At 65.0% G+C, this 57,671-nt stretch carries 46 protein-coding genes and 2 pseudogenes (2 of these 48 only partly in view); 23 read left to right on the plus strand and 25 right to left on the minus strand.

All coding sequences use genetic code 11. From position 1 onward, the window contains the following. Positions 1-59: the 5' end (the start) of a sigma-54-dependent transcriptional regulator gene (locus IFT55_RS10800; RefSeq protein ID WP_342029287.1), read on the minus strand. The gene continues 1,189 nt to the left of window position 1, outside the view; only the first 59 of its 1,248 coding nucleotides appear in the window; its start codon is at positions 57-59; the stop codon falls past the left edge of the window. Positions 60-206: 147 nt separating this feature from the next. Between IFT55_RS10800 and IFT55_RS10805 the strand changes: the two genes are divergently transcribed. The 15 genes from IFT55_RS10805 to mqo all read left to right on the plus strand — a co-directional run bounded on the left by IFT55_RS10805 (position 207) and on the right by mqo (position 18,537). Beyond that, positions 207-1,442, plus strand: a complete 1,236-nt coding sequence (locus IFT55_RS10805; RefSeq protein ID WP_192091880.1) for an efflux RND transporter periplasmic adaptor subunit — start codon at positions 207-209, stop codon at positions 1,440-1,442. 12 nt (positions 1,443-1,454) lie between these two features. Further along, positions 1,455-2,144 (plus strand): ABC transporter ATP-binding protein, encoded by a 690-nt coding sequence (locus IFT55_RS10810; protein ID WP_192091882.1) that lies wholly within the window; start codon positions 1,455-1,457, stop codon positions 2,142-2,144. Between the two features lie 28 nt (positions 2,145-2,172). After that, positions 2,173-2,847, plus strand: a complete 675-nt coding sequence (locus IFT55_RS10815; RefSeq protein WP_192091884.1) for a head GIN domain-containing protein — start codon at positions 2,173-2,175, stop codon at positions 2,845-2,847. 27 nt (positions 2,848-2,874) lie between these two features. Continuing rightward, positions 2,875-5,298: an ABC transporter permease gene (locus IFT55_RS10820; RefSeq protein WP_192091886.1), complete on the plus strand. Its 2,424-nt coding sequence runs from the start codon at positions 2,875-2,877 to the stop codon at positions 5,296-5,298. After that, a complete protein-coding gene (locus IFT55_RS10825) occupies positions 5,291-6,541 on the plus strand; it encodes a TolC family outer membrane protein (protein WP_192091888.1) in 1,251 nt (416 codons plus the stop codon). Before IFT55_RS10820 ends, IFT55_RS10825 begins: the two co-directional genes overlap by 8 nt. A 533-nt stretch (positions 6,542-7,074) precedes the next feature. Next, complete coding sequence (locus tag IFT55_RS10830) at positions 7,075-8,937, plus strand: methyl-accepting chemotaxis protein (RefSeq protein WP_197976415.1); 1,863 nt, start codon at positions 7,075-7,077, stop codon at positions 8,935-8,937. Positions 8,938-8,966: 29 nt separating this feature from the next. Beyond that, a complete protein-coding gene (locus IFT55_RS10835) occupies positions 8,967-10,562 on the plus strand; it encodes a chemotaxis protein CheW (RefSeq protein ID WP_192091892.1) in 1,596 nt (531 codons plus the stop codon). Between the two features lie 7 nt (positions 10,563-10,569). After that, positions 10,570-11,646 (plus strand): chemotaxis-specific protein-glutamate methyltransferase CheB, encoded by a 1,077-nt coding sequence (gene cheB / locus IFT55_RS10840; RefSeq protein ID WP_192091894.1) that lies wholly within the window; start codon positions 10,570-10,572, stop codon positions 11,644-11,646. A 17-nt stretch (positions 11,647-11,663) separates the two neighbouring features. Next, on the plus strand, positions 11,664-12,281 hold the full coding sequence (locus IFT55_RS10845) for a HEAT repeat domain-containing protein (protein ID WP_192091896.1): 618 nt from the start codon (positions 11,664-11,666) through the stop codon (positions 12,279-12,281). Further along, positions 12,275-13,150, plus strand: coding sequence for a CheR family methyltransferase (locus tag IFT55_RS10850; protein WP_192091898.1), 876 nt, complete (start codon positions 12,275-12,277; stop codon positions 13,148-13,150). Before IFT55_RS10845 ends, IFT55_RS10850 begins: the two co-directional genes overlap by 7 nt. After that, the gene (locus tag IFT55_RS10855) at positions 13,143-13,532 is read left to right on the plus strand and encodes a response regulator (protein ID WP_192091900.1); all 390 of its coding nucleotides are present in this window, start codon (positions 13,143-13,145) and stop codon (positions 13,530-13,532) included. The genes IFT55_RS10850 and IFT55_RS10855 overlap by 8 nt, the downstream gene beginning before the upstream one ends. After that, complete coding sequence (locus IFT55_RS10860; RefSeq protein ID WP_192091902.1) at positions 13,529-15,841, plus strand: chemotaxis protein CheA; 2,313 nt, start codon at positions 13,529-13,531, stop codon at positions 15,839-15,841. The genes IFT55_RS10855 and IFT55_RS10860 overlap by 4 nt, the downstream gene beginning before the upstream one ends. Beyond that, positions 15,841-16,080: a hypothetical protein gene (locus IFT55_RS10865; RefSeq protein ID WP_197976416.1), complete on the plus strand. Its 240-nt coding sequence runs from the start codon at positions 15,841-15,843 to the stop codon at positions 16,078-16,080. The genes IFT55_RS10860 and IFT55_RS10865 overlap by 1 nt, the downstream gene beginning before the upstream one ends. Before the next feature lie 2 nt (positions 16,081-16,082). Further along, on the plus strand, positions 16,083-16,457 hold the full coding sequence (locus tag IFT55_RS10870) for a response regulator (RefSeq protein WP_192091906.1): 375 nt from the start codon (positions 16,083-16,085) through the stop codon (positions 16,455-16,457). A gap of 355 nt (positions 16,458-16,812) precedes the next feature. Further along, positions 16,813-18,537 (plus strand): malate dehydrogenase (quinone), encoded by a 1,725-nt coding sequence (gene mqo / locus IFT55_RS10875; RefSeq protein WP_192091907.1) that lies wholly within the window; start codon positions 16,813-16,815, stop codon positions 18,535-18,537. 150 nt (positions 18,538-18,687) lie between these two features. Here mqo and katG read toward each other — a convergent pair whose 3' ends face one another. The 5 genes from katG to IFT55_RS10900 all read right to left on the minus strand — a co-directional run bounded on the left by katG (position 18,688) and on the right by IFT55_RS10900 (position 25,629). After that, entirely contained in the window at positions 18,688-20,913 is a 2,226-nt protein-coding gene (gene katG, locus IFT55_RS10880) for a catalase/peroxidase HPI (protein ID WP_192091909.1), read from the minus strand. 523 nt (positions 20,914-21,436) lie between these two features. Beyond that, a complete protein-coding gene (locus IFT55_RS10885) occupies positions 21,437-22,609 on the minus strand; it encodes a carbohydrate porin (RefSeq protein WP_192091911.1) in 1,173 nt (390 codons plus the stop codon). A gap of 293 nt (positions 22,610-22,902) precedes the next feature. Next, the gene (locus tag IFT55_RS10890; RefSeq protein ID WP_192091913.1) at positions 22,903-23,388 is read right to left on the minus strand and encodes a chemotaxis protein CheW; all 486 of its coding nucleotides are present in this window, start codon (positions 23,386-23,388) and stop codon (positions 22,903-22,905) included. Then, positions 23,385-25,205, minus strand: coding sequence for a methyl-accepting chemotaxis protein (locus tag IFT55_RS10895; RefSeq protein WP_192091915.1), 1,821 nt, complete (start codon positions 25,203-25,205; stop codon positions 23,385-23,387). The genes IFT55_RS10890 and IFT55_RS10895 overlap by 4 nt, the downstream gene beginning before the upstream one ends. A 241-nt stretch (positions 25,206-25,446) precedes the next feature. Next, positions 25,447-25,629: a hypothetical protein gene (locus IFT55_RS10900; RefSeq protein WP_192091916.1), complete on the minus strand. Its 183-nt coding sequence runs from the start codon at positions 25,627-25,629 to the stop codon at positions 25,447-25,449. A gap of 315 nt (positions 25,630-25,944) precedes the next feature. On the opposite strand from IFT55_RS10900, the gene IFT55_RS10905 reads away from it, so the two are divergent. After that, positions 25,945-26,400, plus strand: coding sequence for an Rrf2 family transcriptional regulator (locus IFT55_RS10905; RefSeq protein WP_192091918.1), 456 nt, complete (start codon positions 25,945-25,947; stop codon positions 26,398-26,400). Positions 26,401-26,698: 298 nt separating this feature from the next. After that, positions 26,699-27,586 carry a hypothetical protein gene (locus IFT55_RS10910; RefSeq protein ID WP_192091920.1) on the plus strand — a complete coding sequence of 296 codons (888 nt, stop codon included), beginning with the start codon at positions 26,699-26,701 and terminating at the stop codon, positions 27,584-27,586. A gap of 487 nt (positions 27,587-28,073) precedes the next feature. Here IFT55_RS10910 and IFT55_RS10915 read toward each other — a convergent pair whose 3' ends face one another. Then, on the minus strand, positions 28,074-29,534 hold the full coding sequence (locus IFT55_RS10915; RefSeq protein WP_342029288.1) for a PAS domain S-box protein: 1,461 nt from the start codon (positions 29,532-29,534) through the stop codon (positions 28,074-28,076). A gap of 158 nt (positions 29,535-29,692) precedes the next feature. On the opposite strand from IFT55_RS10915, the gene IFT55_RS10920 reads away from it, so the two are divergent. Continuing rightward, complete coding sequence (locus tag IFT55_RS10920) at positions 29,693-29,962, plus strand: GlsB/YeaQ/YmgE family stress response membrane protein (RefSeq protein WP_192091923.1); 270 nt, start codon at positions 29,693-29,695, stop codon at positions 29,960-29,962. Positions 29,963-30,021: 59 nt separating this feature from the next. Here the strand turns inward: IFT55_RS10920 and IFT55_RS10925 are convergent, their stop codons facing one another. Both IFT55_RS10925 and IFT55_RS10930 read right to left on the minus strand, forming a co-directional pair. Then, positions 30,022-32,337, minus strand: coding sequence for a putative bifunctional diguanylate cyclase/phosphodiesterase (locus IFT55_RS10925; protein WP_192091925.1), 2,316 nt, complete (start codon positions 32,335-32,337; stop codon positions 30,022-30,024). Between the two features lie 5 nt (positions 32,338-32,342). Continuing rightward, on the minus strand, positions 32,343-33,050 hold the full coding sequence (locus IFT55_RS10930; RefSeq protein WP_249403760.1) for a cupredoxin domain-containing protein: 708 nt from the start codon (positions 33,048-33,050) through the stop codon (positions 32,343-32,345). A 61-nt stretch (positions 33,051-33,111) separates the two neighbouring features. Between IFT55_RS10930 and IFT55_RS10935 the strand changes: the two genes are divergently transcribed. Beyond that, positions 33,112-33,933, plus strand: coding sequence for a DUF3034 family protein (locus IFT55_RS10935; protein ID WP_342029289.1), 822 nt, complete (start codon positions 33,112-33,114; stop codon positions 33,931-33,933). Between the two features lie 23 nt (positions 33,934-33,956). Next, entirely contained in the window at positions 33,957-34,442 is a 486-nt protein-coding gene (locus IFT55_RS10940; protein ID WP_192091928.1) for a group I truncated hemoglobin, read from the plus strand. A gap of 132 nt (positions 34,443-34,574) precedes the next feature. Here IFT55_RS10940 and IFT55_RS10945 read toward each other — a convergent pair whose 3' ends face one another. From IFT55_RS10945 to IFT55_RS10955, 3 genes and pseudogenes are all read right to left on the minus strand, one after another. Then, positions 34,575-36,872, minus strand: coding sequence for a beta strand repeat-containing protein (locus IFT55_RS10945; RefSeq protein ID WP_192091930.1), 2,298 nt, complete (start codon positions 36,870-36,872; stop codon positions 34,575-34,577). Between the two features lie 371 nt (positions 36,873-37,243). Then, positions 37,244-37,870, minus strand: a pseudogene (locus tag IFT55_RS10950) (DJ-1/PfpI family protein). Continuing rightward, complete coding sequence (locus IFT55_RS10955; protein WP_192091932.1) at positions 37,870-38,712, minus strand: PhzF family phenazine biosynthesis isomerase; 843 nt, start codon at positions 38,710-38,712, stop codon at positions 37,870-37,872. Before IFT55_RS10955 ends, IFT55_RS10950 begins: the two are co-directional and overlap by 1 nt. 111 nt (positions 38,713-38,823) lie before the next feature. Between IFT55_RS10955 and IFT55_RS10960 the strand changes: the two genes are divergently transcribed. Beyond that, positions 38,824-40,227 carry an aminotransferase-like domain-containing protein gene (locus tag IFT55_RS10960; RefSeq protein WP_192091934.1) on the plus strand — a complete coding sequence of 468 codons (1,404 nt, stop codon included), beginning with the start codon at positions 38,824-38,826 and terminating at the stop codon, positions 40,225-40,227. Between the two features lie 52 nt (positions 40,228-40,279). On the opposite strand, the gene IFT55_RS10965 is transcribed toward IFT55_RS10960, so the two are convergent. From IFT55_RS10965 to IFT55_RS10975, 3 genes are all read right to left on the minus strand, one after another. Then, on the minus strand, positions 40,280-40,684 hold the full coding sequence (locus tag IFT55_RS10965; protein ID WP_192091936.1) for a hypothetical protein: 405 nt from the start codon (positions 40,682-40,684) through the stop codon (positions 40,280-40,282). Then, entirely contained in the window at positions 40,638-41,849 is a 1,212-nt protein-coding gene (locus tag IFT55_RS10970; protein WP_192091937.1) for an RNA-directed DNA polymerase, read from the minus strand. Before IFT55_RS10970 ends, IFT55_RS10965 begins: the two co-directional genes overlap by 47 nt. Before the next feature lie 253 nt (positions 41,850-42,102). Then, a complete protein-coding gene (locus IFT55_RS10975) occupies positions 42,103-44,295 on the minus strand; it encodes a penicillin acylase family protein (protein WP_192091939.1) in 2,193 nt (730 codons plus the stop codon). A gap of 28 nt (positions 44,296-44,323) precedes the next feature. Here IFT55_RS10975 and IFT55_RS10980 point away from each other — a divergent pair, with 28 nt between their 5' ends. Continuing rightward, positions 44,324-45,601: a metal-dependent hydrolase family protein gene (locus IFT55_RS10980; RefSeq protein ID WP_192091940.1), complete on the plus strand. Its 1,278-nt coding sequence runs from the start codon at positions 44,324-44,326 to the stop codon at positions 45,599-45,601. A gap of 181 nt (positions 45,602-45,782) precedes the next feature. On the opposite strand, the gene IFT55_RS10985 is transcribed toward IFT55_RS10980, so the two are convergent. The 6 genes from IFT55_RS10985 to IFT55_RS11010 form a co-directional block, all read right to left on the minus strand. Then, entirely contained in the window at positions 45,783-46,643 is an 861-nt protein-coding gene (locus tag IFT55_RS10985; protein WP_192091942.1) for an NAD(P)-dependent oxidoreductase, read from the minus strand. Continuing rightward, positions 46,640-47,464 carry an SDR family NAD(P)-dependent oxidoreductase gene (locus IFT55_RS10990; RefSeq protein ID WP_192091944.1) on the minus strand — a complete coding sequence of 275 codons (825 nt, stop codon included), beginning with the start codon at positions 47,462-47,464 and terminating at the stop codon, positions 46,640-46,642. The genes IFT55_RS10985 and IFT55_RS10990 overlap by 4 nt, the downstream gene beginning before the upstream one ends. After that, positions 47,461-48,441, minus strand: coding sequence for an aldo/keto reductase (locus IFT55_RS10995; RefSeq protein ID WP_192092111.1), 981 nt, complete (start codon positions 48,439-48,441; stop codon positions 47,461-47,463). Before IFT55_RS10995 ends, IFT55_RS10990 begins: the two co-directional genes overlap by 4 nt. 279 nt (positions 48,442-48,720) lie before the next feature. Continuing rightward, positions 48,721-49,116, minus strand: coding sequence for a VOC family protein (locus IFT55_RS11000; protein ID WP_192091945.1), 396 nt, complete (start codon positions 49,114-49,116; stop codon positions 48,721-48,723). Between the two features lie 46 nt (positions 49,117-49,162). Further along, positions 49,163-50,479: an alkene reductase gene (locus IFT55_RS11005; RefSeq protein WP_249403762.1), complete on the minus strand. Its 1,317-nt coding sequence runs from the start codon at positions 50,477-50,479 to the stop codon at positions 49,163-49,165. Then, positions 50,385-51,104 carry a glutathione S-transferase family protein gene (locus IFT55_RS11010; protein ID WP_192091947.1) on the minus strand — a complete coding sequence of 240 codons (720 nt, stop codon included), beginning with the start codon at positions 51,102-51,104 and terminating at the stop codon, positions 50,385-50,387. Before IFT55_RS11010 ends, IFT55_RS11005 begins: the two co-directional genes overlap by 95 nt. A 103-nt stretch (positions 51,105-51,207) precedes the next feature. Here IFT55_RS11010 and IFT55_RS11015 point away from each other — a divergent pair, with 103 nt between their 5' ends. Beyond that, complete coding sequence (locus tag IFT55_RS11015; protein ID WP_192091949.1) at positions 51,208-51,774, plus strand: TetR/AcrR family transcriptional regulator; 567 nt, start codon at positions 51,208-51,210, stop codon at positions 51,772-51,774. A gap of 164 nt (positions 51,775-51,938) precedes the next feature. On the opposite strand, the gene IFT55_RS11020 is transcribed toward IFT55_RS11015, so the two are convergent. From IFT55_RS11020 to IFT55_RS11035, 4 genes and pseudogenes are all read right to left on the minus strand, one after another. After that, positions 51,939-54,527, minus strand: a complete 2,589-nt coding sequence (locus tag IFT55_RS11020) for a DEAD/DEAH box helicase (protein ID WP_192091950.1) — start codon at positions 54,525-54,527, stop codon at positions 51,939-51,941. Continuing rightward, positions 54,527-56,032 (minus strand): annotated as a pseudogene (locus IFT55_RS11025) (site-specific DNA-methyltransferase). The gene IFT55_RS11020 and the pseudogene IFT55_RS11025 overlap by 1 nt, the downstream one beginning before the upstream one ends. Before the next feature lie 177 nt (positions 56,033-56,209). After that, the gene (locus IFT55_RS11030; RefSeq protein WP_197976419.1) at positions 56,210-57,139 is read right to left on the minus strand and encodes a restriction endonuclease; all 930 of its coding nucleotides are present in this window, start codon (positions 57,137-57,139) and stop codon (positions 56,210-56,212) included. 25 nt (positions 57,140-57,164) lie between these two features. After that, positions 57,165-57,671, minus strand: partial view of a hypothetical protein gene (locus IFT55_RS11035; RefSeq protein ID WP_192091952.1) — the end only. 1,554 nt of this gene lie beyond the right edge of the window; the window shows 507 of its 2,061 coding nt (coding positions 1,555-2,061); its start codon lies off the right edge, out of view; its stop codon occupies positions 57,165-57,167.

Raw genomic sequence — 57,671 nt, forward strand, 5'->3', positions numbered from 1 at the left:
AGGATCGCGGTCGTGCTTGACGGGGTGTCCGACCGTCCATTGTCGGACACCGTGTTCACCACCGGACGGTCATTCAGAGAGGAACCATAGTCAAGTCGTTGATCTGACACGTTTTAGTCTTTCGGCGGGGTATCGGCGACACTGGCGCCATGATGACCGAACCGTCCGTACACGCAACCACTTCTCCCCATGCTCCCGGCAGTGCGATGGACCGGCGCACCGAACGTCCGCCGACGCCGTGGTGGCGACGGCGCATCGTGGTGGCGGGCATCGCGCTGTTGATCGCCGCCGTGCTGCTCTGGCGGTTCCTGCCCGCCACGGGATCGACCGATATCGCCATGGCGGAGATCGAGACGGGCGCAGTCGAGCGGGCGCCGTTCGCCGATTACCTGCCGGTGCGCGCCACGGTCGCGCCACGGGTGACGACGCTGGTCGGCGTGCTGTCGGGCGGGCAGGTCGAGAAGCTGTTGGTCCAGGACGGTACGATGGTTGCGGAAGGCCAGTCGATCGCGACGCTGGCCAATCCCGAGCTGCGGCTGGACGTGCTGACCCGCGAAGCGCAGATCGCCAGCCAGCTGGGCGGTGTCGCGGGCGAGAATCTGGGGATCGAGCGCAACCGGCTCGACCGCGCGGGACAGATCGCGCAGGCCAATTACGACCTGATCAAGGCGCGGCGCGAACTGGGTATTCGCCAGCAGCTATACGACAAGGGGTTCGTGTCCGACGCAGGCGTGAAGAGCTTTGCCGAGGAAGCCGCGTATCAGGAACGCCGGCTGGCCCAGTTGCAGACGGGCGGCGCGGCGGAAGCGCGGATCACCGCGACGCAGGGCGCGCGGCTCGACGATACGCGGGGGCGGCTGGAGCGCAATCTGGCGGCAGTACGCTCCGGTCTCGACGCGCTGGTGATCCGCGCGCCGACCGGCGGGCGGCTGACCAATTTCATCATCCAGCCGGGGCAGACGCTGAAGCCCGGCGACCCCGCCGGACAGGTCGACAGCGAAGGGTCGTGGAAGCTGGAGGCGGATGTCGATGAATATTTCCTTGGTCGCGTGGCGGTGGGGCAGCGCGCGGTTGCCAACGGTGCACGGTTGATCGTGTCGAAGGTCCTGCCGGCGGTGAAGGATGGCCGGTTCCGCGTCGAACTGACGTTCGACGGCGCGGCCCCCGCCGGGCTGAACCGTGGCCAGACAGTCGATATCCGCATCACGTTGGGCAGCACGGCACCCGCGCTGGTCGCCCCGATCGGCGGCTGGCTGGAATCCGGGGGCGGATCGTCGGTCTTCCTGCTCGACGCCGATGGTGCCCATGCCCGCCGCCACACGGTGCGGACCGGCCGCCGCAATCCCGAACAGGTCGAGATCCTGTCCGGCCTGAACCCCGGCGACCGCATCGTCACCAGCAACACCGCGTCCGTGAAGGGCGACATTCTCAACATCCGATAACGAGGTTCACCGATGATCCGTATGGAAAATATCCAGCGCCGCTATCTGTCCGACGAGGTCGAGACGACGGCGCTGGCCGATGTCGACCTGCACGTCGCGGCCGGAGAATTCGTCGCCATCATGGGGCCGTCGGGCTGCGGCAAATCGACGTTGCTCAACACGCTGGGCACCGTCGACCGGCCGACCGGCGGGCAATATTGGTTCGGCGACCGCGACCTTGCCGCGATGGACGAGAAGGAACTGGCGCAGTTCCGGGGCAGCACGCTCGGCTTCGTGTTCCAGAGCTTCAACCTGATCGACGAACTGACGATCGAGGAGAATGTCGCGCTGGGCCTCGCCTATCGCAAGGATGTCGGGGGGCAGGACGGCGGACGGCGCGGCCGGGTGGCGGCGGCGATGGACAAGGTCGGCATCGCCCACCGCGCGCGGCATTACCCGCACCAGTTGTCGGGCGGCCAGCAGCAGCGCGCCGCGATCGCCCGCGCGATCGTCGGCAATCCGAAACTCATCCTTGCCGACGAACCGACCGGCAATCTCGATACCGCGAACGGCGAACAGGTGATGAACATCCTGACCGGGCTGAACGACGAAGGCGCGACGATCGTGATGGTCACCCATTCGCCCAGTCACGCCGACATGGCGAAGCGCCGCATCGACATGCTCGACGGCCGCATCGTCGCGTCCGCCATCCGCGCCATCTGACCCCGCCCAAATTTCCGAAGGACCGACCATGCGCTGCTTCATTCCACTCGCCCTGCTCGTCATCGCCAGCGCCGCCGGTGCCCAGCCCGCAGATCGTCGTTTCGACGTGCGCGGCTTCGATACCGTCGAACTCGCCTCGTCCGACACGATCCGCATCGTACCCGGCGCATCCTTCTCCGTGACGGCAGCGGGCGACCCGCGCGCGGTCGCATCGCTGGCACTCGACGTGCGCGGCGGCGCGCTCCGCATCCGCCGGACGCCGGGCCAGCACAGCGATCGCGGTGCTACCGTCACGGTCAGGATGCCGGTGGTTCGTGCGATGACCTTATCGGGATCGGGCACGATCGACGCGGGCGGGTTCGGCGGTGAAAGCGTCACGGCGCGACTGTCCGGGTCTGGACAGGTTCGTCTGGCGGACCTCCATGTCCGGCAGGTCCATCTCATTCTCGACGGCTCCGGCTCGATCACCGCCAGCGGTCGCGCCGACCGCGTTCGCGTCAACCTCGGCGGCTCGGGCAGGGTCGAGACGATGGCGCTGGAAACCCCGACGCTGGCGGTCAACCTCGGCGGATCGGGCGACGTGGCGGCGACCGCCTCCAGCGCGGCCAGCATCAGGGCCGGCGGATCGGGCAGCGTGCGCGTGACGGGCCATCCGACCTGTGCCGTCACCAAGAGCGGCACCGCCCGCGTCACCTGCCGCTAACGCCGCAATCAGTCAGGATCGCCCGCGATGAACGCCTTCGCCCTTCTCAGCCTGTACCGCTCCCTCACCCGCCACAAGCTTTATGCCGCGCTCAACATCGGCGGGCTGGCGGTGGGGATCGCGGTGTTCCTGATCCTCGGCCTCTATGTCCGGTTCGAGACGAGTTATGAAAAGTGGCTGCCCCGGCATGACGGGATCTATGTCGTACAGACCGTATGGAACCTGCCGGAAAGTCCGTTCAACGGCGCCTATCCCTATACGATGGGCGGACTGCTCGATCAGATGCGGGAGGATTTTCCGGGCGTCACGGGAACCCGTGTTCGCGGCGGCAAAGGAGCCGGTTCCGTATTGCGGGGCGGCGTCGCCACGGCAGAGGACGTTGCGATGGTCGATCCCTCGTTCTTCGAGATATTCGACCTGCCGATGATACGCGGGCAGGGACGCGGCGCGTTGTCCGATCCCAGCGCGGCGATCGTCAGCGAAAGTCTGGCGCGCAAATATTTCGGAACGACCGATCCGATCGGCCAGACGATGACCGTCGCGATGGATGTGCAGGCCAATTACCGCATTGCCGGGGTGTTCCGCGATCTGCCCAAGAACACCGATATGACGGTGTCGTTGCTGATCCCCTTTCCGCGCAAGCCCGTTTCCGACAACTGGTTCCATTGGGGCAGCACCTCGCTGCAAACCTATCTCCGGTTCGATACGCCGTCTGCTGCGCGCGCGTTCGAACAAAAATTGCTACCGTTCGTCGATCGGCGCGGGCTGGCAGACCTTGGCAAGGACGCGTCCAAGACGCAGCAACTGACGCTGCTGCCGATCGCGCGACTGCATCTCGAGCCGGCCGGGCGACAAAGTTCGAGCGGGAAGATCACCGTCGTCACGCTCGGCCTTGTCGGCGTTCTGACGCTGCTGATCGCGATCGTGAACTATGTGAACCTCGCCACCGCGCGGGCCGGACTACGGGCGCGGGAAGTCGCGATGCGCAAGGTGCTGGGTGCTGACCGGGCGACGTTGGTCGGCCAGTTTCTGGGCGAAGCGGTGCTGACCGTTGCGATCGCCGCGTTGCTGGGGCTGATCCTCGCCGAACTGGGGCTGCCGCTCGTCAACGCGGCGGGCGGACTGTCGCTCGACATACCCTATGTCGTCGTCGTGCCCGCGCTTGTGGCCTTGACGCTGGTCGTCGGGTTGATCGCCGGTTTCTATCCGGCCGTACTGTTGTCCCGCTTTCCGACTGCTTCGGTGCTGGCATCGGCGCGTTCGCCGGGCGGCGGGCGGGTTGGGACGCGTATCCGCGAGGCGTTGGTCGTGTTTCAGTTCGGACTGGCCATCGCGTTCATGGTCGGGACGACGGTGCTGGTCGCGCAGACGCAGCATGTGCGGCAGTCCGATCTGGGCTTTCGGCGCGACGGTTTGCTGGTCCTGTTGTCGATGCGCGATACGCTGGTCGATGTGGGCCAACGTCGAAAGCTGATGACCGAGCTTCGGGCGTTGCCGAACGTGACCGGCCTTACCGTCGCGAATACCGCCGCCGGCGGCACCGGATCGGACAACAGCGACAACGTGCCCTTGCCCGGCGTCGTCGGTTCCGGACCGTCGCTGCGGTGGATGATCGTCGGGCCGGACTTTTTCGGTGTGTACGGCGCGCGATTGCTTGCCGGCCGATTGTTCGACGCGGCGCATGCCGGCGACGACCAGCGCACTCCGACGAAGGGCGCGGCCGCCAACATTGTCATTAATCGCCGCGCGGTCAGCACGCTGGGCTTCCGTTCGGCGCAGGAGGCGGTGGGCAAGACGGTCGGCGGCGACCGGCCACGCACGATCATCGGCGTCGTCGACGATATGCGCTTTTCCTCACCGCGCGAGCCGAACAGCGCCAGCTATTATTATCATTACCGCCAGCCTGAGCATACCGATACGGCAGTGGCGACGATCCGGTTCACCGGCGATCCGCGCGCGATGCGCGACGCCGTACGCGCCGTGTGGCAACGGACGGTTCCGCAGGTTCCGTTCGACGCGGAAACGGCGGATCGGCGCCTTGCCGAATTCTACGAAGCCGACGACCGTGCGACCCGCCTGTTCGGCATCGGCGCGGGCCTTGCCGTGCTGATCGGTTGCGTCGGACTATGGGGGCTGGCGTCGTTCAACACCCAGCGGCGGGTAAAGGAGATCGGTATCCGCAAGACGCTGGGCGCGTCGTCCGCCGATATCGTGAAGCTGCTGATCGGGCAGTTCCTGCGCCCGGTCCTGCTGGCCAATCTGGTGGCGTGGCCGTTGGCGTTCGTGGCGATGCGGACGTGGCTGGCGGGGTTCGACGACCGGATCGCGCTGTCGCCGCTGTATTTCGCCGGGGCCAGCCTGCTCGCGACCGCGATCGCGGTGCTGACGGTGCTGGGCCAGTCGCTGCGTGCCAGCCGCGCCGCGCCGGCATGGGCGTTGCGCCATGACTAAATGGCTGACGGGCGTGTCGATGACGCTGCTGATGGCCCAACCGGCATCGGCGGAAACGCTGCGCGAGGCGATCGTGGCGGCCTATGCCACCAACCCGCAACTCGCGGCGGCGCGCGCGCGGCAGGAGGCACTGGCCGAAACGACCGAGCAGGCACGATCGGCGTCGCGTCCGGTCGTGGGGTTGACCGGGGGTGCGGGGTACGACCGTCTGGCCCTCGGCGGGTCGGGGGCGGCATCGCTCGACGCGGCGGTGCCGGTATGGGCTGGCGGTCGGATATCCTCAGCGATCCGCGCCGCGCGCGGCGACGTTGCGGCGGGGGCGGAAGCGCTGCGCGACACCGAGGCGGCGATCCTGCAAGGCGTCGTCGTGGCCTATGCCGATCTGTTGTACACGCAACAGGCGGTGGAGGTCGCGCGGGTCGGGATCGAACGGCTCGATTCACAGGTCGCGGAGGCGCGGTCGCGGTTCGGGCTGGGGCAGGCGACGCGGACCGACGTGGCGCAACTGGAGGCACAGCGGGCCAGCGTGGTCGCCAATCTCGCCGATGCGGAGGGGGCGCTGGCGACCGCCGCCGCCGCCTATCGCGCAGTCGTGGGGCAGGATGCCGGTACGCTGTCGGCCACGGTCGCACCGCCGCCCATGTTGCCGACCGATCGCGAGGAAGCGCGCGGCGCGGCGGAAAGCCGCAACCCGCTGTTGCTGCAACAGCGCCGTGTGGTCGATGCGGCGGCGGCGCGGGTCGATCAGGCGCGGGCGGAACGGGCACCGTCGGTCGACCTGTCCGCCGGCTATGGTCGCGGCGCGAGGATCGCGGACGGGGAACTACGCGGTTTCGAGGCTGCGGCTTCGGCTGGCCTCGCGTTCCGCGTGCCGATCGGGAGCGGCGGGCTGGTATCGTCGCGCATCCGGCAGGCCGAGGCGGTCCGGCGAGCGGAGCTTTTCCAGGCGGATGCCGCCGCACGGGAGTCGATCCGGGGTGCGGATGCCGCATGGGCTTCGCTGGTCGCCGCGCGGACGCGGTTGCAGGCGAGTATCGACGGGCTGACCGCCGCCGACGTGGCGCTGAACGGCGTTCGGGCGGAATACGGGTTCGGGCTGCGTTCGACGATCGACATCCTCGTCGCCGACCAGAGCTTTCGCAGCGCGCAACTGGCGGTCGCCGCCGCGCGGGCGGACGTGCTGGTGGCGCAGGCGACGTTGCTGCGCGCGACGGGCCGGCTGGGCGCGGACGCTTATGGCTGACGTAGTTTCCGGTTGACGCTAGGCGCGGAGCCAGCGGTGATTGCTGCTGCGGCCAATAGGCTGTCCCTGCCGCGCTGACCAGATCCGAACCGTAGCCCGGCGGCACCGCTGTCCCGCCGGTCGCCTGCGGCGCTGCGAGCCAGCGACGAGGGGTATGACGATACCGCCTTGCGTTGCTGGACGCCATAAGGCGGTCGATCGCACGGAGGCACCCGATCGATATCGCTGCTGCCCGAAGGCTGTCCATCCCGCACGATCCCGCCGCCCACGGCGTTCGATGTGCTGCGCGCATCGGAGCGCGGTGTGCCCCGTGCACAGCGACAGTCCGGCGGAATGCGCGGGCTAAACAGCGCGGTACGCCCGTTTCGCTCGGTAAATTTATGTTGGCGAGCCCCGGCTCGCCCTCTGCAATCGTTCCTATAAGTCAAAAATCCAATCTAGTTAATTCGGAGCCGGAAATGTCTCTTGCCAAGAAAAGCAATATCTCTTCTGCCGCGGAGACATCTGTCCGTGCCGCGACCACGAGCACGACCATGAACACGAACAGCGTTCGTCTGAACGCCGATGCCGAAAAACGCCGTGCCCGGACGTTCGCCCGCCAGCAAAAGGGTTCGGAACGACTGGCGTCCGCGACTGCCGAACTGGCGAGTGGGATCGCCGAAGCATCGTCGGCGTCGGAAGAATTGCGCAAGGCATCCGAACAGATCAGCGTCGGGGCCGAAGAGGCTTCCGCCGCCGCACAACAGACGATGAAGTCGATGTCCAGCGCGACGGACCTTCTGCGCGAGATGAAAACCCGTGCCGATACCTCGGCGGTGCTGACGCAGCGGCTGTCCGACATGGTCGTGACCACCAGCAGCGACGTCGTCGAATCGCTTGCCGCGATCGCCCGCGCGTCCGAACGGCAGGAAGCATCGGTCAAGATGGTCGAGGAACTCGACCGGCAGGCAAGCGCGATCGGCGAGGTGGTGAAAGCCGTCGCCCGTATCGCCGACCAGACCAATTTGCTGGCACTGAACGCCGCGATCGAGGCCGCCCGCGCCGGCCAGCATGGCAAGGGTTTTGCCGTCGTCGCCGACGAGGTCCGCACGCTGGCGGAAACCAGCGAAAAGTCTGCACGCGACATCCAGGACCTGATCGTGCAGGTCCAGGACGACGTGAAACAGGCCGCCGCCGGTATCGAAACGTCGGCCAGTTCCGCGCGTGAAGAGGCGGAAAAGGGCACCGTCGTCACCGCCGGTCTCGACCGGATCCGCGACGACATGGCGGAGATCCTGAAGGGCTGCAACATGATCGCCGACAATGCCGAACAGGCGGTGCAGGCGGCCGGTGAGGCGCTGAAGGGTGCGGAGGTGATCGCAGCCGCCGCCGAGGAGCAGAGCGCGGCATGTCAGGAATCGAGCAACACGATCGAGCAGCAGACCGGCGCACTCGAACAGAGCGAGCAGGCGTCGCAGGAGCTGACCCAGCTTGCCGAGGAGCTGAAGAACAGCGCCAACATCGGCAAGAGCGCGGAGGAAGTCGCCTCGGCGGCCGAGGAACTGTCGAGCGCCGTCGAGGAGATCAACCGCGCATCGACGCAGGTCGCCACCGCGCTGGAACAGATCAATCGCGGCGCACAGCAGTCCGCCGCCGCGACGCAGCAATCGTCGACCGCGATCGGGCAGATCGAGACGAACGCGCAGCTTGCCGCAAAACAGGCCGTGGCCGGTGCGGAAAAGGGTGTGGCGATCGCCCAGCTTCTGGAAGAGAACAAGGTGCTGGTCGGCGCGATGATGCAAGGCGTGGCGGACTCGGTCGCCGCCGGTCGCAAGAGCCGCGACCAGATCAGCGCGCTGGAACAGGTCAGCCGTCGGATCGACAAGATCATCGACGCGATCACCACCGTATCGATCCAGACCAACATGCTGGCGGTGAGCGGATCGGTCGAAGCCGCGCGCGCCGGTGAGTTCGGCAAGGGCTTTGCCGTGGTCAGCACGGATATCCGCAACCTTGCGCGCGATTCGGCCGAGAATGCCGAACGGATCAAGGATACGGTAAAGAGCATTCAGGACACGATCAGCGTCGTGCGCACCGACCTTCAGGACATCGCCGACACGGCGGCGGGCGAGGTCGAGAAGAGCCGCAGCATTTCGGCAGGGCTGGAGCGGATCGCCGCCGACGTCACCGACGTGGTGCGGGGCAACGGCGACATTTCGACCGCCGCCGACGGCATCATGCGCGCGCTGGGCGAGACGCAGACCGCGATCGAACAGATCGCGACCGCGTCGCAGCAGGCGGTGCGGACGTCGAACGAGGCGAGTGTCGCGTCGCGCGAACAGGCGCGCGGTGCCGAACAGCTTGCCGCGGCGATCGAGGAAATCGCGTCGCTGGCCGACGAACTGCAGGCAGCCTGATCCCCGACCGGACCTGAAAGGACGAGCGCATGACCTATATGACGAAGATTCCGGCGGGGGGTTTCACCCCCGCCGACGACGATGCCGCGATCATCGAACGCGGCGACCTCTGCCAGTTCGTGATCTTTCACAGCGCGGGCGAGATGTTCGCCGTGCCGCTGGCGCAGGTAAAGGAAATCATCCGCGTGCCCGACGTGGTGCGGATGCCGCTCAGCCCGCCCGCGCTGATGGGGCTGGCCAACCTGCGCGGCACCGTGCTGCCGGTGCTCGACCTGCGCAACCTGTTCGGCCTGCCGCCGGTGATGATCGACGATGCCAGCCGCGTGGTCGTGCTCGATCATGGCCATCCGGTCGGACTGATGGTCGATCGCGTCGCCAACGTCGTCACGGTCGACCGTGACCGGCTGGAACCGGTGACCCAGATCCGCGCGACGATCGACACCGAATTGCTGACCGGCATGATCAAGGAAGAGGACGGTCGCGGCATCGTGATGGTGCTGGACGTGTCGAAATCGATCGGTCGCACCTTTGCGGCGCACGACGGCGCGCTTCGCCTGTCCGACGCGCCGGGCGGCGTGCCGGCGACTGCCGAAGCGGTCGATACCGCCGAGGCGGGCGACGCAGCCGACGAGGACCAGCTGGTCAGTTTCGAAGTCGACGGACAGGAATATGCTTTTCCGATCGGCGAGGTGCAGGAAATCGTGCAACTGCCGTCGGCGATCACCCAGGTTCCGGGTACGGCCGGCCATGTGCTGGGCGTGACCACACTGCGCAATCGCCTGCTACCGCTGGTGTCGCTGCGCACGATGTTCGGCCTTGCCGCCGAACGCTTCACCGACGCGAACAAGGTCGTGGTCGTGTCGTTGCCCGGCGAACAGGGCGACCCACTGTCGGTCGGCGTGGTGATGGACAAGGTCAAGGCCGTGCTGCGCGTCGATCGTGCACTGGTCGAGGCCGTGCCGACCGCGCTCGCATCGCAGGGAGGGCACGGTGATATCCGCGCGATCTGTCGGCTGGACGAGGGGCGGCGGCTGGTGTCGGTCCTGTCTGCCGAAGGGATGTTCGACATCGACGAATTGCGGGCGATCCGCGGGGATGCGGGCACGGCGCAGGACGACGTGGCGAAGGGAGACGAAACGATGAACGGTGCCGCCAACGAAGACGCGCAATATGTGATCTTTCGCCTGATGGGCGAGGAATATGGCGTGCCGGTGGAAGCGGTGCAGGAAATCGTCCGCGTTCCCGAACAACTTACCCATGTCCCCGGCACCGCCGATTTCGTCGAGGGCGTCATCAACCTGCGCGGCACCGTGCTGCCGGTGATCGACCAGCGTCGCCGGTTCGGGCTGGAGGAAGCCGCACGATCGGACCGCCAGCGGATCATGGTGTTCACTATCCACGGCCAGCATGTCGGCTTCATCGTCGACAGCGTGTCGGAAGTGGGGCGGATCGCCGACGGATCGATCTCCACCGCGCCGGACCTGTCGGGGGTACGCGCCAAGGTCGTGCGCGGGGTCGCCAATCTGACCGCGCAGAACCGGATGATCCAGCTTCTCGACGTCGATTGCCTGATCGATCCGGCAACCGAAGCGCTTCTCGCGTCGCCGGACGCGCTCGCTGCCTGAGCCGGTCATGACCCGCGTTCTCGTCGTCGACGATTCCGCGCTGATGCGACGTCACCTCGCACAGCTTCTACAGCAACAGCCGGGATATGACGTCCGCACGGCACGCAACGGCGTTGAGGCGCTGAACCTGGTCGAGGAGTTCGATCCGCAGGTCGTGACGCTGGACGTCAACATGCCTGAAATGGACGGCATCACCTGCCTCTCGCGGATCATGGTCGGCAGCCCGCGCGCGGTCATCATGGTGTCGTCGATCACCGAACAGGGGGCCGAAACGACGTTGCAGGCGCTCAGCCTCGGGGCGTTCGACTTCGTCCAGAAGCCGGGCGGGACGATCTCGCTGTCGCTCGACCAGATCGCGGCGCAGCTTGTCGCCAAGGTCAAGGCCGCCGCCTCGGCACGGGTCCGCGGACTGGGCGGTGCCGTCACGCCGCGGCGTCCGGCATCGCCCCCTCCGCCGCCGGTCCGCATCGCGGCGGACGGCACGATGGAACCCGGGCTGGTGATGCTGGGCGTATCGACCGGCGGGCCGGCGGTGCTGGAACGAATCCTGCCGGCGTTGCCCGGCGACCTGCCATGGCCCGTGCTGGTCGCACAGCATATGCCGGCCAGCTTCACCGGAGTCTTCGCGCGGCGGCTGGACGCATTGTCCGCGTTGACCGTGCAGGAACTGCGCACCGCGACGCCGCTGCGGCCGGGCAACGTGTATATCGCCCGGGGCGACGCCGACATGGTCGTCGCGCGGCGCGGTGGCGTGCTGACCGGGCTGTCGGTGCCGGCGAGCGAGGAGCATAGCTGGCACCCCAGCGTGACCCGGCTGGTCGAGAGCGCGGCCGATCTGTTGCCGCCCGAACGGCTGATCGGCGTGCAACTGACCGGCATGGGCGACGATGGTGCCGCCGCGATGGCGCGCTGTCATCAGCGCGGCATGCGAACGATCGCGCAGGATGCCACGACCAGCGCGGTCTTCGGCATGCCCAACGAACTCATCCGTCGCGCCGGTGCCAGCCTCGTGCTCGCCAGCGACGCCATCGCCGGACAGATCGCGCGGTGGCTCGTCCCCGGCCGTCGCGCCGTCGCGTCGTAACGAACAGGAACCGTCCCATGCCATTGGTCAAGGCCGATATCGAAACCGACACCCGGCCGGTCGCTCCCGCCGTGGATGGGCTGCCCCAGCTTATCGCACAGCTCGCGTCGCCGGTCGCGGCGGAACGTCGCGCGGCGGTGCGTGCCGCCGAGGCCCGCGACGACGGCATCGCGCCGCTGTGCGCGCGGATCGCGGAAGAAACCGCGCCCAGCGTGCGCGAGGCGATCATGGCGGCACTGATCCGGCGTCGCTCCCCCGTCGTCGTCGCCGCGCTGCTGTCGTTGCTGCGCAGCGAACAGCCGCCGCTGCGCAATGCCGCGCTGGAGGGGCTGGCCGAGATGCCGGACGAGGTTGGGCCGCATATCGTCGGATTGCTGCGCGATCCCGACAGCGACGTGCGCATCTTCGCCGCCAACCTGCTGCATGTCCTGCCACATCCGCAGGCCGCGACGTGGCTGATGACGGCGCTGTCGGACGATCACCCCAACGTCTGTGCGGCGGCGATCGACGGGCTGGCCGAGATCGGCGGCGAGGATGCGCTGCCCGTGCTCGCCACGGTGGCGGAACGGTTTCCCGGCGACAGCTTCATCGCGTTCGCGGTGCAGGTCGCGACGCAGCGGATCGGCCGATGCTGAGTTCGGTTCGATCGACGACCGAGACGTCCGCCGGTCCCGTCATCACGCCCCAGGACTATGCCAAGTTCTGCGAATTCTTCTATCGCAAGACCGGCATGATGTTCAGCGACAACAAGGCCTATTTCGTCGAACGGCGTTTGCAGGACCGTATCCTCGCCACCCGCAATGCCAGCTTTCGTGAGTATTTCACGCTGGTCCGGTTCGAGACATCGGGGGTCGAGATGCAGCATCTCGTCAACGCGATGACGGTCAACGAGACGTATTTCTACCGCGAGGACTATCAGTTCGATGCGCTGGTCCAGCACGTCCTTCCCGACATCGCGCGGACGCGCGCGCCGGGCAAGCCGATCCGCATCTGGTCGCTGCCATGCTCGACCGGGGAGGAACCCTATTCGATCGCGATGCAGATCCTAGAAAACTGGGGGCAGGCGGATGCGTACGACATCGAGATTCTCGCGTCGGACATCGACAGTCGGGTCATCGTCGACGCCAAGGCCGGGATATACAGCGCGCGCGCGCTGCACCGCCTGTCGGACAAGCTGAAGGCGAAGTATTTCCGGCCGCGCGGCGACGACTTCCAGATCTGCGACGCATTGCGCCAGTCGATCGATTTCAGCGTGGTGAACGTGTCCGACGCGATGGCGATGCGCCGGTTTCGCGACATCGACGTAATCTTCTGTCGCAACATGCTGATCTATTTCGACGACGACTCCCGGCGTCAGGCGGTGGAGACGCTGTACGAAAGCATGCGGCCCGGCGGCGTCATCTGCCTCGGCCATTCCGAAAGCATGAGCCGGATGTCGGCCATGTTCGAGCCGCGTCGATATGGCGGCACCATCCTGTATCAAAGGCCCGCCGACCATGACTAATGCAGCCCATGGCAAGCGCATCCTCGTCGTCGACGACGGCATGACGACCCGCCTCTATTATCGCTCGGTGTTCGAGGCGGCCGGCTTTGCCGTCGACGAGGCGGCGAACGGGCTGGAAGGGCTGGAGCGGGCGCTGCTCGACCGGTTCGACCTGCTGATCGTCGACGTCAACATGCCCAAGATGGACGGATATGCGATGATCGCGCGGTTGCGCGGCGACAGCGCGATGCAGGCGGTGCCGATCGTCACCATCAGCACCGAGGCCGAAGGGCGCGACGCCGACCGTGCCTATGAAGCGGGGGCCGACCTGTATCTGGTCAAGCCGGCGACACCGGCGCAACTGGTCGAAACGGCGAAACTGCTCACCGGAGTCGTCGCATGAACGACGCGCTGATGACGCGCTTCGTCGAGGAAGCACGCGAACTGCTGCAGGCGTCGGCGGCCGGGCTGCTGGTGCTCGAACGCAATCCCGGCGACGCTGCGGCGATCAACGAGGTGTTTCGCGCGGTCCATACGCTGAAGGGATCGTCGGGGCTGTTCGACGTCCCCGCGCTGACCCGGCTGGTCCATGCCGGCGAGGATCTGTTGTCGGCGGTGCGGCTGGGGACGTTCGCGCTGCAACCGACGATCGTCGACGAGTTGCTCGACAGTTTCGATCAGGTCGGCATGTTCATCGACCAACTGGAAGGGGAAGGGCGGCTCGCGCCCGATGCGGACCGGATCGCCGTGCATGGCGCCGGTCTGTTGCGCGCCCATCTGGGCGAGACGCAGACGGTCGTCGCGGCCGTCGACGCACCGCTTGCCGTGGTATCCGACGATTGGCTGTCCGCGATCGACCCGGGCGCGCTGGCAGTGGGACGCGCGCGCGCTGCGGCGGGCGAGCCGGTGCTGGTGGTCCGCTACGACCCGGACCCCGGATGCTTCTACACCGGGACCGATCCCGTCGCGGCGGTACAGGAACTGCCCGACATGGTCGGCCTTGCGATCGAGGCGCGCGACCCGTGGGGCGTGCCGGCGGATTTCGACCCCTACCACTGCAACCTGCGGCTCACGGCGCTGACGGGCGCGGCCCGCGAAACCGTCGAGCAGGTCATGACGTACGAACTCGACCAGATCGAGATACGCACGCTCGCACCGCCCGCGTCCGCGATCGTCGCGGAACCGGTCGCCGCGCTGCCGCCCGCGGTGCGCCATGTCGTCGCGACGCAGGTGCGTATCCTGAGCCGCATCGGATACGACCCGGTCCGGCTGCAATCGACCGCTACGGTCGTGACCAACATGCTGTTGAGCGTCGCGCGGCCCGCGCTGTCGGAGGCATGGCAGGCCGCGCTGGCAGAGGCACATCGCAGCGCCGATGCGACCCCGTTGCTTGCATTCCTGACCATGTTCGACACGTACGGGGACGCCGTCGCGTCGGTGCCGGATGCCGGTGCCGGGCCGGAACCGACATTCGCGGCCGATGTCCCGCTGCCCGTGGCGACAGCTGCCGCGCCCGGCGATGCCGCGCGCACCGCGTCGCGCACGCTGAAGGTCGATCAGGGCAAGATCGATCTGATGATGACCCTGATCGGCGAACTGGTCGTATCGAAGAACGCGCTCCCGTTCCTCGCCAAACGAGCGGAAGAAGTTCACGGGTCGCGCGACATGGCCCGCGAGATCAAGGAACAATATGCGATCATCGACCGGCTTACGCAGGAGATGCAGTCCGCGATCATGCAGGTCCGCATGCTGCCGGTCGCCGAGATATTCGACCGTTTCCCCCGCCTGATCCGCGACATCGCGCGCCGGCTGGACAAGCAGGTCGATCTGGCGATCGAGGGCGAGGATACCGCCGCCGACAAGACGATCGTCGAGGCGCTGGGCGATCCGCTGCTCCACATCGTGCGAAACTCGCTGGATCACGGCATCGAACTGCCGCAGGCGCGGATCGCGGCCGGTAAGCCCGCCGCCGCGACCGTCCGGCTGAAAGCGTTTCAGGACACCGACAGCGTCGTCATCGAAGTCAGCGACGACGGCCGCGGTATCGACCCCGTTGCGATCCGCGACGCGGCGGTCGCAAAGAACGTCGTCACCCGCGAGGAAGCCGACGCGCTGAACGATCAGGAGGCGGTGAACCTCATCTATCGTCCCGGTTTTTCGACGGCGGCGGAGGTTTCCGACCTGTCCGGTCGCGGCGTCGGCATGGATGTGGTGCTCAGCACCGTGCAGAAGCTGGGCGGTCGCGTTTCCGTCACCTCGCAATTGGGTCATGGCACCACGACGCGGCTGACGATGCCGCTAAGCATGGCGGTGACACGGGTAATGGTCGTCGATGTCGGTGACAGCCTGTACGGCATTCCGATGGACGTGGTGGTCCAGACCGTCCGCCTCGCCCCCGAAGCGATCCGTCGCGTCAAGCAGGACGAGGTGTTCGTGCTGCGCGACGAGGTCGTGCCGCTGGTGCGGATGGCGAACAGGCTGCACGTCACCGCCAGCGATCACCGCACCGCCGACGAACGGGGGGAGGCGGTGCTGGTCTGCCGCTTCGACAATCGTACCGTCGGTCTGGTCATCGACGATTTCCGCGAAGGCATGGACGTCATTCTCAAGCCGATGGACGGCATCCTTGCCGGCGTACCGGGCTATTGCGGCACGACGCTGCTCGGCGACGGCCGCGTCCTGCTGATCCTCGACCTCAAGGAGATGCTGTGATGCCGATCCGCTATACCAAGACGCGCGTCCATCTGGAGGGGCGCTGCGCTGTCGAAGAAGCACTCGACCTCGTCGCCTTCCTCAACGCGAACCCCCGCGCGAAGGTCACGCTGGCCAAATGCACCGGCGTGCACAGCGCGCTCGTACAGGTGCTGATGGCGTTTCGTCCCCCGGTGATGGCGGTCGGTGACGCACCTGCCGTCGCACCCCTAGTCGCCCTTTTTGCTGTCACGGAGTAACGATGTCCGCCTCTATCCTGATCGTTGATGATTCCCCCTCGATGCTGATGAGCATCGGGATCACGCTCGGCGCTACCAGCCTGACCATCCACAAGGCCGAAAGCGGCGAGGCCGCGCTCGCGCGGTTGCAGGAGGGGCTGAAGCCGGCGATGATGCTGACCGATCTCAACATGGGCGCGATGAGCGGTATCGACCTGGTGAAGGAAGCCCGCAAGCTGCCGGGCTATGCCTTCATGCCGATCGTCCTGCTCACCACCGAATCGAGCCAGGACATGCGCAATCTGGCCAAGTCCGCCGGCGCCACCGGCTGGCTGACCAAGCCGGTCGAGACGGAAGCACTGCTGCGCATCGTGCGCAAGCTGGTGCCATCGGCCTGACCGGTCGCGGCGTCCGGTGCATCGGCACGTGGAACGCGCGCGAGCCGGCCGATCCTCCCCGCCGGAAAAGGCTGCCGTTTGGCGGGGTTAGGGGGCGTAGCATGTCGTTGCTGCGCGTTCGGGCCCGGCGCGGTCAGGCGAACGTCGCCATACGGCGCCCGTCGTCGATCGCCGGTGCGATCCGAACCGCCATGCCCCCTTCGTATGACTGCGTCGGGGGCAATTTGCATTGCGTAAAACGATTGTGATATCGGCTCGGGCCTGAGGATTTTCCGGCGCGCCCCGAACCGAAACGGCGGTGCAGCGCGAACCCGGCCGGGCCCCGCGCCTCCGCCCATCAGTATCGGACCCCATCATGCAAGCTTCCACGGTCCCGCCCGCGCGTCCGCGCCGGTGGAAACGCGCGATCCGAAACATCGCCATCCTGCTGCTGCTGATCGCCGCAGCCGTCGCCGCGTTCCTGTTCCGGCCGATGGCGATGCCTGCCAACGCTGTGGCCGAAAACGACCGCCCGGTCGACGTCGTGGTGATCGGCGGCGGCGTCATGAGCGTGACGCTGGCAACCTATCTCCAGGAACTGGAACCGGGCTGGCAGGTGCGGCTGTTCGAACGACTGGACGGCGTGGCACTGGAAAGCTCGAACGGGTGGAACAATGCCGGCACCGGTCATTCGGGTTTCGCAGAGTTGAACTATACGCCCGAAGCGAGCGACGGCACGATCGAAACCGAAAAGGCGGTGCAGATCGCCGAGCAGTTCGAGGTCGCACGCCAGTTCTGGGCGCATGAGGTAAAGGTCGGACGCCTCGGCGCGCCGCGCGGCTTCATCAACGCCACGCCGCATATGAGCTTCGTATGGGGTGACGAGAACGTCGATTTCCTGCGTCGGCGTCAGGCCGCGCTCGTCCAGAATCCGCTGTTCTATGGCATGGAGTTCACGCGCGATCCGCAGCAGATCAAGGCATGGGCGCCGTTGGTGATGCAGGGGCGCGACCCCGCGCAAAAGGTCGCCGCGACCTACATGCCGCTGGGCACCGACGTGGATTGGGGCGTCATCACCAACCAGCTTGCGCGCTCGCTGACGCGCAACCCCAATTTCCGCATGGAATTACGGCACGAGGTGCGTGGCCTGTCGCGCAACGCCGACGGCACGTGGAACGTGACGGTGCGCGACCTTGCCGCGAACAAGGACCGTACGGTCAAGTCGCGCTTCGTCTTCATCGGCGCGGGCGGGGCGTCGCTCAAGCTGTTGCAGATGTCCGGGATTCCTGAGGCGAAGGACTATGGCGGCTTCCCGGTCGGGGGCCAGTTTTTAGCGTTCGAAACGCCCGCGCTGACCGCGCGGCACGGGGTGAAGGTGTATGGCAAGGCCGAGGCCGGATCGCCGCCGATGTCGGTGCCGCATCTCGACGCACGCAGGCTCGACGGAAAACAGGTGGTGCTGTTCGGGCCCTTCGCGCTCCAGAGCACGAAGTTCCTAAAGCAAGGATCGTGGCAGGATCTGTTCAACAGCGTGTACAAGGACAATGTCGGCCCGATGATGGCGGTGGGCAGCGAGAATGCCGAACTGGTCCGCTATCTGGTCAAGCAGGCCACGCTGAACGACGCCGATCGACAGGCCGAACTGGTGAAGTATTTTCCGACCGCCAAGCGTGGCGACTGGAAGCTGATTACCGCAGGACAGCGGGTTCAGGTCATCAAGCGCGATCCGAAGAAGGGGCCGGTCCTGCAATTCGGGACCGAGATCGTGACCGACCGGCAGGGCAGCATCGCTGCGCTGCTGGGCGCATCGCCCGGCGCATCGACTTCGCCCGCGATCATGCTGAGCGTGCTGACGAAGGCGTTTCCCAAGCAGATGGCGGGGGCGTGGAAGCCACGGATCGAAGCGATCATTCCGTCCTATGGGCAGCAGTTGAACGACAGCCCGGCACTGACCAACCGCATCCGTCGGATGACCAGCGAGGCACTGAACCTGCCCTATATCGAGGTGCCGGCAAATCCCGGTGCCGCGCCGGTCAAAGTGCCGGCGCCGGCTTCGACTCCGCAGGGCCGGACGCTCAATCGGGAACAGCAGGCGCTGTAGATACGCCACGGCCTGTCGAGCGTACCACGCCTCGACAGGCCGTTTTCGTACCCCGCATGGCGGGATCACCATGGTTCATTCGAATGGGCGGATAAGCGGTGGGTCAGGATTCTGCCCGATTCGACGCTGCCCATCCGCACACCGGTCGGCTTACGTCGCCTGATTGGCGGATACGGGCCTGGCCGTGATGTCGAAGCGATCGGCATTCATGACCTTGACCCATGCCCGCACGAAATCACGCACGAACTTTTCCTCGTGACCATTCTCGGCATAGACTTCGGCGGTCGCCCGTAGCTGCGAGTTCGATCCGAAGATCAGGTCGGTCCGCGTCGCCCGCCACTTCTGCTGACGGCCACCGCGATCATACCCGATGAACTCCTCGTCGCTGGACGTATCGACCAGATCCCAGAACGTGTCGTTGTCGAGCAGGTTGACGAAGAAATCGTTGGTCAACTGACCCGGACGTTCGGTCAGCACGCCTTCGGGCGCACCGCCGAAGTTCGCGCCGAGCACGCGCAGGCCGCCGACCAGCACCGTCATCTCCGGCGCGGACAGACCAAGCAGCGCGGCCTTGTCCAGCAACAGCTCCTCGGTCTTCACCGGGTGGCGGGTCTTCAGGTAGTTGCGGAACCCGTCGGCCTGCGGCTCCATCCATACGAAGCTTTCGACGTCGGTCGCTTCCTGCGTCGCATCGCCACGACCGCCAAGGAACGGCACGGCCACGTCGAACCCGGCATCGCGCGCCGCCTTTTCGACCGCCGCCGAACCGGCCAGCACGATCGCGTCGGCCAGCGACATGCCGCCGCGCAAATCATCGAGCTTCGCCAGCACCTGCTGCAACTGGTCCGGCTCATTGACCGGCCAGTCCTTTTGCGGGGCAAGCGCGATCCGCGCGCCGTTCGCACCGCCACGATGGTCCGACCGGCGATAGGTCGACGCCGATGCCCATGCGGTCTTGACCAGCTGGCCGATCGTCAGCCCGCTCGCCAGTACCGCTTCCTTGAATGCCGCCACGTCCACATCCGACGGCTGTGCGCCGACGGGCACCGGATCCTGCCAGATCAGCGTTTCTTCGGGAACTTCCGGCCCGAGGTAACGGACCTTCGGACCCATGTCGCGATGCGTCAGCTTGAACCATGCGCGCGCGAACGCGTCGTCCAGCGCCGACTGATCGTCGCGGAAACGCAGCGCGATCTCGCGGAACTCGGGGTCCATCTTCAACGCCATATCGGCGGTGGTCATGATTGTCGCCACGCGCTTGCTCGGGTCGCGGGCGTCGGGTGCCATGTCCTCCGGTTCAGGGTTGACCGGCGTCCACTGCTTCGCGCCGGCGGGGCTTTCCGTCAGCTCATAGTCGTACTTGAACAGCAGTCGCAGATAATCGCCGGTCCAGCGGGTCGGGTTGTTCGACCACGCGCCCTCGATCCCCGACGTGGTGATGTGGCCCTGACCGATCTCCTCGCTGTCGGTCAGCCAGCCGAGGCCCTGCATGTGCACCGCTTCCGACGACGGGCTTTTGAAATGTGGCGCGGACTTTGCGCCATGCGCTTTTCCGAACGCGTGACCACCGGCCGTCAGCGCGACGGTTTCTTCCGAGTTCATCGCCATGCGCTGGAACGTCGCCTTCATGTCGCGCGCAGACGTCAGCGGATCGGGATTGCCGCCCGGGCCTTCGGGATTGACGTAGATCAGCCCCATCTGGATCGCGGCAAGCGGGCCTTCCAGCTCGGGCAGGTCTTCGCTGATGCGCGTCTGCGCACCTTCGTTGACCCAGATTTCCTCCGCACCCCAGAAGGTGTCGCCTTCGGATGCGAACACATCCTTGCGACCGCCCGCAAACCCGAACACCGGGCCGCCCATGCTCTCGATCGCAACGTTACCCGCAAGGATGAACAGGTCGGCCCAGCTGATATCCTTGCCGTACTTCTGCTTGAGCGGCCACAACAGACGGCGCGCCTTGTCGAGATTGCCGTTGTCGGGCCACGAGTTGAGCGGCTCGAACCGCTGTTGCCCCGACGACGACCCGCCACGACCGTCGGTCACACGGTAGGTGCCCGCGGCGTGCCACGCCATGCGGATCATGAACGGCCCGTAATGGCCGTAGTCGGCAGGCCACCACGACTTGCTGTCGGTCATCAACGCCGTCAGGTCCGCCTTTAGCGCAAAATAGTCGAGCTTCTGAAAGGATTCCGCATAATCGAAATCGTCGCCCATCGGGTCGGGCGACACGCCATGCTGATGCAGCATGTCGATCGGCAGCGCATCGGGCCACCAATCCTTGTTCGTACGGCCGAGCAGCGAGCGGGCCTTTACCTCGCCACCGCCCTTGGGGCCCATCGGACAACCGCTGTCGCGGGGCTGTTCATAATCGGCCATTTCGGCGTCCTCTCTCGATACATATCACTTCGATGCCCCGAACATGCTGCCGGTGAAGGACATCTGTCCAATCGATTATCTGGAACAGAACGATCAGGTCCGTCGATCAACGACACTGGCTCGGGAGTGATTTGGTTGAAAGAAGGAAACGCGCTGGCGCTCCATAGGATGCCATCGGCGTTGGGGTTTCGCGCGGCGCAGCGCGTGGGATGTAATCCGGCAACCGCCTTCACGGGGGGCAGGGGGCGCCGCCGGACCCTGATCAGGCACCCACGACGCCGGAGTGGCGCGTGCGCGTCGCCAATGCAGCGACTTGTCATGATCGGGGATCGGCGGAACCAGTCCGCAAGTTCCGCCAGGGTACGGTGTTCCGGGAAGACGGCGCTGCCCGGCAGCCGAAGCCGCCGGGCCGATTTTCACGGGATCGCCTCGACACGCGGTCTACGCCGGACGGCACTCCCGCGCTGTCGAACGATGCGCCCCCAACCTCGGGTGGTCGGCAGTCCGGCGATCGTTGAGCCGGTCAGCGTGTCTGCCATTGGACGACCGCCCGCAGGCTCAGAATGACGACCCCGTCCGCGTCGCGCCGCCCCATCGGGCGGGCGACGTACTGGAAGTCCGGTTGCAGCGTCAGGAACGGCAACACCCGGTCGCTGTAGTTCAGTTCGAACAGGCCTTCCGACGGGGCGAATGCCGGTTCGCCTGCCGGATCCGGGCGGCGATACCGGTCGCTGAGACCGGCCATGACATAGCCGATCGACAGCGTGCTTTCGGGACGCGCCTTCACGAGGCCCCTTCCCGAAAGCCCCACCTGCACGCTGCTTTCGAACGGGGTGGTATCGCCGTCCGACACGCCGGCCCGCAGGAACGCGCGCCAGTAGCCGGGCCGATCGGGGGTGCCGGTCAGGTCCTGCTCCGCCATCACATAGGCACCGTGCGACACCGCCCGGTCGGCTTCGGCGGACGTTCCCGACAGGGCGAACCCGGGCTGACGGCGCGAATAGGTCCATGCGCCGACCGATAGCGCGCTCGGCCCCTGATGCCCCGCTTCGGCGATGAACAGCAGCGGGCGTGGGCCACCGCGATCGACCGTTCCCTCCGGCACCCGTACGACGGCGAACTGTCCGTAATTGCCGCCAGCCGCATAGCGTACCCGCACGGCCAGATCGGTGCGGGGAAAGATCGACGGCCCCGACGGACCGGTCGCCGCAATCTCCGATCCCACATAGAAGGCGGGACTGATGAATTGCGTGCCCGCCGGTTTCGGACGGAATTCGCTGTTCACATCATATTGTCCGGCCCGCACCGACAACCGGCCGTCGGCGAAGCTTTGCTGAAACCACGCCTGAAACAGTTTCAGGTCCGGGCCGCCGACCTCGATATCGTTGATGGGCAGGAACGTGCCGGCAGTGGCTTTCGGATTGCCCCCGAACGTATTGAACGCATGGACGAATGCCGTGGCGCCGTGCCAGCCAAGGACCTTTTCGAAATCGGCTGCGACGGTAAGCTCCGCCCTGTCGACATAAGCGACGTCGCTTCCGCGTTCCCCCGCATCGACGCCGACCAGGTCGCTCTTGTAGGTAACGCCGATCTGGAAAGCCGGTGTGCGGACCTCGTCCGATTGCGCGGAGGCGGCGGTCGGCACAAGGGCCGCGACGGTGCCGGCCATCAGTGCAAGCGCATTTTGCAGTTTCATGGGAACGTTCCTTGTTTGCAGAGGTCGAGCGACGACCGGCAGGCGCGCGTCTCCCCGCGCCGACCCGGCTGTCTCGATGCTGGCGGTGGGAGTTTCGCGGCGTGGCCGCATTCGGCGTCGTCGCAATCGGCTTCGCCGGGTGTCAGTCCGAAATACGGTCGCGCACCGCAACGGTTACGGGTTTCGTGCGGCCATCATGGTGGAGACGCCCACCCGTATCGCGAAGGAGGGGCAGCTTGACGGGAGGCCCGGCGGGGCGCGGAGGACGTGCTCCCGCCGGGCGTCGTCGTCGATCAGGCGGCTGCCGCGAAAGCGGAGAAGTCGATCGCCCCGTCTTCGGCTTCGAAGATGCGGGCGGGGGCGAGCAGGACGACGAAGCCGCCGCCGCTGCGCACGATCCCGTCGATGTAATCCGATCGCCAGCGCACCCCGATGTCGGGCGTCGTTTCGATCGCGTCCGCCTTGAAGGTCGCGACATCCAGCACGCGGTCGACAATCACGCCCAGCGTCAGCAGGCGCTCGTCGCACTGGACGCTCACCACCAGAATGCGGGTCATGGGATCGATGGTCGCGGCGGGCAGGCCGAGCCGGACGCGCAGGTCGATCATCGGAATGGCATCGCCACGCACGTCGATCAGACCGGCGAGCCAGCGCGGCCCCTGCGGCATCTGGAAAGCGTCGCGATAGTCGAGGATTTCCCGGACCGAGCCTACCGGGAGGGCGAAGATTTCGCCCCCCAGGTTGAACACGACCGCTTCGATATCGGCGGCCGGGGTCATGCCGCGCGCCCGAATTCGGCGTCCTCGGCGTCCGGCCCGCCCTGCATCAGGTCCATGGCGAAGCCGCGCGCCCGCGACTGCTGCTCGGCGACCGATCCGGCCTTCGCCTTCGGCTTGACCGCCTTGGCCACCGCCTTCTTCATCGGTGCCGGCTTGCGCGCGACCGGTGCGGCCGGACGTGCGGCGGGTTTGGCACGGGTGTCGCTCGCCTCGATCTGGAAGAAGGCGATGCCCCCCTGCAGTTCCTCCGCCTGCCCCGCCAGTTCCTCGGACGTCGAGGAAATCTGTTCGGAGGCCGATGCGTTCTGCTGCGTCACCTTGTCGAGCTGCTGGATCGCCTCATTGATCTGGCTCGACCCGATGTCCTGCTCGCGGCACGCGGCGCTGATTTCGCTGACCAGTTCCGCCGTGCGGCGAATGTCGGGCACCAGCTTGGACAGCATCTCGCCTGCCTCGGTCGCGGCCGTCACGGTGTCGGACGACACCGCGCTGATTTCGGCGGCTGCCGTCTGGCTGCGTTCGGCCAGCTTGCGCACTTCGGATGCGACCACCGCAAAGCCCTTGCCATGCTCGCCGGCCCGCGCCGCCTCGACCGCCGCGTTCAGCGCGAGCAGATCGGTCTGGCGTGCGATTTCCTGCACGATGCCGATCTTCTGCGCGATCGTGCGCATCGCACCCACCGCACGGTCGACCGCGATGCCGCTGGCTTCGGCGTCCTTCGACGACTGGCGTGCGATCTTTTCGGTCTGCGCCGCGTTGTCGGCATTCTGTTTGATGTTGGCGGTCATCTGTTCCATCGACGCCGATGCTTCCTCGGCAGCCGCCGCCTGTTCGGTCGCGCCCTGCGACATCTGATCGGCGGTCGACGACAGCTGCTGCGTGCCCGTCGCCACATTCTGTGCCGCCACGGTGCTGTCGCCGATCACGCCGCGCAGGCGGTTGATCATCGACACCAGTGCATGGCCCAGCTTGTCCCGGTCGGACATGGGCTGGTAATCGACCGTCAGGTCGCCCTGCGAGATCGTCTCGGCCAGCGCCGCCGACTTGCGCAGCGCCACGGTCAGCCGGTTGACGGTGTCGACCAGATCCTTGATCTCGTCGTTGCTGGTGACCGTGATCTCCCGATCCAGATCGCCCGTCGCCACCGTGTCGATCGCGTCGCCGACCCGGCGAAGACCCGACGATACGATCCACGACACCCACACCGCACCGGCAATCGCGATCAGCAGCGCCGCGCCGGCGACGATCAGCAGGAGCGTACGCGCCTGGCCATACATCCCGTCGGCGTCGCTGGCCGACTGCGCCATCTGGTCCTTGCTGCTCTTGATGAGTTCATCCAGCGAGCTCCTCGTCTCGACCGCCACCGAGCGCCCTTCGTTCAGCGTCAGATCAATCGCCTCGGCGACTTTGTTCTGCTCGCCCAACGCAACGATCCGCTCGTTCATTCCCTTGTTGGCGGTCCATTTTTCGCGGGCATTGCTCCATATCCGTTTGCCCTCGGGCGTCGAGGTCAGCGCCGCACCCGCTTCGAGGCTTTCGTCGACCTGACCGCGCAGCTTCAGGGACTGCTCCTTGAGGCTGGCGATCTTGGCGGCGTCCCGCGTCAGCAGAATGTCCTTCTCGTTGCGGATGACGCTGCCGACGTCGGAGTCGACCGATCGCGCCAGATCGAGCAGTCGCGCAGACTGGTTGACGACGTTGGTGGTCGCGCCGTTAAGCTCGCCCATCCGGTTGATCCCCACGCCGACGACGGCAATCAACATCAGGATCAGGACCGCGAACGTCGCGCTCAGTTTCATTTTGATCGTGGCACGCATCGTAAAAGCCTCCTTCGGCTTCGGAATCAATGAGCGGTGGGGACGTCGGCACGTGCTGCCGGCGTTTGAAAACGGGTGTACAGGTCGCGCCGTACGACCACGCGGCTGTCCGGCCGGACAGGTTCGCGCAGGCGGCGCTGTCCGATCGGCAGCGGCGTATTGCCGCCCGACATGTCGAACGTTGCGACCGCCTCGATACTGTCGACGGGCAGGCAGATCCGCGTCGCCGCGGTATGGATCGTCAGTCCGACGCCGCTGTTGCGCCTGTGCTGCGTGGCCCGTAGATCGACCGGCCGATGATCCGACTGCGCGAATGGGCAGCATCGTCGACGAGCGGGCCGGCACCGGGCACTGCGATGCGTGAGATCACGTCCACGACTTCGCGGACGAGCGCCGCGTCGGGCGCGAAGACCCGTTCGCCCATGCCGGAGGGCACGACTCTCCGCGCGGTGTCGGGGTTCGTCGCCAGCGACAGTGTATCGCACCGGGCATGACGACCGGCGTTCCGATATCGAGATTGATGCGCAAGCATCGGCTCGACACCGACAGTCCAGCCGCATAATCGGGCTGCACAAACATATTTCGCGAAGGGGGGGACGAGGGTCCGCGCTCCACGAGGAACAATCTAGCCATTGGTCGCGTCTCGTATCTTGAGCCGAAGCACTGTCGATCCAGCGCTTCCCGACAATCACTGCCCAAAGCGTAACTATGAACGTTACACTAATCAGGGAGAGTTTTTTTGCCGACGAGTACGCGTTTCGTTGTTTCGGTTCACATGCTGGCGCTGATGGCTCGCCACGGTAATCGACCGCTGCCATCGGAAGTGATCGCAGCGGATGTCGGTACTAATCCCGCGGTCATCCGTGCGTTGCTGTCACGGTTGTCGACCGCGGACCTTACGACATCGCAGCGGGGGAAGGGTGGGGGCGCACTGTTGGCGCGCGCGCCCGGAGACATACGGCTTCTCGATATCTATGCTGCCGTAGAAGAGCGGGAGATTTTCACCGTTCACAACTCGGCGGTCAGTAATCGTCAGGGGGTTGGCGGTTACGTGCTCGCCTCGCTGGTCGACCCGCTTCGCCTCGCCCGAGAAGCGATGGAACGGGAGCTTGCGCAGGTCACCGTTCAGGACATGGTCGACAGTATCGCGCTGTTGATCGACCGAAAGGATCATGCAGGGGGCCGTTCCGGCTGAAATCGTCGCGTTGCCGTTCCGCTTGTTCCCTTGCCCCTATCGAATGGCAGTTCGTCGGCCTTCCGGTGTTTGATCGCACGGTTCGATCTATGGCGAGTCCACTCACCCGGCTTAGATCGTCTGCACTAATCGACCGGTCTTTTTGCATCCATCCAACCGGTCCGATGACGGACGGTTGAGTGAACTTTCCCGCATGGTGCAGGTTCTTACCGCACCCTTTCAGAAGCCGAACGGTTAATGTCATTCGGCACTAACCCGCTGTTTCTGAAATATCTTTGTGAGTTCAGGAGAGACGAAAATGAGTGATCGTGACAGAACCGGTTTTGGCCATGACACTTCTGGCCGTGGTCCTCTGGACAAGGCGACGGATGCGCTCGTCGGTCATGACGATCCAAATCGCGGTCCGCTCGACCGTGCCGCAAATGCTTTGCGCGGGCACGACGATCCGAACCGCGGGCCACTCGACCGTGCGGCCAATGCTTTGAGCGGCCGTGACGACCCCAATCGGGGTCCCGTCGACCGCGCTGCCAACGCCTTCGGCGGACATGACGATCCGAATCGTGGCCCTCTCGACCGTGCTGCGAATGCCGTAACGGGCGGTTCCGGCGGCATCGGTGCAGCGCTGGGTGCGGACACTTCGACAACCGATCATACCATGGGCGAGTCACGCACCGTTTCGGCCATGTTCGACAGCAACGGGGAAGCCGAGCGTGCCGTATCCGAACTGCGCCAGATGGGCGTCAGTGACAGCGCGCTTTCCATCATCGCACAAAGCAAGCGCACGATGACCACGCGCGGCGGCGATGGTGAAATCACCGATGAAGAGCATAGCAGCGTGCTGCGAGGCATTCTGGGTGGCGGCGCGGCAGGCGCAGGCCTTGGTGTGCTGGCACTAGCCATTCCCGGCGTCGGCCCTCTGGCCGCACTCGGTGCAATTGCAGCGTCGGCCGTACCGGAGGCGATGGCAATCGGTGCCCTTGCCGGCGCTGCAGCAGGTACGTTCAACGAAACGTTGAAGAACCACGGCGTCAGCGACGAGGACGCGTCCTACTATGGCGACCGACTGAAAACGGGCGGCGTATTGGTTACTGCCCATGTATCCGGCCCCGAGGGCGAGCGTGTTCGCAACGTGCTGTACCGCAATGGTGGGCACAGTTCCTCACAAGCCCGTACGACGACACTCTGATATTGCGGCCGGGGGCTTCTAAGGTCCCCGGCCGGACCCGTCGGAAGGTCGGGACTGTCGTGCACCGGCCGATAATGCCGGGCAGCGAATGCGAATGCTCAAAAGAAGCAATCGTGGAAGGTAGCGATGGGCGACAACCCTTCAGGCAATTGAACACGAAGCCGATGCGGCGACGTATCGGATAGCGCTGTTTGTCGTATCGGACCGGTTCATAACGCGACCATCGACCCGGGATGCGGGGCTGGATGAATTTGGCCTGCGGAATATCCGTGAGCAGTCGGCGTCGTAGCCTTGATCGACGAATGGGCATTGCAATTTTTTCCAACCTGGCCACCGGTAATGAACAAGTTGAGCCACGGCCATTGGCATCAGCAATGGCATCCAGGTTGGTCTTCGTTCGATTGCCTTTGACAAGCCGAGAACTGGCTTAGGCCTAGCCGATCAGGCCGCCGGAATTCGTCGAATCCGCCACATGCCGATCTTGCAGCTAGATCCCGCGTGAACCAAGGCCACGCTCCCGACCCCATACGACCGCACCGCTGCGGCGACTGACCCCCAGCTTGGCGTATATTCTGGCCACATGGTTACGGATGGTATTCCGCGACAGGTTCAAGCGCTCGGCGATGACCGTGTCGTCGAGATCGTCGCAGATCAGTCCAAGCACTTCACGCTCGCGAGGGCTTAGTTCGGCCGCAGGAGCCGCAGGGCTGGGTCGCCGCAACGTAGCAAGCTTGTCTAGGATCGAACGGCTCAGCCAACTCGCATCCTTCATGACCTCCTCGATAGCGCCTGCCAACTCGAGTTCGCTGCGCCTTCGTTCGGTGATGTCCTGACAAGCCCACAGGGCGCAGGGCTTCTGATCGATATCGATGGTTTCCGCCGCGACCAGACAGTCGATGGAATCCTTCTCGCGGGTCGACAGCCGGGCCTCGTGCTGGAGAAGGGATCCGTCTGCGCGCAGTTCCGCCTCGGCGGCCTCGCGCTGCGATGCATTCTCCCAAAGCGCGAGCTCCTCGGCCGTACGGCCTATCGCCGTCTCTTCGGTATGACCGGTCAACTGCCGGAAGGCGGCGTTCAACCGCAGGATACGGCGATCGACGGCGCTGGTTACCATCATCGCGACCGGCGCCATCTCGAATACGGCCAGCAGATGTCGCTCGCTTGCCTCGAGCGCAGCCTCGGCCTCGCGGCGCGGCTGCAGGTCGGCGAAGGTCAGCAGCAGCGCATCCTCTTCTGTGACATCGATCGGCTGGCCAGCGAACAATACCGTCCGTCGCGATCCGTCGGCGACAAGCAACTGCGCATCCGCCTGCGGAAGGACCTGGCCGTCTTCGATCCGGCGACGCACGCTTTCGGGTTGTTTAAGACCTTCGAGCAGGTCGAGGGCGAACAGGTTTTTTCCCTCAAGCTGGTCCCGCGCGAAACCGGTGAGCGCGAGAAAGCCGGGATTGGCTTGCGCAATGCGGAGATCGCGAAGGCGGATGACCAATGCCGGTGCCGGATTGGCCTCGAACATCGCCTTGAAGCGGGTCTCCGCATCGAACCGCGCCGACACGTCGCTCAACACCAGCGCCAGATAATCCGGTTCCCCGCCGTCTACATCCATCGTCACGTCACGGACCTGATGGACCCAGCGGACCTCGTCGTCGCCTGACAGAGATACCCGCACGGTTTCGTCGGGAAAACGTTCGCCGGCAAGCAGTCGAAAAAGCGGATATTCGCGCTGCTTCAGCAGGCGTCCGTCGCCGGCCCGCAGGGTGAAGCGCTTCGCATAGTCTTCGACGGTAGATCCGAGATTCTCAAGATGACGAATGCCGTGCATCAGCAACGCCGCCTTGTTCGCACTCAGAATGGCCCCGGTCGGATCGACGATGATGACGCCGTCCAGCAACTGCGCCATCAGCTGCTCGAGGTGGCGGAGTGTGGGAGGGACGGTGGGAGCAGGCATCGCCGTTCAACCACCATTCCCAAACTTCGTTCCTTACGCAGTACCCATACGACTAGTGCTGAGACACTATCGCAAGCTTCGACGCCGAGTAGCCCTTTTGAACCGCTGGGGACTGGCAGCCGTTGAGCATGCGTAACGTAACAGCAGAAGGAAATTCCATGGGTCTCATCATACTCCTCGTCGTGGGCGGAATTATCGGCTGGGTCGCCAGCTTGATCATGCGCACGGACGGTCAGCAAGGCGTCTTGCTCAACGTCATCGTCGGGATCGTCGGTGCACTGCTCGCCGGCCTTGTCGTCACCCCCCTGATCGGCGGCGCGCCCATTACGAGCGGCGCGATCAACCTTCAGTCGATCCTCGTGTCGCTGGTCGGCGCGGTCGTGCTACTGGCGATCATCAATCTCTTTCGCCGTGGCTCGGTCCGGTAAACCGATCCGTGTCCGCCAGTCTTCCGAAAGGAAGACTGGCGGCAAGCGTTGAAACCGAACTATCCCGCCAGTCGCGCTTGCGCTTCGCCTTCTAGGTCCGAAGCCAGCATCCGTTGAACCTCCGCTTCGACGATCGGCTTGCTGAAATAGAATCCCTGGATCTGGCTGCAACCCTGTTCCCGAAGGATGTCGAGCTGGCCGGCGTTTTCGACCCCTTCGGCGGTCGTCTCCATTCCAAGCGCTTCGGCGAGGGTGGTGATCGAGCGGATGATCGCGGTCGCGCCTTCGTTGCTGAGCAGATCGATGATGAAACTCCGGTCGATCTTGATCTTGTCGAACGGAAAGGCGCGCAGATAGCTGAGCGATGAATAGCCGGTCCCGAAATCATCGAGCGCAACGCGTACGCCAAGCCGGCGCAGGCTGTGCAGCGAGGCGAGCGTCGTTTCGGGATTGTCGATGAACAGGCTTTCGGTAATCTCCAGCTCCAGCCGGCGCGGTGGCAGACCGGTTTCGGACAAGGCCTGCAGAATCACCGCGCTAAGGCCGGGGCTGCGAAACTGTACCGGCGATACGTTCACTGCGACACGAACGTGATCCGGCCACGTACACGCCACTCGGCACGCCTCGCGTACTACCCATTCACCGATCGGCACGATCAGCCCGGTGTCTTCGGCTAACGGAATGAAGTCGACCGGCGAGACCATGCCCCGCTCGGGATGGTTCCATCGCAACAGCGCTTCAAACGCCGATACCCGCGATTCCGACAGGTTGAACAGCGGCTGGAACATCAAGGACAGCTGCCCTTCGTTGATCGCGTCGTGCAGATCGAGTTCCATCTGGCGCCGTTTGCGCGCTTCGGCATCCATTCCCGGCTCGAAGAAGCGATAGCCACCGCGGCCGTCGTGCTTCGCGCGGTACAGGGCAAGGTCGGCGTTTCTGGCAAGCGTCACCGGTTCGTCGCCGTCGGTTCCGAGGATGGCGATGCCGATGCTGGTGCCGGGGACGATGCGATGTTCGTTGACGATACACGGCTCCGCCACGATGCGTGTTAGTTCATATGCGGCACGGTCGAGCGGGCGCTGCGCATCGTCGAGCACCAGCGCGAATTCATCGCCGCCAAGCCGCGCGACGAACCCGCCGTCGGCAAAAGCGCTCAGCCGCCGTGCAATCTCGCATAGCAGGGCATCGCCGGTGGGATGGCCCAGCGTATCGTTCACGGCCTTGAACTGGTCGAGATCGAGACAGAACAACGCCTGTTGCCGACCGACGACCGGGCGGGCGAGCGTCGTCGCAAGATGCTCGCGAAGCAGCACGCGATTGGCCAGTCCGGTAAGGCTGTCGTGCAGCGCCATGTGCGTAATCTGGCGCTCGCGTTCCCCGATGTCGTCGACCATGCGGTTGAAACTGGCTGCCAGTGTGCCGAGTTCGTCGCGCGTCTCGACCGCGACCTGCGCGTAATTTCCCTTCGCCACCATCCGGGCGGCATGATCCAGCGCGGCGATCGGCCGGGTGATGCGCCGGGCAAGCAGCCAGCTTCCCGCCGCCGCCGCCGCCACCCCGACGATGCCGCATGTCAACAGCAGCCAGAGCATCGGGCTGTACTGGGCGAGCGCATCCGTAATGCTGTGCTGAAGCAACAGCATCTGCGGTTCATCGTCGTGGAACGTCGGGATCGGCGATGCCTGGATCAACGTGCGTGATCCGGCAACGTCGCGTTCGATCGGGACGCCGCTGCGCTGCTCCGGCGACAGCGTCGATGCGGGTACGATACGCGGTGCGAGGTCGATCGACGACAGCCTCGAAAGCTGCGCCATTTCCCGACCGTCTAGCGCATTGGCGAACACGACCCAGCCGATCGTCACCGGCGCCTTGACCGGCGCGGCGGCGGCGTTGAAGCGCATGGTGCCGACGCGCAATACGCCCTGGCTTCGGCCGTCCTCCAGCGCGCTGCGCATATGCTCGGCATCGGCGGGGGCGATCGTGCCGCGGAACCCGACGATTTCGTGATCGGCGCTGACGAGGAACGCCTGATCCAGATCGAGCCGCCCGCGCAGTGAATCGAGCGCGGAGGCGATCGTCGGGGCGTCCCCGGTCGCCACTGCACCGCGAAAGCCGAAGTCGGCCGCGAGCACCTTGCTCGCATCTCCAAGCTGGGCATATCGCATCGCCGTCACCCGGTCGAACACCTTGGCACCGGCAGTCATCTCCCGCTTGATCATCCCTTCGGCACTGGCGTTGATCCCGGTCCACGCGCCGATCAGGATCAACGCGGTCGCGATCGCGAACAGCGCCGCGTAGAACAGCGTCAGCTTCGCCGACAGCGAACTGCGAATCCGGCTGCTGGCCGAACGTAACCGGCTGGTTTCACGCGCCATCGTCCTCAACGCAGAACGACGATGATACGCTTGGCGATGTCGCCGTTGACGGGGACGTCGAGCGGAAACGTAATTTCGTTCAGCTTCGATTTCAGACGTGGATGCCAGATCGTGAGACGCGCCTTGCCCCCGCCGACCCCGGCGATCCGCGTGTCGCCCGCTGCGCCGGTCTTGTTGGCGAACGGGGTATCGACGACACGGATAAAGCCCGACATGGCATCGTGGATGTTGCAACCCAGGGCGACCGCACCGGCGCTGGTGAAGGTGTAGCTGCGGCTTTCGTCCCGCGCGAACAGTTTCAATTCAAACTTCGCGGGTCGGGAGAAACTGTACACATGATGGCGCACCTTGTCGCGATTTGGAAAGGTGACGGTGGCACCGACCGGTACGATCAAGGTGCCGGGATTGAACGCGATGTTTTGTTGGACCATCGTGTTCGGCCAGGGGAAGCGAATTGGTCCGGCAGGTACGCCTGCATCGGGTTTGATGGTAACCACCGCATCGACGACGGGGTTGCCGTTGACGTCGACGACGCGGACGTTGACGTTGCCCGCGATTGCCGGAACGGGGGCGGCAAGGCCAGCAGCGGCGAGCAGAAAGACGATCCTCATTGCGCTGCTATCGGCGCAAAGCGTCAAGCTCCGGTAAATACCGATGCATTCGCAGGATGTTGTCAACGCTGCTTTAATTGCCCGCATGCGATGCGGCGTCATGCATCGTTGCTCTCCTCTCCGCCTGTCCCTCTTCGCCGCATGCGCCGTTCCTGTCGGTGCGGTGTCCGCCGCCGGGCAGGATTTCGGCGCGCCGGGCAAGTTGCTGCTGACCAATGGGGTCAGCACGATCGAGGGCGCTGCCGGCGGCGGCCTGACGCCGTGGGCGGTAATCGCGGGGAATGCCACGAAAGACGGCATCGGCGCGCAGGCGGCGGCAAGCATCGTCGAACTGCCTGATTACGACTTCACGAGTATTTCCGGGACCGTCGGCGCATGGAACCGCATCGAACTAAGCTATGCGCGGCAAGTGTTGGACACCAATAGGGTCGGTGGGGCGCTGGGCCTCGGCAACGACTTCAAGTTCGACCAGGACGTATTCGGCATCAAGATGCGGATCGCCGGCGATGTGGTCTATGGGCCCGAATGGATGCCGTCGATCGCGGTCGGCGCGCAGTATAAGAAAAGCCTCGATGCGCCCGTCGTGCAGGCAATCGGTGCCGCGCATGGCGAGGGCGCGGAATATTATGCCGTCGCGACAAAGCTGTTCCTCCGCTGGTCGCTGCTCGCCAACGTCACCGTGCGGGCGACCAAGGCGAACCAGCTTGGACTGTTGGGGCACGGCGGCGCGTTGGGTGACAGACACCGGCTCCAGTGGGAAGGCTCGATCGCCCATCAGCTTTCCCGGCGGCTCGTGATCGGTACGGAATTCCGGTCCAAGCCGAGCAATCTGGCGATCGCGCGCGAGGACGACTGGTTCGACATCTTCGCCGCCTACGGCATCAACCGTCATCTCACTGCGACCATCGCCTATACCGACCTCGGTTCCGTCGCGACGTTCGACAGACAACGCGGCATGCTGCTCCAGATTCAGGGCAGCTTCTGACGTTCATTTTTCGGAGACTCCGCATGTTCCTTGCTGCGATCACGCTGATCCTGATGGCTGGGCCGCAGGACGGCACTCCTGCGATACCGGGCGAAGCACCCGTCGAGCGTTATCGGGAAGATCGCGCCAACGCTGGCGCGCTTCCCTTCAGAGGCGACGACATGGCCCGCGCGTTCAACGGGCAGGATGGCATCCGGCGGATCGTCGGACGTTTCGTTTCGGCCAATTTCGCCGATCCGCGGGTCGGCGAAATTTTCATGAATCAGGACCGGTCGCGCCTCGAACGCGTGCTGTTCGAGCAATTCTGCTATATCCTCAATGCCGGCTGCACCTACACCGGCCGCGACATGCGCAGCGCACACAAGAATATGGGTGTGCAGCAGGCTGATATGAACCGTGTGGTCGAGAATCTTCAAAAGGCGATGCGCGCAGAACATGTCTCATTTGCCGCACAGAATCGTTTTCTGGCCAAGCTCGCGCCAATGCGCCGGGACATCGTGGGGCGATGACATTAGTATTAGTCTGCCGACGCAAAAGAATGACCGGCTCAACCTGACAGCAAACCGCTAGTCTTCTTTCTGCGCCAGGGACGGGGAGGGGGCGGATGCTAACGCTAACGCCCCCTCCCGATCGATAGCGTGTCAGGCCGACAGATCGTCCGTGCCCGTCGCGGTCGAACCGACACGGCTATAGACGAAATACTCGACCCCGTTCTGGATGACGGACCCGTCGAACTCCAGCGTGCGAACTGCGCCGGCGTTGATCCGCACGGCGGTTCCGCCAGCAAGGTCCAGCGTTCGGTCGGCACCGAAATCGATCCGTCCGTCTCCATCGGCGTCGGCAATGGCGGACGTGGTCACGATCCGGTCGTCATTGCCAAAACCGTTGATCCGGTCGTTCCCGAGATCCAGTCCAAGCGCGGTATCGAACAGGAACGTACGGCCGCCCGACGCACCGTTCAGGACGTCATCGGCCAGCGTCCCTTCGGTCATCCCCGGAAGGCGCGTGGCGGCATCGGCATAGGCGAAGCCACCATCGGCAAGTTGCCCCAGCAGGCGCAGCCCGGTCATCGGATCGATCGCCGTGAACGCGACGGTATCGCCGCCGCCCAGATCGAGCACGTTGTTCATCCCGAACATGATGATACCGTCATTATTCGAATCACGCAGACGACTGTCGGATACGAACAGGTCGACCTTTGAAAAATCGATGATGGTATCGTTTCCGACATTGCCCGCCGGCGAATATTCGAAACGATCGCTGCCAGCCCCGCCGATGAACCGATCGTCTCCGGCTCCGCCTTCCAACCGGTCATTGCCCGCGCCTCCGACCAGAAAGTCGTTCGCCAGACCGCCGGTGATGACGTCGTCGCCCATACCGCCGTTATAGTAATAGGACCGCGCAGGCTGAACCGCCGTCAGCGTGTCGCCGACCATCGTGCCCAAGGTGACGACTTCGAACCCGTCGCCCCGCTGCACGCCGCTGACCAGATCGCGCACGTCGAACGCGACCCCGGTTCCGGCGACGAAGGTGATCCCCTCGTCGTCGACGCGGCTGATCGACCCGGTCAATCCGTCGCTGCCATCCTCTGCCTGCAACCGGACCGCAAGGCCGCCGTCCTGATTGGCCATCGTGTTGCTGTCGTTGACGTTGCCGTTCCCGACCTGTGCGGACGTGAAGGTCAGGCGGACCTGACCTGCCATGGTGCGGTTGACGACAACCACGTCCGCGCCGTCGCCCAGATCGACTGAATCGCTACCGTCGGTAGTGACGTTCATCGTCACCGTGTCGGTGCCGCTTCCGCCGAACAGTGTGTCGTTCCCGCCTCCGCCGATAAAGCTGTCATTGCCTTCGTTGCCCGACAGCCGATCGTTGCCGCCACCGCCGACCAGAAAGTCGTTGCCCGTTCCGGCGACGACCACATCGTCGCCCATGCCCGCATTGTAATAGAAGTTCTGCCCCGCCCGGAACGGCGGAAAGAAGGTCAGCGCGTCAGCCCCGCCAGTGCCCAGAACGACGCCTTCGAACGTGTCACCACGCGCCGCGCCCGAGACGAGATCCCGCACGTCCATCGTGATGCCCTGTGTCCCGGCCACGAAGGTGATACCCTCGTCGTCGAACCGCGATACCGGACCAACCGGCACGCCGGACGCATCCTCCGACTGCACGCGCACGGCAAGGCTACCGTCCTGATTGAGCATCGTGCCGGCGTCGCTGGCCGTGCCGTTGCCGACTTCGGCCGAAGTGAAGGTTATCCGTACATTGCCGGTTCCGCCATCGGTCCGCTCGAACCGGACGGTATCGTTGCCTGCGCCAAGGTCGACGCGGTCGCTGCCATCGTTGAGCAGATCGAAACTGTAGCTGTCGTCGCCGTCGCCGCCGTCCACGATATCGTCACCCGAACCACCGGCAATGATATCGTTGCCGGCACCTGTCGAAATTCTATCGTCGCCGCCAGCGCCGAACGCCACGTCATCCGCCGAACCGGTGGTCAGTATGTCGTCGCCACCGCCGCCGTTCAGCAATCCGCGAACGTTACCGGTATCGAACACGTCGTCACCATTGTCCGTACCGTCCAGATTTACCGATTCGAACCCGGTTACGAACGTTCCGTCCGACGCCGTTCCGGACCCGGTCGCGTCCAGCACCAGCCGGATCGGCGGGGCCGAGCCCGCGACGGGTCCGTTGAAGTTAAAATTGAGCGACAGGAAATCGTCGCCTGCGCCACCGTCGAGCTGGTCGAGACGGCCGCCGATGACGCTGTCGTTGCCGTCACCCGCGTCGACCACGTCGCGGCGGGGCGCGATCGATCCGGCGAAGATGTTGGAAGGTCGGTCGACCGAGTCGATCACGTCGTTCCCGGCCAGGCCATTGATGACGTCCTCGTCCTCGGTGCCGATCAGAACATTGTCGCCGTTGTCGCCGTTTACGGTGGCCATCGCGGTTCCTCCCTAAAACGCATCCGGGACGGGCCATCTGACCATCGATCCACCGGTGCTATTGGACAGGTACGTTGGCTCGAAACAAATAGTTGCGGGGAAATTAACGATGATGTGATCTGTCACGGAAGGTCCGGCAAAACCGGGCCGCCGTTGCATTCCGCCAATGAACAACGCGCGACCAGTTACGATGATCGCGAGCGACGCCACCCAAGCGCTGCGCTCGAACATCACGCGCGCTCGGTCTCCATCCTTCGCATCGTACCGACGGTGCCCTCGTTCCGACACCGCCGTGATACCGTACCATATTGGCCTGACTGCCAAATGTTCTGTGCCGATACGCCTGCCCGGTTCCGGGTCGGCGGTTCTCGCTAGGCGACAGGGCCAGGATGCCGCGTGGTGGACGTCTCGGATGCGATCACCGCCATGGCGTGATCCACAAAACGCGCCTTCTCGCCGACCGGGGCAATGTAATGCAGCGCGTCGCGCGCCTTGTCGGTCGAGCCGCCGCGCGCGATCATCCACGCGGCCAGATAGGGCGCGGCAAGACAGCCGCCGGCGGTTGCGACGTTGCCATGCGCGGCGAACGGCGCGTCGATCACGGTGACGCCCGCCTCGATCACCCACGGCTTGGTGGTGAGATCGGTACAGGCGGGCAGGTCGCCGATCAGCCCCAGCTTCGCCAGCAGCAGCGTTCCCGAACATTGCGCCGCGATCAGTTGCCGCGACGGATCGAGGCGAAGGCGGGCAAGCATCGCCGCATCCGCGGCGATCTCACGCGTTCGGATGCCGCTGCCGATCAGGACCGCGTCCGCTTCCTACACGAACGCGAGCGGGCGCTGGCGGTGGACGGTGACGCCGTTCATCGACGTCACGGTTTCGGTCGGCGCGGTAATGTGCGCGGCCCAGCCATGCGGACGCAGGCGGTTGATGATCGCGGCGGCGACGAACGAGTCGAGCTCGTTGAAGCCGTCGAAGGTCAGGATCGCGACCTGCATCAGCCTTGCGTCCGGCCGGCGAACAGCGTCCGCGTCGCACCGGCGACCCAGACCTGTCCGCTCTCGTCCTGCGAGACATGGATGCGTCCTGTTCGTCCCAGTCGCGTGCCCTGCGCGGCGATATAGCTGCCAGTCGCCCGACCGGTGGTGAACAGCCATTGGCCGACCGAGGCGTTCAGGCTGCCCGTCACCGGGTCCTCGATCAGCCCGCCATGGGCGTCGGTGAAGAGCGCGCGCAATTCGAACGCGACCTCGCCGCCGGGTGCATGCGGACCGACGATCCCGACGTCGATGTGCTCGGGATGATGCCGCGCTGGCTCGACCGCCAGCACCGCCTCCGCCGACTCCAGCATCACTGCGATCCAGCCCGGGCCGTTATCCGCCCACGCCGCATCGACGATCGCCGCGCGGTCGATCCGCAGCAATTCGGCGACCTGCACGATCTCGGCCTCGGTCGGCGTGCCGCCGCGCAGCAGCGGTGGTGCCGCGAAGGCGAGCCGGTCGCCGTCGTGCCGGATCGTCACCAGCCCGACGCCACATTCCTGCACGATCACGCCGTCCCGCTTCGGCTGCCCGCCCGCTTCCAGCCAGGCATGCGCGCTGCCCAGGGTCGGGTGGCCGGCGAAGGGAAGTTCGTGCGCCATGGTGAAGATGCGAACCCGATAGTCCGCCGCCGGATCGGTCGGCGGCAACAGGAAGGCCGTTTCCGAGAAGTTCAGCCAGCCGGCGATCGCCTGCATCTCTTCCGTCGTCAGTCCCTCGGCATCGCCGATGACGGCCAGCGGGTTGCCGGCCAGCGGATCGGTGCCGAACACGTCGACGAGGCGAAAGGGGCGGGTCACGGTGGCGGGGTCTCCTGTTGGCAATGATGCACCTTATCGCGGGCGGGCTGGCGCTGACAGATACGCAGCGGTACGATCGCGCCGAACTGTACTGGCGAAAGCAGCAGCACGATGGGCACCGCCCCCGACGACTCCCGCACCGCGATGGTGGCGCGAACGATCCGCGACCGGATCGACGCACGTGCGCTGACGCCGGGCGCACGGCTTCCTTCGATCCGCGCCATGGCGGCGGCGAGCGGCGTCGCGCCCTCGACGGTGGTGGAGGCCTATGACCGGCTGACGGCAGAGGGCGTGATCCGGTCGCGACCGGGATCGGGCTTCTATGTCGCCGCGCCGCTCGCGCCGCTGGCGCTCGATCGGCTCGCCGCGACGCGGGAGCGCGAGGTCGATCCGCTGTGGATGCTGCGCCAGTCGCTGGGCGAGCGGCGGCACGAATTGATGCCGGGATGTGGCTGGTTGCCCGACGACTGGCTGGCGGGTGACGCGCTGCGCAAGGCGATGCGTGCCGCCGCACGGGCGAATGACGACAATGCGCTCGCCGGCTATGCTTCGCCGCTCGGTTCGCCGCCGCTGCGTGCGCTGCTGGCGCGGCGGATGGCAGGGCAGGGCATCGAGGCCGGTCCCGATCAGGTCCTGCTGACCGACAGCGGCACCCACGCGCTCGATCTGGTGTGCCGCTTCCTGCTGCAACCCGGTGACGCGGTGCTGGTCGACGATCCCTGCTATTTCAACTTTCTGGCACTGCTCCGCGCGCATCGCGCGAACGTGATCGGCGTGCCTATGACGCCGGCCGGGCCGGACGTCGCCGCGTTCGCCGAGGCGGCGGCGGCACATCGCCCGCGCTTCTACCTGACGAATTCGGGCGTCCATAATCCGACCGGGGCGTCGCTCGCCGCCCCGACCGCGCATCGGCTGCTCAAGATCGCCGAAGGGCATGACATGATCGTCGTGGAGGACGACATCTTCGCCGATTTCGAACACGCCGCATCGGCACGACTGGCCGCCTTCGATGGCCTCGACCGGACGATCCGCATCGGCAGCTTTTCCAAATCGCTGTCGGCAGCAATACGCTGCGGCCATATCGCGGCGCGACCCGACTGGATCGAGGCGCTTGCCGATCTGCGGATCGCGACCTCGATGTCCGGCAGCCCGCTTGCCGCCAACCTGCTGCACGCGGTGTTGACCGACGGCAGCTATCGCCGCCGCGTCGAAGGCGTTCGCACCCGACTGGCCCGCGCCACCGCGAACGTCGTCACGCGGCTGCGGGCGGTCGGGATCGAACCATGGATCGAGCCGGCGGCGGGCATTTTTCTCTGGGCGCGGCTGCCTGACGGTGTCGATGCCGTCGATCTTGCTCGTCAGGCGATCGCTGAAGGGATCGTCCTCGCACCCGGCCCGGTGTTCAGCACCAGCGGGGGCTGGCGCGATCACATGCGCTTCAACGTTGCCAGGAGCGACGACGATCGGCTGTATGGGTTTCTGGAAAGTGCCCGATCGGCCTTGCCGGCGCGCTGAATAGCCGAATTTGACCGCTGGTCGGCATGATGGTGTAAAGTTGTTTCGTTCGTCAGGCTTCGCGCCGGAGCGCGAGCAACTCGTTCGCGGCGGTATGGCGGACATGGCGCAGGCGGTCATTGAAGATGATGCGGGCGTTGCGACTGCCCGGGTCCGTCACCAGCCCGTTCTTTTCATTCCCGATGATCCTGTCGCCGAGATGCTCCAGCCGGTCCTGCCTGATACCGTGATCGCGATACGTACCGGTTACGTAGCGCGTCGCGTCCACCGTCCTGGCCGCCACGTCGTTGGCGATGGCGATGTAGCCGGCGCGCAGGGCCTTGAAATAGGCTTCGCCGACCTTGTGCCGGTTCTGCCCTTTCCCGCCCCGCAGGACGCCGATCTTCTGCTGCCTATAGGGATAGCGCAGATCACCGTTGCGCTTGCGGATCGCGAATTCGAAATCCCAGCAACCCACACCCGTTTTGCATCGGTGCCATGTCCGGCATCCATCGGCACGGCCGATCATAGGCGATCACGAGATCACGGAAGGCGAGGTGCCGCCAGACGATGACCCGCGCGACGTAGTCTATGGTGTGACCGAAGTGCACGGCCGCCCGCTTCAGGAAGGGCTCCACGGCGGACCACTGGGTGGCGGCGAGGTTCGATCGGTCCAGGTAACGCAAGGTGTATTTGAGCACGCCGTCGTCATTGTTCTTGGTGGTCAACGAAAAGGCGTACTCCAATGCCGCTCGGAGACGCTCCGGAATGCGTCGCTCTGGTGATTTGCTCGCGAACTCGAACTTTGCGGCGATGTCGGTTGGCCAAGTGTCGGAGAAGGAGAAGTTGTCAGAATAGATCGCCGTCTTCGATTCATTAATGTCTAGCTCGAAGAACCTGATGGCTTCGCGGTATCGCCAGAGGGCTTCCTCGGCTGCAGCATGGGTGTCCGCGCCGATCCAAACGTCGTCGACGTGCCTGATCACGTCGCAGTTACGGTTTCCGCCCCTGCGGACGAACTCCTGGTCGATCGCTGTGCCGATCACCTCTGCGACATACCGGGACGCGTCGGGTCCCACGGGGACGCCAACCGTCTGGCCGTCCTGCCCGGCCCGAACGATCAGATCCAAGCGGTTTGCGTAGCAGTTCGCGGATGCTAGATTACGGTCAGCCTTTGCGGCGGGCCTTCCGTGCACCGCCCAAGGTATCGAGTGGGTGTAGATCGAGTGATAGAAGCGCGAGATGTCCGTCCGGGCGACGAAGCGATACCGCGCCAGTCGCGAAAGCCGGGCGCTCTCCAGTTCCGAATGGGATGCGATCGTGACGGCTCTGTCGAGATCCGGATCGTGAACGGGTTTTGAAAGGCTGAAGTCCGACAGCGCGAAATGGTTCGTCAGCTCTGCCTCGCGGTCCGCGATAAAGCGCGCGAGGTCGTGCGCGGTCGACGGATGGACGAACGAGAACTCCCGGCGTGCCATGCCTCGTTTTGAAGCGTTGAACGGAGATGAGCGGACCGGATTCTTCCCATCGGTGAGCCACCCGCTTCGGCCGGCAAGATTAGCGCCGATCGCTTGCGTCACGAAAGTCGGCGGCAGGTTCTCGGGTAGATACCCTTTTTCGAACAGGTCGTCCTTGAGTGCCATGATGCCATATTGGCATCATCTCTTGGTGGAGACCAATAGAAGTGAACGGTTGCTCTATTCACGGTCGAGAGATTGATAGCCGGGCAGCGGGTTCCTTCGGTCCTGCGTCAGGAGCCGCAGTCCGCAATCGGCCTAATCCTAGCCAAAGTCTGAAGCTGAATGAACGGCTGCAGTTGGGGGTCCCGCAAGCTAGCGTGAGCGACTACTGGTGGGTCCATCTAGTCGCGCGTGCTTTCAACGCAGTCGCCGGCGATCAAGGAGCGTCGCCACCGGGACGATAGACCCGCTCGACGTGACCAGCGAGCTGGTCGGGATAAAAGTAGACAGGCCGAAGGCGACCAGTGGCGTAGCTGTCGATCTGATCGGCAAAGTGCGGTGAGGCTGGATTACCACTCTGCCCGCCCGCCATTACGGCCATCGCCCTCACGCGCGGGCCGAACTCGACCACCGCGACGAAGCTGTTGCCGCTGGTGCCGTAATAACGCTTCGTCCCAGGCCACGTCTTCGCGCCGAAAGAGGCGAGGCTGCCCCACTGCGCCGAGGTGAAGGGCACCGGCGTCGACGGCTTGGCGTCTTCAAAGTGCGGCCGGATGGCGCCGTCGAGCCGCTGGAAGCGGTTGATCGCGTTCCACGGGGTGTTCCAGCCGCCGAAGTCGCGTGTCAGTTGCATGACCGCCGTTTCCAGCGCGGTAAGCTTGGTCGCGGCGTCGACGCGGGTGGCGATGTAGTCGGGCACGTTGATCCGCTCCGCCTGTGCGACGCTGCCGACTTCACGCCAGAGCTGGTCGCCCCAGTAGACGGCGAGGCTCGTCGCGACCGAGTCTTTGCTCCAGCGATGGTCCCATCGGGCGAGTGTCGCGATCGGCCCGGCCAGCGTCCGTCGGCGCGGGTCGTTCGTTGGCAGTGCGCGCCACGCGGCGACCAGGCCGGGCAGCAGTCGCGCGAAGGCGGGCAGATAGGGATCGTAGGCGGCGGCGCGCAGCCGCTCGGGCGTCCAGCCCCGCCGGCCGGTCAGCAGCAGGTCGGCGTGTTCGCCGCGGGCATTGCCGCCGGTCTGATCCATGTAGCGCGGATAGTCGGCTGCCCTTGGGCTGTCCGGCCCCGCCGCGCTCCAAGGCCAGTCGTTGGTGTTGTGGACCCAACCGACCCGCGGGTTGGCGACGCTCGGCAGGCTGGCGAGCGAGTGCAGCCCTTGCCAGTCGGTCGCGGGATCGCTGCCGTCGACGGGGCGGGTATAATCGAACCGGTCATCGCGGACCGGCATGAATTGCGGCATCAGGAACGCGATCTCGCCCTTGTCGTCGGCGAACAGCGTGTCGTTGGAGGAGTTCGCCTTGCGCTCGGCGACCGCGAGGTACGAGGCGAGATCGTTGGCCTTGGTGCGCAGCCAGCTCTGCTCCAGCGCCGGGACGGGCCGCCACATCAGCGCGGTCGCGATCCAGCGGCCGTTCTTCGCCGCGACGATGGGACCGTGATGGGTGGCCCAAGTGGTGAATCGCCGTTCGCCCATGCCGCCATCGGGCCGGCGGAAGCGGAGCGTCACCGTGCGCGCAGCGACCGGGCGTGTCTCGGCCCCGTAGCGGTAACCCCAGCCGCCGCCGCGACGGGCGACCGCCTCGGCGAACTGATCGACATTGTCGACGGTGGAGGAGGTGTGCATCCAGCCGGCGTGCGCGTTGAACCCCTGGTAGACGAAGAACTGCCCCCAGGTGCTGGCGCCGTAGGCGTTCAGGCCCTCGTCGCTGGTCATCTGCGCTTCCGAGCGGAAGTAGAAGCTGGTGTGCGGGTTGATGAGGAGCAGGGGCCGGCCGTTCGCGGTCAGCTTCGGCGCGATAGCGATGCCGTTCGACCCCGATGGTTCGCGCGGCACCGCCCCCAGCTCTTCCGGCGTTGGTGGGGTCGGCCGGCCGTAGAAGGTCTTGAGGTCGGCGAGCGAGATGCGCTCGATATCGCCGCCAATGCTGCCTTCGGTGAAGCTCAGTGCCATCCACGGCTCGAACCGGGTCAGCACCTTGGGTTTCACCCGCGGGTGCGTCGCGAGATAGAAGTTCAGCCCGTCCGCCCAGGCATCCATCAGCGCGCGCAGCCATGGGGGACACGCGGCATATTGCGCCTGGAGCTCGGTCGGATCGACGAACATCCGCTGGCGCAGGTCGGCCCAGATCGCCTCCTCGCCATCGGCCTCAGCAGTGCGACCGAGCGCGGTCAGGTAGTTGGCTTCGATGCGGGCGAAATCGTCCTCTGCCTGCGCGTAGGTCATGCCAAACACCGCGTCGGCGTCGCTGCGACCGCGGACGTGCGGGATGCCCCAGTCGTCGCGCGTGATCGTCACTCGAGCTGCCTCGGCCTTCCACCGCGCCATGTCGGGATCGGGCGCGGCGGCGGTCGTCGCCAGGAGGGCTGCGACGATCAACGGATTGTGCGTGCGCCGGAGGAGCGTAACCATGGCGCCAGCCTAGAACGGGGAGTGAGGCATGGCCAAGCGCTGGTTGGCGATAATGACGGCAGTGATGCTCGGCGGCGCAAGCGCCCCGCCGGTCGAGACCTCGATGAGCACCGCGACGCTGCTACGACCCGCGGCGGTGTTCGATGGGGTCGACGGGAAAATGCACGCTGGCTGGCAGGTGCTGGTGCGTGGCGACCGGATCGTCGCGGTCGGCCCGAACCTGGCCGTTCCTGCGGGCGCGCACATCATCGACCTCGCCGGTGACACGCTGATGCCGGGCATGATCGAGGGGCATGGTCACCTGTTTCTCCACCCCTATGACGAGGCGAGCTGGGACGATCAGGTGCTGCATGAACCGCTGGCGCTGCGCACCGCGCGTGCGGTGGCGAACGCGCGTGCGACCTTGCGGGCAGGCTTCACCAGCGAGCGCGACCTCGGCACCGAAGGGGCTGGCTATGCCGATGTCGGGCTGAAGGCGGCGATCGATCAGGGGATCGTCGAGGGTCCACGGTTGAGCGTGGCGACGCGCGCAATCGTCGCGCTCGGGGCCTACGGCCCCAAGGGGTTCGAGCCAGGGGTCGACATCCCGCAGGGTGCGGAGGAGGTCTCGGGCGCCGAGCAGATGGTTGCGGCGGTCCGTCGGCAAATCGCCGCCGGCGCGGATTGGGTGAAGCTCTACGCCGACTATCGCTGGCGGGCAGGCGAGGAGAGTCGCGCGACGCTGAGCCTCGACGAAATCAGGGCAGCGGTGGCGGCAGCGCACGACGCCGGACGTCCCGTCGCGGTCCACGCCTCAACCGTGGAGGGTATGCGTCGCGCGATCGAGGCGGGCGTCGACACGATCGAGCATGGCTATGGCGGGACGCCCGCGATCTTCGCGAGCATGGCGGCGAAGAAGATCGCACTGTGCCCGACGCTCGCCGCCGCGGACGCGAGCGCACGCTATCGCGGCTGGACCGGCGCGGAGCCGACCCCCGCCGCGGTGAAGGCAAGCCGTGACAGCCTCCGCCTTGCGCTCGCCGCCGGCGTGCCGATCTGCATGGGTGGCGACGCAGGCGTATTCGCGCACGGCACGAACGCGCGCGAGCTGGAGTTGATGGTGGCAGCGGGAATGACGCCGGCGCAGGTGCTGCTCGCCGCCACCTCGGGCAACGCGCGGTGGATGCGGATGGGCGACCGTCTCGGCGCGGTGAGGCCGGGCCTGCTCGCGGATCTGGTCGCGGTTGCGGGTGATCCCACGCTGAACATCTCCGCCGTGCGTGCCGTGCGGCTGGTTATGAAGGGCGGTGCCGTTGTCGGCATGTAGCAGTGGGCCAATGGAAGTTACCTTCTAGGGCGCTGCCGTGGAGTAAGAGATGGACGCTTGGCTCGCCGACGTCAGGAAGCCGGGAAGGGGGGCTGCACGATCACAACCGGGCCTTTCCGTTATCCAGCTTTCCTTGAGATGCCCGCGTGCCGGGTAGTCCCCGTATTGCGTCCGCGGGTGTCTAAAGCTTCGCACTCTTTCTGACGGCAAGCGCTATACCAGCCCAATCAAGGTCCGGGCCTTCCGTCGCGATGACACTGCGAAGGTGGTCGCGGACGATCCCGAGAAGCGGCATCGGTGCCCCAAGCGAAGTGGCAGCGGTATCGGCCAGCGTCATGTCCTTCAAGCCTAATGGCGCCGCAAACCCGGCGGGCTGGAAGCGGTCCTTCAGCAGGATCTCGCCATAGATGTGGTAGACCGGCGCGCCGAACAGGGTTCCCGTCAGCACCTCCAGCAGGGTCTGACGATCGACGCCGCCCTTTTCGGCCAGCGTCATCGCCTCGGCCATCGCCTCCACGGCGGCCATGATCATGAAGTTGCCGCTGAGCTTCACCAGGTTGGCCGCGGACGGCTTGTCGCCGATCCGGAAAGTCCGCTGACCGATATCGGCGAACACCGGGTCGCAGCGATCCAATGCAGCGTCCACGCCTGCCGCGACCACGAACAGCTTGCCCGCTGCCGCCGCCGGTGGACGGCCGAAGACGGGTGCAGAAACGTAACCGCCGGTGCCACTATCCGCCGCGAGCCGGTCGGCAAGGGCGATGCTGATCGTGCTGTGCCCGACGTGCAGTGCAGGAGCGCCGACGATGCCGTCCTCGCCGAGTACCACGTCTTCCACCGCCCGGTCGTCGGCGAGCATGGTCATGACGAGATCGCCTTGGGCCGTATCGACCGGCCGTGCCGCGCGAGCTGCGCCCGCGTCGACAAGCGCGTCGGTCTTGTCTGTCGAACGGTTCCAGACCGTCACCTCATGGCCTGCCTTGATCAGATTGGCCGCGATGGCGCCGCCCATCTGACCCAGCCCGATGAACCCGATCCTCATGCGTCATCCTCCATGAAGCGGGCGAATTCGGCCGCGTAATCGGGGTGCCAGCGGGACAGGGCGGGGCGGTTCCCGGTGATGTCGCCTGCCGCCCAGGCGATGCGTTTCGCGTCCTGTGCCGGCGTGGTCTCGTTGTCAGGGCAGAGAATGTAGAAGTCGCCGCGCGCCAGACGATCGAACATGAGATCGACCACCTGTTCCGGCGTCCAGGCGCCAGCCGGCTTTTCCGGCCGCGGAGAGGTCATGCCCGTGTAGGTGAAGCCAGGGATCAGCAAGTGCGCGCTGACCCGGTCCCCTGTCTGCTCGCGCAGCGTATGTGCCAGGCCTTCGGTCAGGGCTTTAACCCCTGCCTTGCTGACGTTGTAGGCGGTGTTGCCCGGCGGCTGGGTGATGCCCTGCTTGGAGCCGGTGTTGATGACGAGGCCCGGCCCGTGTCCCTCCACCATCAGCGGCGCGAAGCTCTGGATGCCGTTCAGAACACCCATGAGGTTGACGCCGAGCAGCCTTGTCCACGCCTCCTGGCTGGCGAAAACATCACCGCCCTGGCCGATGCCGGCGTTGTTCATCAGGACGGATGCCGGCCCAAGCGTGGTGGCGAGGGTGCGCATTGCCACCGGGTCAGCGACGTCGACGGCGTGCGCGCGCGCCCCGTCGATCAATCCGGCCGCCGCATCGAGCGCTTCGCCCGGCCGGTCGAGGATAGCGACCCGCATGCCACGTGCGGCGAATGCGCACGCGGCGGCCAGCCCGATGCCGCTGGCCCCACCCGTCACGACGGCGAGATTGCCCGGCGCGATCGCCGCGAACGAGACGGCACTCATCGGTCGATGCTCGCCATGTCGGCATAGCGCTGTCCCTCGGCTGCACCGGGCGGCATGATCGCGTCGATGCGGGCGATATCGTCCGCGTCCAGCGTCACGTCGATCGCGCCGAGGTTGTCTTCCAGATAGGTACGCCGCTTGGTGCCGGGGATCGGCAAGACGTCGTGGCCCTGCGCGAGCACCCAGGCAAGCGCCAGTTGCGCCGGCGTGCAGCCTTTATCGGAGGCCATAGCGCCGACCGCCTTGACGAGGTCGAGGTTGCGCTGGAACGCTTCCCCGTGAAAGCGTGGATGATGGCGCCGGAAATCATCTGCGGCGAGGTCGTCGGGCGCGGTGATCTGACCGGTGAGAAAACCCCGGCCGAGCGGGCTGTAGGGCACGAAGCCGATGCCGAGTTCGCGCACCGTCGGCAGGATTTCTGCTTCGGGATCCCGGCTCCACAACGAATATTCGGTCTGTAGAGCAGTGATGGGGTGGACCGCATGGGCGCGGCGAATGGTCGCCGGCGACGCCTCGGACAAGCCGAGATACTTCACCTTGCCGGCCGTCACCAGCTCCGCCATCGCGCCTACCGTCTCCTCGATCGGCACGTCGGGGTCGACGCGGTGCTGGTAGTAGAGGTCGATGACGTCAAGCCCGGTGCGCTTCAAGCTGGCATCGCATGCACGGCGGACATAGTCGGGGCGGCCATTGATGCTGCGGCCCTTGCCATCGGCGCCCCGATCGATGCCGAACTTCGTCGCGACGACCACCCATTCGCGGCGTTCGCGCACGACACGGCCAACCAGTTCCTCGTTGGCGCCGACCCCATACATATCGGCGGTGTCCAGGAAAGTGACGCCGCGGTCGAGCGCGAGGTTGATGGTCGCGACCGATTCCGCTTCGTCGCGACCGCCATAAAAGTCGCTCATCCCCATGCAGCCGAGGCCGAGCGCAGAGACCTCAAGGCCTTGCGAACCAAGCTTGCGTGTCTTCACCATGTATCTCCGATGCGATGTCTGTTGTCAGGGGAATGATCGCGGACGCCGCAGGTTGCCTCTTCACGACGCGCAGGCGATCGTTGCCTCGTGATAGCGGAGTAAGAAGGGGGCGATTATCGGCAGCCGGAACGGATTGCCGGCCCAATCGAGGAATAGCCGGTTCCGACGAACGCGAAATCGGGTCCGTCGTGACATGGCATTGCTGGCAGACCGATACCTACCGGTCCGCTAGCGATGTGAAAGGGGCCACCTGAGCCGATCGGCTGGGCTCGGCTATTATGACGGGATGTGGATTCCGCACAGCTTGTTGCCGTCCGGGTCGCGGACATAGGCCAGATGGATGGTTCCCATCGCTGACTCACGCGGACCGGGTTCGTCCTCGATCGAGGTGCCGCCGTTGGCGACAGCGATATCATGGAACAGTTCGACCTGTTCGGGCGAGTTGCACGAAAAAGCCACGGTGCCGCCATTGGCCACGGTGGCCGGTTCGTCGTTGATCGGCTGGGTAACGATGAAGTTCGTCCCGCCCTCATTGCGGTAGAACAGGCGGGTGTGACCGCTGCCGGCCATGTTCAGCGTCGCCTCTTCGGCTCCTAGGGCACCTAGCACTGCATTGTAGAAGCGCTTGGATCGCTCGATGTCGTTCGATCCTACCATCGTATGAAACAGCAAATTATCTCTCCTCGATTATACATGCAGGCGAACGCACGCCCTTGAATTACGGAAGCTCGATCCGCCCGTTCATTCCGGGCCAGTCCGAGTAGCCGACCGAGCCACCGCCATACCAATAGCGCTTCGGAGCCTCGGCAAGTGGGGCGCCGGTCCGCAGCCGCTCGACGAGATCGGGGTTGGCGAGGAAGGGCCGGCCGAAACTGAACAGATCGGCATCCCCGTCCGCCAGCGTCTTCTCGGCGAGATCGAGCGTATACTGGTTATTGGCGATATAGGCGCCCGAGAAGCGCTTGCGCAGCTCCTGAAAGTCGACGCCGTCCGGCACGTCGCGCGTCTGCTGGGTCACGCCTTCGATATCGTGAATGTATAACAGGCCGATCTCGGACAAGGCATCGACGAACGTGTCGAACGTGCGCCCGACCTGGCTGTCGAGCGGGGTCTTTCCGGGCTCGGTCGTTGCCGGCGAAATGCGAATGCCGACGCGATTTGCTCCCCAGACCTCGACCACGGCACGCACCACGTCGAGCGGAAAGTGGAGACGGTTCTCGATCGAGCCGCCATAGGCATCGGTGCGCTGGTTGGTGCTGTCGCGGATGAACTGTTCGAGCAGGTAATTGTTCGCGGCATGCACTTCGACGCCATCGAACCCGGCTGCCTTGGCCTGTTCGGCGGCATGGCGGTAGTCCTCGACGATGGCGGGGACTTCGTCCGTTTCCAGCGCGCGCGGAACGACGAAATCCTTCATCCCGTCATTGGTGAACGCCTGCCCCTCCGCCGCGATCGCGGACGGCGCCACGGGAAGGGCGCCGCCATGAAGATCGGGATGCGAGATCCGGCCAGTATGCCAGAGCTGAAGGAAGATCCTGCCGCCACGCCGATGGACGGCTTCGACGATGGGCTTCCATGCCGCCACCTGCGCGTCCGACCAGATGCCGGGCGTCATCGCGTAACCGCGCGCCTGGGACGAGATGTTCGTCGCTTCGGTGATGATAAGGCCGGCATCGGCGCGTTGTGCGTAATAGTCCGCGGCGAACGCCGGGGGGATACCTTCCTCGTTCGAGCGGCTGCGCGTGAGCGGTGCCATGACGATACGGTTCCGCAGTTGCAGATCACCGATCGTGACGGGTTGCAGGACGGGGCTGACAGGCAGATCGGCCATGATATGATCTTCCGTAGGAGTAATAAGGGGCGAGGGCAGGCGGCTGTAACGCTCGGGCTGCCGTTTCACCCCCGACCGGCTTGAAACGAGCCAGGTAGCACGTTGGGTGCTACGGCCGGTTGTCCAGTTCTGGCACGCCGCTGCTCCGATCCCCATAGGCGGCGAGGAATGTCGGGCGGCGCTGCCACCGCTGCCAGAACGCATCGATATGTTCGTAGCGCTCGTCGAGCGGCATGGCGTTCACCTCGAACTTGGAGAACGCGATCGCCGTCGCCAGCGTGATGTCGGAGAAGGTTGGCTCGTCACCGCCAAGCAGCCAGTCGCGGCCATCGGCGAGGTGCCGGTCCACCAGCGAGGTATGCGCCAGCGCTTCCTTGCGGCAATGCTCGCCCCAAGCAGCGTTCGCCGTCAGTTCGAGCTTGGGACCGAGCCCCTGATGCAGGACATGGAACGTGGTGGTGATGCGGTAAAGGATGTGCACCCAGACGCGGTTGTCCCACATCGCGTCCAGGCCTTGTTCCTCCGGGGTCTCGCCCATGATCCGGCGACCTGGAAACGCCTGGTCAAGATAACGGACGACGGCCGCGGTTTCCGAGATGAAGCTACCGTCGGCAAGCTGGAGTGTCGGGGTCTCGCCCCAGGGATTCATCTTGAGATGCTTCCACTGCCGCTGCTCGCCGACCGGTGACATGTCGTAGACCTGCTCGTCAAAGCGATCGGCGATGCCCTTTTCGTGTAGAAAGATGCGCAGGCGCTGCGGGTTGGGGAAGGCAGAGGGGGAGGTGAACAGGCGAAGCTTTGGGCTTTCAGGCGATGTCTGATCGGTCATGAGGCGTCCCTACCAAGTGATTGGTAGTCACTCAGTTGGGCGGTTGCTTCCTGATGGTCAACCCCTATCTACCAATTGGTCGGTTGGCGGAGTAGGCGGGGCGATGGCAGTGTCGAATTCTAGAGAGGCAGTGCTCGCCGCGGCAAGGCGAAGCGCCATGGCGCGCGGCTATAACGGCCTGAACTTTCGCGACATCGCCGCCGAGGTCGGGATCAAGGCACCGAGCATTCATCATCATTTCGCGACGAAGGCCGATCTCGGTGCGGCGGTAGCGCGACGCTATTGGGAGGATACGGTCAAGCAGTTGGTGGTGATTTCGGATGAGGCATCAGAGCCTCTTGGTGCGCTTCGCCGCTATCCAGGAATTTTCCGCACGTCGTTGTCGAACGACAACCGCATCTGCCTGTCGAGCTTCATGGCGGCGGAATATGACGACCTTCCGGACGAGGTAAAAGTCGAGGTCCAGAGCTTCGCTGACGTCAACGTTGACTGGTTGAGCAAACTCCTCGTCGACGCAAACGTTGTCGGACCAGGCGAAAGCAGGAACAGGGCAAGGGCGATCTATGCGGCCGTCTCCGGCGCGCAGCTATTCGCAAGGGGCCGTGCGGATATCGCGCTCTTCGACACGATGATCGACAGCTACCGCGCGGCCGGGCTTCTGCCAGCCTGATGGTCCTGCTGCTGCTCGGGTCCGCTATCCCGCAGGACCGATCACATGGCGAGAAGTCTGCATTTCGATGTCGGCCATGAGGCTGAACAAGTAGCAGGCGTTGGAGATCCGTAAGATAGGGTGAGCGCGACTGGTCTAAAAACACCATTCAAGACAATAAGCGATTACCTGATCGCCATGTCGATCTGCCTTGAAACGTTACCGTCGCGTTCCAGCTCCGCCCATAGGAACAGCACGTGTCCGTCGCTCACTTCCTGCAGTCGCGCGCCGATGTTTTTCTTCTCGAGGTTTTCAGCGCTGTCTTTGCGGTCGGCGCCCTTGTATTCGATGATTAGCTTGCGACCGTCCTTCAATTCGGCGACGAAGTCGGGGTAGAAGAAGTCGGTCGCAGTCGGTAGCGCGTAGGACCACGCCGTGCGATCGACGTTTCGGACCCAGCGGTGAATGGCGGTGTGATCGTCGATTTGCACGGCGGCCATCCATTCCTCGCCACCGTGCTTTAAGTCGCCAACTTGGGAGAAGAGGTGCTTCCTTGGCCGCCAAGGTCCGGAATATGGCGTTCGCGGGTCATAGCCAGCTTTGCTGAAGCTGAAACCGTTGTCACCCAGCGCCAATACGGGCGCGATGTCTCCTAGCAGTAGCTGAACGCCGCGTGCGCCCGCCTCATGGCGGAGCTGGCCCACCCGCGCCATGATCGCGCGGCGAAGCGCGTATTTGCCGCGAACGAGTTGGGCGAGGGGGATGTGCTCGGCAACGCGCTCGACGACGCGGCGACAATATTCGAGAAAGATGGGTTGGGCGACGTCCCGCTGGCGGGTCGTGCGATCGAGCCAGCGGGAGAGGGCCGCCACATCCCAATCAGTTGCGTCGTCCAGCGCCAGCTCGGCAGCAGCGTCGATGCGGGTATAGACGACCTGATCGCCGTCTACGTCCATCTCGAACGTGTCAGGCCGGTCGGTCAATGCGAAGCCGGGCAGGCTAGTGTCGACCGCCGCCAAGTTCCAGCCGCCTACGTCGACCAGCGTCTCGGGAAAGACGATCTCGAGTTGACCATCGCGCTCGATCGCGAGGCGGGGTAGCGTCAGCACCTCGCCCTGTTCGGCCGGCGACAGCGCCGCCGCGCGCTGAACGATGAACGCTTCGATCGCCGCCATGGGCGTCGTCTCGGACGCGCTGACCGCCGCTGCGACGTCGCGCAACACGGCGTCGGGCGCGGTGGTGTCGAACGTGATCGCGATGCCGCCCGCGCCATCGTCGGCAATGCGCGTTGCCGACACCATTTCGGGGGTCCAGCCACTCTGATCAGGGCGCTCCTGCACGCACAGCACCGGCAGTTCGGGGCGGGTGAACAGCGGTTGATCCCCGCACCAGTCGAACGTCTCTGGTTGCTCGACGATCGCTTCCAGCGCGGTCCGCTCGTCGAAGCCCATTTCAGTCAGGCGGTCCTTCAATCCCTCGGCCGCTTCGAAGAAATTGCGTTCGGACACATGGGCATAGGCGCGGTTCAGTTCCTCCGACGACCGGCGCGTCGCAAAGGGCATGCGCAGCACGCGGCCGAGCAACTGCTCCACCGCACCGCCGCTGCGGATGCTGGCGAGCGAGCAGAAGACATAGGCGAAGGAGCAGTCCCAACCTTCCTTTAGCGCGTCGACGGTAATGACGTGCTCGATGATGCAGGCGGGGTCGAAAAGGTCGATGCCGTCGAGCTCGCGCTGGTTGCCAGTCGCCACCGCGATCCGGTCCGAGGGGATGCGGCAATCCTCGATTAGGTGGCGCTTCACCACGTCGACCGTCGCCTCGGCCCCCTCGCGTGCGGGCTGCGCCTGATAGAGCGCAATGGGGCGAATGCCGCCGCCGTCCCGGGCGGCGATGCCCTCCAACCAGGCACGGTTATCAACCGCATGGGCGATGGCCGCCTGCCAGCTGCCGTGCTGCGACAGATGGATCGGCAGCTTGATCATGTCCGCCGCCTTCAGCTCGGCGGCGGTGGCAGAGACGATGACGTTCGAGCGCACCGGCGTGGCGGTGAACTCGACGACGGCGGCAGGCGCCAGACGGCCGAACGTTTCGCCGGACAGCGTCGAGGTGAAGTTGTGCGCTTCGTCGACAATCACCAACGGTCTGTGCAGTTTGAGCAGGTTCGCGAAGCTGGCGATCGGCGTGCCCCGGCGGGGGCCGTTGTCGTGCCGGGCAAGGTCGGATCCCGCCGGGAGCGCGGCGAAGTGGGGCTCAAGCTCCTCGTCGTCGCGATAGACGTTGCGGTCGGCGACGTTGTTGACGCGGAATGACTGGACGGTGGCGACGATTACGGTCGCGGCATCCGCCATATCCTGCGGACGAAGATGCCGCCGCTCGTCAATGCCGTAGATGCGCACCGCACCACCGAACTGCGCCTCCAGCGCCTGGCGATAGGGGTGACCGATCTTCTTAAGCGCACCCAGCGTCTGGTCGGCAATCGCGCTCGACGTGACCAGCCACAGGACTACCGGGTAGCGGCGCGCCAGATACGTATCACGCGCGATGCCAATCGCGTGAGCAGCGAGCAGCGTCTTGCCGCCGCCGGTTGGCAGGCGAAGACAACAATGGGGCACGCCCAACAAACCTGCGAGTGGTCGATAGGCCGCGCCATATGCCCCAGGCTCGCCGACCGCGCAGGCGGCAGCATAAGCGGCCGCATGGTCGCGGATCGCCGCCTGGTCGAGAAAGGTGCGAAGTGCGTCGAGCGCCCGGCGCTGATAGTCCTTCAGTTCCATCAGCGGGCCTTCACGTCATAGGGGGTCTGCTTGAAGACGACCTGGGCTTCGGCCAGCCGCGCCGCGCCCAGCTTTGACCATTCGCCATAGACGGTCATCGGCCCGTCCCAGCCGCTTTCCACCCGCAGCCGCGCGAGCAGCGCGGCGGTCAGGACGTTGCCGCCGCTGACCGACCGGTCGCCGAGAATGCCGTTGTAGAGCAGCGCATAGGCCATGCCGTCATGCACCCCCAGCACGGGGGTATCGGCAGAACCGGTTAAGGGAGTTCCCGTCTCGCTGAACCAGACATGGGCGGCGAGCGTCGCGAAGCGGATGCCGTCGGCGATGTGTCCGTCCGCCTCGAACACCGGCGCGCCCAGCCGAAAATAGCGATAGCCGCCACCGCCGGTCCAGCCGACCGCTTCGGATATGCCACCCTGTTCGCCCGCGATCACCTTGTCGAGACGCGGCTTGCAATGTGTTTCGGCATGGTCGCCCATCTCGATCCCGATCCAGCGCCGGCCCATCTTGTGCGCCACCGCCGCCGTGGTGCCGGAGCCGAGAAAGCTGTCGAGCACGACTTCGCCGGGGTTAGAGGCTATGACGAGAATGCGCTCCATAAGCTTTTCCGGCTTCGGCGTCCCGAATACGGGGGCTTCATTCAAGAGATCGCGCACTTCCGCTTTTGCCTGCGCATTTTGCCCAGCTTCTTCATGAAACCACATCGACGCAGGGACAACTCCTTGTTTGACTTCCGACAGATAGCGCTTGATCCGCGGTATGGACGAACCATCACGCCCCCACCACACTCTTCCTTCGGAGTTGAGTCTGTCGAAATTCTCTTTTGATACACGCCAGTAAGTCCCGGCAGGTGGGCTAAAAACCTTACCAGAGGGAGAGAGGATTTCATAAGTTCCGGCACCGTAGAAGTTGCGAGCTTGAACGGCATTGGTCGTCCACGGGCCGCGTATGTCTGAGTCGGGATTTGTGTAGCTGGCATTGAGTTCCTCTGATCGAGGTAGTAGGTTGATTTGCCAGTTGGTTGCATTCTTGGCATAGACCATAATGTGGTCATGCATTTCAGAAAGATGCCGTGCGGAATTTTTTACAGTCTAGATTTTCTGCCAGACGACGTTTGACACAAAATTCCGCCGCCCAAATACCTCATCCATCACAACCTTAAGGTAATGCCCCTCATTGTCGTCGATTGACACCCAGAGGCTGCCGTCTTCCGCCAGCAGTTCGCGTAACAGCACTAGGCGCGGATAGATCATCGCCAGCCACTGGCTGTGTTCCAGATTGTCGTCGTAATGCTCGAACGCCGACCGCGTATTATAGGGCGGGTCGATGTAGATGCACTTCACCGCCGCCTTGTAATAGGGCAGCAGCGCCTTCAGCGCGTCGAGATTGTCGCCTTGGATGAGCATGTTGGCGGTGTCGGCATTGCCGCCGTTCAGCGCGGGCACCGCTTCCAGCAACCGATAGGGCACCGCCGCCGCCGCGCGCACATCCTCCCCGCGCGTCATCCAATCCAGTATCGGCACCTTGACCCCTACGCTTCAACGACTTGGGGCCGCTAGTAGCCTGTGGCGACGCGTGAGAGCAATGCGCGTGCTTCAGAGGTGACGATCCTACAAGGTTTCAAGACTCTGATCCGAAGGAAGAGGTCTGCTCATGGCTTTTCGATCGTTGTCACCATGCATTTAGCTGGCAGGCGCTAGGAAGTAGACCGGAACGATCGGCAACCGGCGACGTGCCTGATCGGCGAGCTCGGAGTAATTCTCGACCCAAAGATCGAAGAATCGACGGGCATCGATCAGCGTCACTCTCCGCGTTTCCTGATTGCGGGCATAATCCTGCGCGTCTTTGGTGAAACCCGCCAAGCAGATATAAATGCCGACATCGCCGGGTGAAAGGGTCGCGAGGAACGACTTCAAGCCATCGCTATCGACCTTGGATTGCCAGCGTTTAACCTGTGCCTTGATCCTCGGTCCGACAGTGGCGAGAGGGTCGGCAAAGGCAATGACGTCGACGCCATTGTCCTTGCCCGGCGGTGAAACCCAGGACACGTGGTAGCCCATGCCCCTCAACAGATCGGCGACCATCTCCTGAAACTCGAAGGGGTCGCTCGAGTGCAGAAATTGCGAGATTTCGGTCCAGGCATGGTCTAGCGCCGCTTCTACAGTGACGCTGAGCTTCTCCGCAGCCTCTTCGATGGCTTCAGCCTCGGCTGCTTCACCGGGCAGCACCTCGGATGCATCGCGCTGAGCCTTCCACGCGCCATAGAGGCGGCACGCTTCCTTGTAGAACGCTTCAGGGTCGACATAAGTCTTGTAGGCCTTTTGACCTATATCCGTGACGCTCCAGACGCCGTTGCTCTTGTGCAGCCAACCCGCCTTCACGCAGTCGACGGTCGCGAAGCGCAGAATCTTTTCGAACCGTTCACCGCCTGAAGGGTATTGCCCCTTCTCGAAAGCGGTGAGCGGTATCGAGGTGCGAACGGCCTTCATCGCTGCTCCGGCGGCCATGCCTTCGGGCTCAGCGATCAGTGCCTCGAACAGCTTCGGAGAAACTCGCCCGTTCGTCGTCGCGTGATGTTTGCCATGGTTTCGCTTTGTATCCTTAGGCGTCATTTTGCTGACGGCTACGTGTCATCGTTCAAATATTTGACTTAGAGCGCGGTTCTCGTCGGCCCGTTCCATGCTTTAGTCGCGCAATTGGCCTAATGTTGATTAGCTGGCTGGGTTGGATATGCGCGGTCATGGGCGTCAATAGCTGTAGTGCGTCGAGCTTGATAGAAAGCTCTGCCTCCTCGTCATAGGTGCGCGCGGTTTCCGTTTCGCCTTCATGGCCAAACAGATCGCAGCGGACTTCGCTGGCGACACGTCCCTTCAAAAGGGTGGTGGCTAAGCCGCGAAAACTGTGCACGTCCTTGTCTTTAAATGCACCGCCAACGCGGTGGCGCCACGACGTGCCATCGGGAAAGGCCCACTGCCGCAGCGGCTTGAAAATTGACTTGTAGAACGTTCCGGCAAAAGTGGTCGATCCCGATGACTTCATTTCCGGGAACAGCAGCGTGCAACCCGCTGCTCGCAATTCCGTCACGTAATCAATGAACCCGAGGCGGATCAGTTCGGGATGAATCGGCAACCTCCGGATCGACTG

It is taken from the genome of Sphingomonas sp. CFBP 13720 (assembly GCF_014842075.1).
Lineage (GTDB): Bacteria > Pseudomonadota > Alphaproteobacteria > Sphingomonadales > Sphingomonadaceae > Sphingomonas.

Bases quoted from the DNA above. Each gene is read 5' to 3' on its own strand.
- katG (WP_192091909.1), bottom strand. From the start codon at position 20,913: ATGGCCGATTATGAACAGCCCCGCGACAGCGGTTGTCCGATGGGCCCC.
- IFT55_RS10890 (WP_192091913.1), bottom strand. From the start codon at position 23,388: ATGACCCCGGCCGCCGATATCGAAGCGGTCGTGTTCAACCTGGGGGGC.
- IFT55_RS10920 (WP_192091923.1), top strand. From the start codon at position 29,693: ATGGGTCTCATCATACTCCTCGTCGTGGGCGGAATTATCGGCTGGGTC.
- IFT55_RS10810 (WP_192091882.1), top strand. From the start codon at position 1,455: ATGATCCGTATGGAAAATATCCAGCGCCGCTATCTGTCCGACGAGGTC.
- IFT55_RS10945 (WP_192091930.1), bottom strand. From the start codon at position 36,872: ATGGCCACCGTAAACGGCGACAACGGCGACAATGTTCTGATCGGCACC.
- IFT55_RS10925 (WP_192091925.1), bottom strand. From the start codon at position 32,337: ATGGCGCGTGAAACCAGCCGGTTACGTTCGGCCAGCAGCCGGATTCGC.
- IFT55_RS10915 (WP_342029288.1), bottom strand. From the start codon at position 29,534: ATGCCTGCTCCCACCGTCCCTCCCACACTCCGCCACCTCGAGCAGCTG.
- IFT55_RS10865 (WP_197976416.1), top strand. From the start codon at position 15,841: ATGCCGATCCGCTATACCAAGACGCGCGTCCATCTGGAGGGGCGCTGC.
- cheB (WP_192091894.1), top strand. From the start codon at position 10,570: ATGACCCGCGTTCTCGTCGTCGACGATTCCGCGCTGATGCGACGTCAC.
- IFT55_RS11010 (WP_192091947.1), bottom strand. From the start codon at position 51,104: ATGACCGATCAGACATCGCCTGAAAGCCCAAAGCTTCGCCTGTTCACC.
- IFT55_RS10930 (WP_249403760.1), bottom strand. From the start codon at position 33,050: ATGACGCCGCATCGCATGCGGGCAATTAAAGCAGCGTTGACAACATCC.
- IFT55_RS10860 (WP_192091902.1), top strand. From the start codon at position 13,529: ATGAACGACGCGCTGATGACGCGCTTCGTCGAGGAAGCACGCGAACTG.
- IFT55_RS10910 (WP_192091920.1), top strand. From the start codon at position 26,699: ATGAGTGATCGTGACAGAACCGGTTTTGGCCATGACACTTCTGGCCGT.
- IFT55_RS10825 (WP_192091888.1), top strand. From the start codon at position 5,291: ATGACTAAATGGCTGACGGGCGTGTCGATGACGCTGCTGATGGCCCAA.
- IFT55_RS10885 (WP_192091911.1), bottom strand. From the start codon at position 22,609: ATGAAACTGCAAAATGCGCTTGCACTGATGGCCGGCACCGTCGCGGCC.
- IFT55_RS10815 (WP_192091884.1), top strand. From the start codon at position 2,173: ATGCGCTGCTTCATTCCACTCGCCCTGCTCGTCATCGCCAGCGCCGCC.
- IFT55_RS10980 (WP_192091940.1), top strand. From the start codon at position 44,324: ATGGCCAAGCGCTGGTTGGCGATAATGACGGCAGTGATGCTCGGCGGC.
- mqo (WP_192091907.1), top strand. From the start codon at position 16,813: ATGCAAGCTTCCACGGTCCCGCCCGCGCGTCCGCGCCGGTGGAAACGC.
- IFT55_RS11005 (WP_249403762.1), bottom strand. From the start codon at position 50,479: ATGCGTTCTGGCAGCGGTGGCAGCGCCGCCCGACATTCCTCGCCGCCT.
- IFT55_RS10970 (WP_192091937.1), bottom strand. From the start codon at position 41,849: ATGGCACTCAAGGACGACCTGTTCGAAAAAGGGTATCTACCCGAGAAC.
- IFT55_RS10830 (WP_197976415.1), top strand. From the start codon at position 7,075: ATGAACACGAACAGCGTTCGTCTGAACGCCGATGCCGAAAAACGCCGT.
- IFT55_RS10990 (WP_192091944.1), bottom strand. From the start codon at position 47,464: ATGAGTGCCGTCTCGTTCGCGGCGATCGCGCCGGGCAATCTCGCCGTC.
- IFT55_RS10895 (WP_192091915.1), bottom strand. From the start codon at position 25,205: ATGCGTGCCACGATCAAAATGAAACTGAGCGCGACGTTCGCGGTCCTG.
- IFT55_RS10985 (WP_192091942.1), bottom strand. From the start codon at position 46,643: ATGAGGATCGGGTTCATCGGGCTGGGTCAGATGGGCGGCGCCATCGCG.
- IFT55_RS10900 (WP_192091916.1), bottom strand. From the start codon at position 25,629: ATGGGCGAACGGGTCTTCGCGCCCGACGCGGCGCTCGTCCGCGAAGTC.
- IFT55_RS10975 (WP_192091939.1), bottom strand. From the start codon at position 44,295: ATGGTTACGCTCCTCCGGCGCACGCACAATCCGTTGATCGTCGCAGCC.
- IFT55_RS11020 (WP_192091950.1), bottom strand. From the start codon at position 54,527: ATGGAACTGAAGGACTATCAGCGCCGGGCGCTCGACGCACTTCGCACC.
- IFT55_RS10855 (WP_192091900.1), top strand. From the start codon at position 13,143: ATGACTAATGCAGCCCATGGCAAGCGCATCCTCGTCGTCGACGACGGC.
- IFT55_RS10835 (WP_192091892.1), top strand. From the start codon at position 8,967: ATGACCTATATGACGAAGATTCCGGCGGGGGGTTTCACCCCCGCCGAC.
- IFT55_RS10960 (WP_192091934.1), top strand. From the start codon at position 38,824: ATGGGCACCGCCCCCGACGACTCCCGCACCGCGATGGTGGCGCGAACG.
- IFT55_RS10940 (WP_192091928.1), top strand. From the start codon at position 33,957: ATGTTCCTTGCTGCGATCACGCTGATCCTGATGGCTGGGCCGCAGGAC.
- IFT55_RS11015 (WP_192091949.1), top strand. From the start codon at position 51,208: ATGGCAGTGTCGAATTCTAGAGAGGCAGTGCTCGCCGCGGCAAGGCGA.
- IFT55_RS10850 (WP_192091898.1), top strand. From the start codon at position 12,275: ATGCTGAGTTCGGTTCGATCGACGACCGAGACGTCCGCCGGTCCCGTC.
- IFT55_RS10805 (WP_192091880.1), top strand. From the start codon at position 207: ATGGACCGGCGCACCGAACGTCCGCCGACGCCGTGGTGGCGACGGCGC.
- IFT55_RS10820 (WP_192091886.1), top strand. From the start codon at position 2,875: ATGAACGCCTTCGCCCTTCTCAGCCTGTACCGCTCCCTCACCCGCCAC.
- IFT55_RS10845 (WP_192091896.1), top strand. From the start codon at position 11,664: ATGCCATTGGTCAAGGCCGATATCGAAACCGACACCCGGCCGGTCGCT.
- IFT55_RS11030 (WP_197976419.1), bottom strand. From the start codon at position 57,139: ATGACGCCTAAGGATACAAAGCGAAACCATGGCAAACATCACGCGACG.
- IFT55_RS10870 (WP_192091906.1), top strand. From the start codon at position 16,083: ATGTCCGCCTCTATCCTGATCGTTGATGATTCCCCCTCGATGCTGATG.